Genomic DNA, 54,113 nt, shown 5'->3' on the forward strand with positions numbered 1-54,113 from the left:
GGTTCGGCGGAGCCGATGAAAGGTCCGGGGGACCTTTCAAGTCCCGAACGCGCGGAGCGCTGGGGACACACCGCTTGGAGTTTATCCGATTTTGAGTGTCGCCGTTTGAAGAGGGCCGCGACCGATCCGAGGGTGGTAAGCGCGTATGCGCGTCCGCCGGTGTGGGGGTGAGGGTTGGTCCGGCTTGCCGGTGAAACGTCCAGTGGACGTTTCAAAGCCCGAACGCGCGGAGCGCCGGGGACACACAGCTTGGAGTTTATCCGTTCTTGCGTGTCGCCGTTTGGAGAGAGCCGCGACCGATGCGAGGGCGGTTAGCGCGCTGCGCGTCCGCCCGTGTGGGGGTGAGGGACGGTTCGGCGGAGCCGATGAAAGGTCCGGGGGACCTTTCAAGTCCCGAACGCGCGGAGCGCTGGGGACACACCGCTTGGAGTTTATCCGATTTTGAGTGTCGCCGTTTGAAGAGGGCCGCGACCGATCCGAGGGTGGTAAGCGCGTATGCGCGTCCGCCGGTGTGGGGGTGAGGGTTGGTCCGGCTTGCCGGTGAAACGTCCAGTGGACGTTTCAAAGCCCGAACGCGCGGAGCGCCGGGGACACACAGCTTGGAGTTTATCCGTTCTTGCGTGTCGCCGTTTGAACAGGGCCGCGGCCGGTCCGAGGGTGGTAAGCGCGTATGCGCGTCCGCCCGTGGGGGCGGGTCGGACGCGGCCCGGTCTGGCGACCGTGCATTTGCCTCTACGTACGCTTTACCTTCTTTTCCAACTTACTGATTTTTTTCGGAAGAATCACAAAGTACCCGATAATATAGTGGAGTAATTCTATCATTAGAGCGGCACTCTCCGCGTCCGGTTCAATGCTTTCATCAAAGTGAGCACCCGCGTTTCTACCTTCGCGGATAGCATGAGCAAGCGATCTTAATGGTAGCGTCGCTGTTTCTGATCCGCAGACTTCATCAATTAGCTTCGCAAGGGTGGCGTCATTGTTGTTTGAGAAAGTCTTGAATAAACCCTCAAGTGCTCTCCCTCCGTTCATTAGTGCTGAAGAAAAGTGCCCGCTCTTGAAAGTACTTTCGGCTTCCATGATGGCTTTCCGTAGTCGAACCGGAAAATCGTCCGGGAGGTCGAGAGGCGTTTTGTCGATTGGCGATGAGGGCAAAACTGCCAAGCCTGTTGGTATTTTGGTGCTCTTTCCATCTTGTTTGTCGAAGATCACTGCAAAAGTTGGTCGCTCAGAACATGCAGGGCAACTCGCCAAAAAAACCCATGTACGGTCTGTCGTCTGCTGGTTCGGTCTAGGAAACACAAATACAGTGAGTGCTCGGCAAAACGGACAATGCAGTGAAGCACTTGTTGGGTGTTTTCTCTGGTTGCTCTCGATAAATGAGCCACGCCAAACGGGTGCGATATGCGAGAATGCATTGGTCAAATTTGCGGAACCTCAAACATCCAACTCCTCCACGAACCGTGCATTCTCCTGAATGTACTCGAACCGTTTCTCGGGCTTCTTCCCCATCAGGCGCTCCACGAGGTCTCCGGTCTCTCCGGGTTCGTCCTCGTCGATGGACACTCTGATCAGTTTCCGGGTTTCGGGGTTCATGGTGGTGTCCTTGAGGTCCTTGGCGTCCATCTCGCCGAGGCCCTTGAAGCGGCTCACGTCGATCTTGCCTTTGCCACCCAGCCCCTTGTCGAGCCAGGTGTCGCGCTCGCGCTCGTCGAGGCAGTAGACCCGTTTCGCGCCTTGGGTCAGGCGGAAGAGGGGCGGGCAGGCGAGGTAGAGGTGGCCCTGGTCGATCATCGGGCGCATCTGGGTGAAGAAGAAGGTCATCAGCAGGGATGCGATATGGGCGCCGTCCACGTCCGCGTCGGTCATGATGATGATCTTGTCGTAGCGCAGGTCCTCGACGTTGAACTTGGTGCCGAGGCCGACGCCGAGGGCCTGGGTCAGGTCGCTGATCTCCTGGTTGCTCCCGAGTTTTGACGAGGCAGCACCCAGCACGTTGAGGATCTTGCCGCGCAGGGGCAGGAGGGCCTGGGTCTTGCGGTCGCGGGCCATCTTGGCGGAGCCGCCGGCGCTGTCGCCCTCGACGATGAAGAGTTCCGTGCCGGCGCGGTTCGTGGCGGAGCAGTCCACGAGCTTGCCGGGCAGGCGCAGGCGTTTGGTGGCGGATTTGCGGGCGGTTTCCTTTTCCTGCCGGCGGCGGAGGCGTTCCTCGGCGCGCAGGACGAGGAAGTCGAGGATGGCGCCTGCGGATTTCGTGTCGGCGGCGAGCCAGTTGTCGAAATGGTCGCGGACGGCGTTCTCGACCATGCGCTGGGCCTCGACCGTGGCGAGGCGGTCCTTGGTCTGGCCGACGAATTCGGGCTCGCGGATGAAGCAGGAGACCAGCGCGCCGGCGCCGGTGGTCAGGTCCTCGCGGGTGATGGTGCCGGCCTTCTTGTTGTTAACGAGCTCGCCGTAGGCCTTGATGCCCTTGAGGATGGCGGCCCAGAAGCCCGCCTCGTGGGTGCCGCCCTCAGGCGTGGGGACGGTGTTGCAATAGGACTGGATGAAGCCGTCGCGGGCCGGAGTCCAGTTGATCGCCCATTCGACCTTGCCGGGGCGGCCGAACTTGTCGAAGGAGACGGTGCCCGAGAAGGGCGCGTCGGCATAGGTGGCGGCCTGCCCGAGGGTTTCGGACAGGTAGTCCGAGAGGCCGCCGGGGAAGTGGAAGGTGGCCTCGGCCGGGGTGTCGCCGTCATCGATGGCGGTTTTCCAGCGGATCTCGACGCCGGAGAACAGATACGCCTTTGAGCGGGCCATCTTGAACAGGCGTGCGGGCTTGAGGCGCAGGGAGCCGAAGATCTCCGGGTCCGGGTGGAAGGTCACGGCGGTGCCGCGCCGGTTCGGGGCTGCGCCGATCTTTTCCAGCGGGCCGGAGGGCACGCCGCGGGAGAACTCCATGGCATAGAGCTCGCGGTTGCGGGCGACCTCGACGCGCAGGTGATCGGAAAGTGCGTTGACCACCGAGGAGCCGACCCCGTGCAGACCGCCCGAAGTCTCGTAGCTGTCGCCGGAGAACTTGCCGCCCGCGTTCAGGGTGCAGAAGATGATCTCCAGCGCGGATTTCTTCGGGTCCTTGGGGTGCGGACCGGTGGGGATGCCGCGCCCGTTGTCGCGCACGGAGACATGGCCGTTCTCGTGCAGCTCGACTTCGATCCATGTGGCGTGCCCGGCCACGGCTTCGTCCATGGAGTTGTCGATGATCTCGGCCACCATATGGTGCAGCGCGCGGTCATCCTTGCCGCCGATATACATGCCGGGGCGCAGGCGGACATGCTCCATATCCTCGAGCACCTGGATCGAGGAAGCGTCATAGGAAGAGGCGTCGGGTTGTGCACCCGAAAGGAGATCGTCGGCCATGGCTGTCACTGCTCTTTTTGGTGTTTGGTCCAGTATGGCAGGGCCGGAGCAGGGTGGGAAGTCTCCGCGCGCGGAGGTCAGGCAAATGGGTCAGAGCGCGGGCTTGATCGCCCCTTGCGCGGCCATGTCCGCAGCGCGGATGGTTCATTTGCGAGCATGGGGGGGCGTCGCGGTTCCAGCGCACCGCAGCTACGGGCATGCCGGGGCGCGCTGTTCTGTCCTTGCAGGCCATTCCGGCCATGCAGGATGGGTGACAAAGCAGACGGGGCTGGAGGTCGCGAGGCGTACCCTCGGGGCCAGAGGGTTGAGATCCCCGGTGACAGGGCGCGCATTGCACTGTGGGGGGACGGGGAGATCAAGGCGGTGGAGGGCAGCGTAGCTGTTGACCGGGACAGGTCGGCCGCAGGCGCGTTTGGCCTGTCCCGGGACGGGTCAGGGCCGGTGAGGGCCCTGACCGCAGTTTGAGATCGTCAGGCGCGTGTCCGGCGCAGGGCGCCGATCATGCCCATACCGGCCAGCAGCAGGGGCAGCGATGCCGGGAGCGGGATCGGCGGGATCACCGGGTCCGCGTCGATCGACAGCTCCCACCCGCGCACATTGTTGGACGGCGCGCCGGTCGAGCCCCAGACCAGCTCGAAGCTTTCCAGATCGCCGCCGGTCGAGAAGCTGGCCACGAAATCTTCCTCGTTCAGACCCAGCCCCGGCTTGTAGTTCGGCTCGTTCTTCCACTCCTGACCGGGCACGAAGTCCTGATCGAGCCGCGCATAGTTGATGTCCGCGCCATCCGCATCGGTCAGGGGCGCGTCGGAGGCGAGAAAGCCGCCTTCCTCCAGCGCGGCGCCGAGGCCAACGATCTCGGCATTGACGCCGACCACATCGGTGAAGTTCGCGCGCCCGCCATTGCCCGGATTGCTGTCGATATCAAAGACATTGATGAACTGGGCACCGACCACCACGGTGCTGACCCCGGTGGTGTTCATGGTGGTCAGGGTGTCATCCTCGACAAAGGTGAATTGCAGGTGCTTCCACTCGTTCACGCCCTGCACATTGATGGTCGAGGCCGAAGCGCCGTCGCTGAGGCCGAGGACCTCGACCCGCGCGTCATAGGTGTCGCCATTGCCGTCCACGAAACCCGCATTTTCAAGCTTGTAGACGGTGCCCACCTGAAGGTTGTTCAGGAAGTCGATGCCCGCCGGGGTGGTGCCGCTGGTCGCGCCTGCACAGCCGGCGACGCAGGTGGCGTTGCTTGTATTGATGGTGGCTGCGCCCGCGCTGGTGGCCGCGGCGCAGATCAGGCCCAGAAGGGCCGCATTTGGTTTGGTCAACATGTTACTCTCGTCAATAGATGCTCTACGCGGAGGCCTGAAACGCGGCCTCGCGGGGATCAGGACTACGGATCACGGGTGCTTATGTCTATAAGGGAGTCCGTGTTGTATGCAACATGGCGACGCTGATCCGAATGGTCTGCTGCTGGCCCGCAAAGGTCTATGCGACGCGCTGCACCCGTAACGCTCTGGATTTTAAGAAAATTGCCCGGAACCCGCCCGGGCGAAGCTCGGGGGCTGCGCGAAGGCCCTCGGCGCTGCGATCTGGCCGCGCCGCACCGCTTTCTGTGTCGAAGCGGCGCGAAATCCGGGAATTTCCCAGGAATTGTGCCGAAATCGGACTGTTAACGTAAACACCCAAAAAAACTATCTCAAATTTTCGGAGACTGATAGCTAGCGGGCTCTAGTGTAGTGTTCCTGTTTTTTACGAGTGGATGAGTTCCCATGTCCTGCAAATCTTCCCTGCTGGCGGCGGCTGTCGCTATTGTTCTGCCGATGGCTCCGGCTTTCGCGGCCTCCATCGCTGTTTCCGAGTACAACCCCGGGGTGTTCGACCTTGTCGACAACTCCATCACCGCCACCGGTGAAAACTTCGAGACCCTGGGCAGCACCCTGGGCGAGGGCGAGGTCGGCAGCAATTTCAGCACCGCCGTGGGCACGTTCAACACCCTGGGCGGCACCGGTACGGGCGGCACGGTTTCGGGTTTGCCGGGCAATACGGGCACCGAGCTGGCCCTGCGCGATGGCAATACCTATGGCCGTTACAACACCCAGCCGCTGGATGGTGACTGGTATCTCGACAGCAACGACACCTATGGCATCGACTGGGATGTCTCGACCGGCTCGACCTTCAACACGGTGGTCTTCACGCTGGTGGACGGGTCCGACACTGGGGCCTTCCTGCGCATCACGTCCGAGGGCGACACCTTCGAGCAGCGCGTGGGCGGGAAGCTGTCCAACGGCAATGCCTCGATCGTGGTGGTGAGCTTCGACACGCTGGTCACCGACGCGGTGATCGAGATCGGCAATTACAACAGCAGCGGCACCAGCCTGCGCACCAATGACGGCTTTGCCATCGACGGTCTGCGCGTCGGCACGGACAACCGCCTGGTCCAGGATCCGCCGGCGCCCGTTCCGCTGCCGGCCTCCGGTCTGCTCCTGATCGGGGCGCTCGCCGCCACCGGCTGGCGCGCCCGCAAACGTCAGGGCTGACACTGAGCTCACGGAACGGCCCCTGACGTGCTCCGCCCCACCTGGTTCTCGCCAGGTGGGGTTTTTCGTGCGGTCGGGCGTGGACCCGTGCCGCATGTGACGGATTTTTGACAGAGGTTGATCCGGGTCAAGGCACGGTGCGGCGGGGCGCGGTAGGGGTGGCGCGACCGATGAGAGGAGCCCCCATGGCACAGACCACGCCCACCCCGAAGACCGACGCGCCCAAGATGAACGGCACATCCACCGCAAGTCCCGACACGTCCACGCCCTCGCCCGAGGCGATCCGTCAGGCCTTTGAGACCGGGCGCTACCCCTATCGGCGCAAGATGGCGCGCCGGGCCTACGAGTCCGAGAAGGCGCAGCTGCAGGCGGAGCTGCTCAAGGTGCAGCTCTGGGCGCAGGAGACCGGCCAGAAATTCGTGATGCTCTTCGAGGGGCGCGATGCGGCGGGCAAGGGCGGGACCATCAAGCGGTTCACCGAGCATCTGAACCCGCGCGCGGCCCGCGTGGTGGCCCTGAACAAGCCCACCGATGAAGAGCGCGGTCAGTGGTATTACCAGCGCTATATCAATCATTTGCCCACGGCGGGCGAGATCGTGCTGTATGACCGGTCCTGGTATAACCGCGCCGGGGTGGAGCGGGTGATGGGCTTCTGCAGCCCGAACGAGTACCTCGAATTCATGCGCCAGACCCCGGATTTCGAACGGATGCTGACGCGCTCGGGGGTCCGGCTCTACAAATACTGGTTCTCGGTGACCCAGGCCGAGCAGAAGCGGCGCTTTGACAGCCGCGCGACCGACCCGCTCAAGCGGTGGAAGCTGTCGCCGATCGACAAGGCGAGCCTCGACAAGTGGGATGACTATACCGAGGCAAAGGAGGCGATGTTCTTTTACACCAACACCGCCGATGCGCCCTGGACCATCGTCAAGTCCAACGACAAGAAGCGCGCGCGGCTCAATTGCATGCGCCATTTCCTGTCGACGCTGGATTATCCGGACAAGGATCTCAGCATCGCGACACCGCCCGATCCGCTGATCGTGGGCGGCGCGGGGCATGTGGTCCATTCTTCCCAGCATATTCTCGGCGCGTCCCTGCATCCGGATGCGCGGCGCAAGAACTGACGATCCCGGGTTTTCCCGATCCTCCCTGGCGCGCCCCGAACGGCGCGCCCTTTGCCCCTGCGTCCCCGCGACGTGGGGGTTTTCTTTGAGCAAGGGCCCGCGCAGCGGCGATTGCATGCGGACCGAGGGGGGCTTATCTCTGGCCCATGGAGAGCCTTCGCACCATATCCCGGGCCGCCGTGCTCGGCTCGGCCCTGCTGGCGGCTGCGGCCCCGGCTGCGGCGCATCCCCATGTGTTCATCGATGCCGGGGCCACCCTGATCTTCGACGACACGGGCAAGCTCGGGGCCGTGCGGATCGTCTGGGCCTATGATTCCCTTTATTCGCTGATCGTGATCGACGAGGCCGGGCTGGATCCCGATTTCGACGGGGTTCTGACCGAGGAGGAGGTGGCCAGCCTCTCGGGGTTCGACATGAACTGGATCGAGGAGTTCGAGGGCGACAGCTACCTTCTATCCGGCGAAGCGGAGCTGCCCCTGTCCCGTCCCCTGGAATGGGACGCCACCTATGGCGAGGGCCGCGTGATCAGCACCCATTTGCGCGCGCTGGAAACCCGCGCCCCGGTGGGGGCCGAGCCGCTTGTGCTGCAGATTTACGATCCGACCTTTTACACGGCTTACGAGATCAACCTGCCCGTGCGGCTCGAAAACGCGCCCGAGGGCTGCGCGGCTCAGGTCTTCGTGCCCGATCCGGGCGCGGCCTCCGAGCAGATGCGCGCCGCGCTAGAGGAATTCAGCGGCAGCTTCGATCCGTTTCTGGAGGTCGGGTTTCCCGCCGTTGGCGAGCTGTTCGCCCATGAGATCCGCGTGACATGCGCGCCGTAAGTGCGGCGCTGGCGCTTGCCTTGCTGGCCGGTCTTGTCCTGCTTTTGTGGGGCGGGGGGGGCGAGGCGATCAGCCGATGGGCCGCCGGGCAGCAGCGCGAGGTGCAGGAGGCTCTGGCGGCGCAGCTTCGCGCGCTGCGCGCGGGATCGCCCGGCGCGCTGATCGGGTTTCTCGGGGTGTGTTTTGCCTATGGGTTCTTCCACGCGGCGGGGCCGGGCCATGGCAAGGTGGTGATCGGCGGCTACGGGGTGGCCCGGCGGATCACCATGCTGCGGCTGAGCGCGGTGGCGCTGGCCGCGAGCCTGGGTCAGGCCGTCACCGCGATCCTGCTGGTGGGGGCCGGGGCGCTGTTGTTGCGCGCGAGCACCGCGCAGCTGACGGGGATGGCCGAGACCTGGTTTGCCCTGGCCAGTGCCCTGGCGATTCTGCTCGTGGGGCTTTGGCTGGTCTGGCGCGGGCTGCGGCGTCTGCGTTTGGCGCAGGGGCAGGCGCCAGTGTCGGAGCTTGTCCCGGTTGGGGCCGGGCCGGAGCCGCAGGTCCCGCAAAGCTTGGCGCGTGACTTTCTCGTGGCCCAGACCGAGGGGGGCGCGCCGGATCCGCAGGGCAGCGGGGGGCCGGGCAGGGCCCATGCCCACACCCATGGGGCGGGCGAGGTCTGCGAGACCTGTGGCCACGTCCATGCCCCGGATCCGAACGCTGTGCTGGCCGCGCGGAATTGGCGCGAGCTTCTTGCGGTGATCGGGGCGGTGGCGATCCGGCCCTGTACCGGCGCGCTCTTTGTCCTGATCCTCGGCCTGCGGTTGCAGATCACCGCGGCGGCCATTGCCGGGACCTTTGCCATGGCGCTGGGCACGGCGAGCATCACCATTGCTGTGGCTATCCTGTCCACGGGCCTGCGCGAAAGCAGCCTCGCCGCGGCGGGTGGCTGGGCCCGGGCGCGCCATCTGGGCAGCCTGCTGGAGGTGGCCGCCGGGCTTCTCGTGGCGCTGCTGGCCTGGGGGCTGCTGCGCGGCGCGCTCTGATCGCGGACCGGTCCCGGTCCGCCGAAGCCGTGCGGGACGGGCCATGCGCCGTGCCCCGGCATGGATCCCGGGGACGACCCGGGCCACAGGCGCGTCCGCAGCCCCAACGGGGCTGCCACCGGCACAATCGGGCACGCCGGGACGATGAGCCCTTGAGAAGCCGCGCCCTTGGTCCTACGAGGCCCTATGACCACCCCGCTCACCTCCTTCGGCCATGCGCGCTCGATCCTCACCCTGGGATTGCCCCTGATCGGCAGTCACATGGCGCAGATCGCCATCTCGGCGACGGATACGGTGATGCTCGGCTGGTACTCCGCCGAGGCGCTGGCGGCTGTGGTGCTCGGCTCGATGACCGTGTTTTTCGCACTGCTCATCGTGGGCTCGGGCTTTGCCTGGGCGGTGATGCCCATGGTGGCAGAGGCGGCCGCTCGGGGGGATGACACGCAGGTGCGCCGGGTGACCCGGATGGGGTTCTGGCTGGTCCTGATCTTTGCCGCCGTGGTCACGCCGCCAATGGTGTGGTCCGCGCCCTGGCTGGTCCTGCTGGGGCAGGATCCAGACACCGCCTATCTCGCGCAGGATTACCTGCGCATCGCCGGGCTCGCCATGGCGCCGGGCCTGCTGGTCATGGTGCTGAAAGGCTATCTGTCCGCGCTGGAGCGGACGCAGATCGTGCTCTGGATCACCATCGGCGCGGCGGTGATCAACGCCTTTCTGAACTATGTGCTGATCTTCGGGCGGTTCGGCGCGCCGGAGCTCGGCGTGACAGGGGCGGCCCTGGCCTCGCTGTCGCTGCATCTGGCCTCGCTCGTGGCGCTGGTGATCTATACCCGCCGCAACCTGCCGCAACATGACCTCTTTCGCCGTCTCTGGGTCCCCGATTGGGCCGCCTTTCGGGCGGTTTACCGGCTGGGCTGGCCGATCAGCATCACGAGTTTCGCCGAGAGTGGGCTCTTTGCCGCCTCGGCCATGATGATGGGGGCGATCGGCACGCTGGAGCTGGCCGCCCATGGGATCGCCCTGCAGATGGCGGCGCTGACCTTCATGGTCCATGTGGGGCTCAGCCAGGCGGCGACGGTCCGGGCCGGGCGCGCCCTGGGGCGGGGGGATATCGCGGGGCTCAAGCGGGGCGGACGGGTGGCGATTGCCCTCTCGGTGGGGTTCTCGGTGGCCACGATCTGCCTCTTTGTGGCGATCCCGGAGCTGCTGATCGGGGCGTTCCTGTCGCCCGATGATCCGAGCCGGGGCGAGATCCTCGCCATCGGGGTGACGCTGCTCTACATGGCGGCGCTGTTCCAGTTCGCCGATGGCGCGCAGGTCATGGCGCTGGGGCTGCTGCGCGGGGTGCAGGACACCAAGGTGCCGATGATCATGGCGGCGCTGGCCTATTGGGGGATCGGATTGCCCGTGGGGTTCGGGCTTGGCTTTTACACGCCCCTGCGCGAGATCGGGATCTGGCTCGGGCTTGTGGTCGGGCTGGCGCTGGCGGGGATCCTGCTGATGCACCGGTTCTGGGGGCGCGGCGGCTGGCAGGCGCGGCCCGAGCAACCGACCGGCTGAGCCAGAGGCGATCCCGTGCGCCTCAGATGCGAAACCGCCGGCGCGGGGCACCGGCGGTCTCAGGGCTCAAAGGCCAGGGCGGAGGTCTCGGTTCAGGCGGTCTGACCGGAGGGGCCCGCCCATGGCGATGTCAGATCCGGGATCAGGCAGACTTGCGGCGACGCACAGCGCCGAGACCAGCCATGGCCGTCCCCAGCAGCAGCAGACCCGCAGGCAACGGCACCGGAGAGACGCTGACCGCGTCAATGTCGAACCCGCCGGTGAGTTCCGTGCTCACCGAGGTGTCCACCAGACGCAGCGTGTCGTAGGGCCCACCCGCGAAGGTGAAGCTCACCCCGACGGGGCCTTGCGCGTTGGTGTTGCTGACGGTGACCTGATCGACGGCCACGAAGGAAGTCGCATCCCCGGCGATACCCGCGAAGATATCGACGGATTCCGGATGATCGGCAGGGTTGCCGAACGTCACCTCGACCACGGTTCCGGAGCCCAGAAAGAGCGTCCCGAACTGCAGCTCGACCGTGCCGCCGAGACCAATTTCGAAGAAATTGCCATCCACTGCGCCCAGGGCGTTCAGCGGATTGTCCCGGCCATTGGCCGTGCCGCGCGCGTCGGTGTCGTCATAGGTGATTGTGGTTGCGAACCCGTTATCGAAGCCACCAGGGCCAGCGGTTACGGTTGCTGCGGTTGCGCTGGAACACACCAGCACGGTACCGATCAGCGCAGCTGCGCCGAGAAGTTTAGTCATGTTTTGCCTCGTTACTCAGAGTACACTATGGGGTGAACGCATCATCACACATCGCGTCCACGCTGCACATTTAATTCAAAAAACTTCTATTGTGAAGGTTAACCGGATCACGTCCCTGCGGGAATGAAGCGGCTTGCGCAGGGACTGTTTCCGGAAATTGCGCGCGTTAACTGTGATGGCGCAGAGCCTGTCCAGGAACGCAGAACAGAGTGTTTCCCAAACCTGTTTCAAAGCAGCGCCTTGCGCTGTGAGGGCGCGCGACTCGCGGGGTTGGACGGCCCGGAAGGCAGGTCAGGCCGTCTGTCGACGGGGGTCTCGTTGCGCGCTCCGATCTCAGGGATTTCGCCTGACCCACCTTTGAATTCGGCTTCACCGGGTAAATTTTAGTTGCCATGTAATCTAATTTGTGATTTTAGATTACATGTAAACAAAAAGGCGCGACACCCCTTCGGATACCGGGCCGGGTTGCCCCGGTCCCGCATCCGTCCCGCAAGGGAGTCGCACGGGGGGCACCGCGCCAGACAAGGAGACTGACATGACCAAAACCGTCCTGATGGTGGGCTGGCACCCGAGCGTGGTGGATTACGCGAAGTATCCGGGCCTGACGCCGGAGAAGCTGGAGGGCGCGCTGCGCGCCGATGAGGCCGCGTTGAATGCGGCGGGCTACGCGGCGGAGATCGGCTTTATCTTCGATGGCGACACGGCCACGGATCAGGTCGCCCAGACCCTCGCCGCCAAGGATTATGACGTGGTGATGGTCGGCGCGGGCGTGCGCAAGGATGACGACCACTTCCTGATTTTCGAGCAGCTGGTGAATGTGATCCACGCGGCCGCCCCGAAAGCGAAGATCGCCTTCAACACGGGCCCCATGGATTCAGAGGCAGCGATCCGGCGCTGGGCCTGAGCGCGCCCTATCCTTCGGGTGGCCCCATCCGGGGCACCCATTCCATCGCCCAATCGCCCAAGGGCTCCAGCACGGCAAACAGCGCGCGCCCGTCAGGGGTAAGCGCGTAGCCATCCGTGGCTTTCTCGACCAGCCCGGCGGCGCGCAATTCCTTCAGGCGCGCGTTCAGCACCGTGGGCGAGGCCGAGCCACAGCGCGCCTGCAGATCGCGAAAAGTGCGGTTGGTCTCGGCAAGGTTCCACAGGATCCCCATGGCCCATCGCCGCCCGAGCATATCAAACAGCACCATGATGGGCTGCCCACTGGTCGAGCCGCGCACGGGTTGACCGGCACGGGGCAGGGCGGGGGACGGGGTCACGGGCTTGCTACTCATTTAGTAGCGATCTATGCTACACATACTGTAGCATCCCATGAGGCGCGCGACATGACAAGCACTCCGACATCCGAGGGGCCGCGCCCGGGTCTGCGCGACCTGCTTCTCTGGGGGGCGCTCGCGGCGGCGTGGAGCTCTTCCTATGTGGTGATCAAGCTGGGGGTGGCCGATCTGGACCCTATGCTGCTGGTGGCGGGGCGGATGCTTGTGGGGACGCTTGTCCTGACCGGGGTGTTCTTTGCCCTGGGTCAGCGCCTGTCACTGCGGCCCGGGGATTGGCTGTCCTATGGGGTGACCGGACTGCTCGGCAGCGTGGTGCCGTTTTTGCTGATCACCCATGGGGAAACGGTGGTGGAGAGCGCGCTGGCGGCGATCCTGATGGGGTTGTCGCCCGTGGCGACGGCGGGGATCGCGGCTTGTGTCCTGCCCGATGAGAGGTTGACCCGGCCCGTGCTGCTGGGCCTTGGCGGTGCGCTGGTTGGTGTGACCTTGCTGGCGGGGCCGAGCGCGCTGCTGGGGCTCGGCACGGAGCTCGCCGGGCAGGTGGCGATCCTTGGCGCGGCGCTGTGCTATGCGCTGTCGACCGTCTATATCCGCCGCTGCGTGCGGCGCCCGCCTCTGGAGATGGCGGCGGGCTCAGCCCTGGTCGGGACGGCGGTTCTGCTGGGCGCGGTGGGTCTGAGCGGGGCGCGGGTCGAGGCGGCTGCGCTGACGCACACGGCTCTTGGCGCGGTGCTCTATCTCGGTCTGGTCTCGACCGCCGCGGCGAACCTTGTCTATTTCCATCTGGTGCCGCGCCTTGGGGCCACGCGCATGTCCCAGGTGAATTTCGCCGTGCCCGTGGGGGGCGCGTTGCTGGGCGTTCTGCTGCTGGGAGAGGATCTGTCACCGCTGCAATGGGGGGCTCTCGGGGTGATCATCGCCTCGGTCTGGCTCAGCACCACGGCGCGGCGGGGCTAGGCCTCAGGACGGATCCTTCTCGGCCCGGGCCGCTTCCATCACCCGGTCGGCCTTCTTGCGCACGAGGATCGCGCGCAAGTCATGCAAGGTCAGCAGGAGGGTATCGGTCACCTCGTCAAGCTGCTCGGGCGTGGCCTTGGATTGCACCCATTGCGCCGTCAGGTTCAGGAAATCCACCGTCCGGTGCACATCGTCGAGATGCCGCGCCTCCAGCGTGTCGCGGCGCGCGGCGATCCAGTCTTCCATGGCCGCGCGCTCGTCTTCGGTAATCTCACGCTGGCCCTGCGGCTTGATATCCCCGTTGCGCAGGTTCAACGACGCAATCGGGGTCATGTCCAGCCGGTTGTGCCGGGTTTCGGTGGTGACCCGAAACACCAGCGCGCCGTTTTCCTTCACACGGAAGAACAGCTCCGGCAGCGTGATGCTCATCGCGCGGCCTCAGCTCAGGCCTGCGCAGAAGTCCTGGATCCGCGTGCACGCCTCTTTCAGCGCCTCATCCGAGGTCGCATAGCTGACCCGGAAATTGGGGCTCAGCCCGAAGGCCGCGCCAAAGACCACGGCGACGCCCTTTTCCTCCAGCAGCGCTTTGGCGAACTCTTCGTCATTCTCGATCTTGGTGCCGCCTGCGGAGGTTTTGCCGATGCAGCCCGCGACCGAGGGATAGACGTAGAACGCGCCTTCCGGTGTCGGGCAGGAGATGCCCTCGGCCGCGTTCAGCATGTCCACCACCAGGTCCCGGCGCCGCTGGAAGGTCTTGTTGTTCTCGGGGATGTAATCCTGCGTGCCGTCCAGGGCTTCGACCGCGGCCCACTGGCTCACCGAGCAGGGGTTCGAGGTGGATTGCGACTGGATCTTGCGCATGGCGCCGATCAGCTCTTTCGGACCTGCCGCGTAGCCGATCCGCCAACCGGTCATGGCATAGGCCTTGGACACCCCGTTGCAGGTCAGCGTGCGATCATAGAGCCCGGGCTCGACCTGTGCGGGGGTCGCGAACTCGAAATCGTCATAGACGAGATGCTCATACATATCGTCGGTCATCACCCAGACATGGGGATGGCGCATCAGCACATCCGTCAGCTCCTTGAGCTCTTCTGCGGTGTAGCCCGCGCCGGTCGGGTTCGACGGCGAGTTGAAGATGAACCACTTGGTCTTGGGCGTGATCGCTGCCTCAAGTTGATCCGCCGTCAGCTTGAACCCGGTCTGGATCGAGGCCTCGGCAATCACCGGCTCACCGCCAGCGAGCAGGACCATGTCCGGATAGCTCACCCAATAGGGCGCGGGGATGATCACCTCATCGCCCGGGTTCATGGTCGCCATCAGCGCGTTGATCAGGATCTGCTTGCCGCCATTGGCCACGGTCACCTGGCTGGTGTCGTAGTCCAGACCGTTATCGCGCTTGAACTTCGCGACGATGGCCTTTTTCAGCTCGGGGATCCCGTCCACGGCGGTGTATTTCGTTTTCCCGCCATCAATCGCCGCTTTCCCGGCGTCCTTGATGTTCTGCGGCGTGTCAAAATCAGGCTCACCGGCCCCAAGGCCGATCACGTCCCGCCCTGCGGCTTTGAGCTCATTCGCCATGTTCGTGACGGCAATCGTCGGCGACGGTTTGACACGGGCGAGAGTGGTCGAAAGGAAGGACATTTCAGGGGACTCCGGTTTGCATAACCCGGGTCCATGTCTTAGGCTTCGTGGCAATCACGATCAAGCCGAAACGCAAAGGACGGTGCTCCATGCCCGACGACCAGGACTGGTATTCCGAGGCAACTGCAACCTTCGGTGATCGCCTCGCCGGCGCACGCGAGGCCGTGGGGCTGACACAGCCGCAACTGGCCAAGAAGCTGGGGGTCAAGGTCAAGACCCTGCGCGACTGGGAAGAGGACCTGTCCGAGCCGCGCGCCAACCGGATCCAGATGCTGGCCGGGCTGCTCAATGTTTCGCTCAGCTGGCTGCTGACCGGCGAGGGCGAGGGAATCGATGCGCCCGAACTGGGGGGTGAAATTCCGCAGGACATGAGTGCCGCGCTCTCCGAGCTGCGCCAGCTTCATACGGAGATGACCCAGCTCAGCGGGCGCATGGCCCGGCTTGAGAAACGCCTGCGCAAAAGCTCGGAGGGTTTGTTGTGAGCGAGTTTCGCATCACCGAGGCCGCCATGGGGGTGGTGACCCCCGACGAGACACCCGAGGCGCGTCTCAAGCGGCTCAAGATCCGGGCCTGGCGGCGGGGGATCAAGGAAATGGACCTGATTTTGGGCCCTTACGCCGATGCCAACCTCGCCAGCATGAGCGCCGAGGAGGTCGAGGAATTCGACGCGCTCCTGAAGGAGAACGACCAGGATCTCTATCAATGGGTCTCGGGTCAAGCCGCGCCGCCAGCGGAATTCGCCGCGCTGGTCACGCGATTGGGGCAGACCGGCTCGCGCTAGGGCTGTCTCGGATACGTCTTATATAGGTCGCAAATTTTCTGACGTTTTGCCTCGAAGCGTTAAACGTTTCTTCGGGAATTTCTCGGAGTGTCAGACCACCAAATGACACTTGGAGACAGAAATGAGCTTGCATGCGCGACTGGAAGACACCCCGGACCTCGGCGTTCTGACGGGTTACCTGGAGAGTCTGGCGCTTGTTGAACGGCTGCACAGGCTTCTTCTGGATGTGATCAAGGACGAGTTCGAGCGGGTGGGCATGTTGGAGATCAACGCGGTCCAGGCCCTGCTGTTGTACAATATCGGGGATAACGAGGTGACCGCGGGCGAGTTGAAATCGCGCGGCTACTATCAAGGCTCGAATGTGTCCTACAACCTCAAGAAGCTGGTCGAGATGGGCTTCATGCACCATCAACGCAGCGAGATCGACCGCCGCTCCGTGCGGGTCCGGCTGACCGAGCAGGGTCAGGACGTGCGCCGGGTCGTGGCCGAACTGTTCGCGCGCCATGCCACCGGGCTGGAGGCAAAGGGCGTTCTGGGACGTGAGAGCCTCGAGGATATCAACAGCTCCCTGCGCCGGATGGAACGCTATTGGGCTGACCAGATCCGCTATATCTACTGATCCTGCAGGATCAGACGGCCAAGTCGCCGGTGGCCTCGCAAGAGGGTGCCGGCGCAGTCGCGTTCAGGGGCTAGCGGGCCCCGTGATAGAGGGCTGAGAACATCGGCACCCGGATCTCTCGTAAGAGCTTGCGGCGCATGGACTCTTCGAAGCCCTCGAAACCAAGTGCGACCTCGGTAAAGGCCCCCGCGCCCCGGATCACGTTCTGCTGGAAATAGGCGACAAGCTCGCCGATATGGGCGTTCTTCTGCGCGCCCCGCGCACCGGGATCGGCCCCAATGACCAACCCGTTGATTGTTATGCCATCGAGCCGCGGGTCATCGGCGAGCATCTGCGGCGTGGGCCCGTCATTGTTCTTGCCATCCCCGGACAGATCGAGCGTGCGCCGCCAGCAATCCGGTCCGCGCTCGAAGGCCCGCGCGGCAAACAAAGCGGCCCCGCCGAGTGCTGTGGAATTGCCCGAACGCCCAACGGGTGCGGCGCGCAACCGGGTTGCCACGGCCACAAGATCCGCGCGGGATCGGACCGTGATCCAGGGCTGCAGGACCGACTGGGTGCGATACCCGCTCCACTCGTAAATCATCAGGGCGACGGGGATATCCGGCATGGTCTCGAAGGCATCGACCACCTGTGGCGACAGGAGCGCCTTGGCCAACCCTTGCCGCTGCAGCGCGTCCTCGCGTGCGTCCACCGAGGCAGAGACATCGAGCCCGAGCGCCAGCGCCTGACGGCATCCGGCCTCGGCCAGGCTGGCCAGCCCCAGACCCGCGGCGAGGACCCCGGCCCACAGGCCGCGCAGACCGGCGCCCATGCTACCAATGCCCCGTATTCGGCATGCTCGCCCAGGGCTCTGCCGGGGGCAGGTCATCGCCCGCCTGCAAGAGCTCGATCGACACATTGTCCGGCGAGCGCACGAAGGCCATATGCCCACAGCGCGGCGGCCGGTTGATGGTCACTCCGTTGTCCATCAGGTGCTGACAGAGCCCGTAGATATCGTCGGTCTGATAGGCGAGATGCCCGAAATGGCGGCTGTCCGAGGGCAATCCCTCATCCCCGTCCCAGTTATAGGTCAGCTCAAGCTTGCAATCCTCCTGTCCGGGGGCGGCGAGAAAGACCAGCGTGAAGCGCCCGCCTTCGCTGTCGCGGCGGCGCACCTCCTCGAGGCCGAGCAGCTTGTAGAAGGCGATCGAGGCGTCGAGATCTTTCACGCGCACCATGGTGTGGAGGTATTTCAGCATATCAGGTATCCGTCTAAGTCCTGTCCTAGGACCTAGCCGGGGCGGGCCGCGGAGCAAGAGTTGCCCAGGTTATCCACAAGATTCTGTGGTCTGAGCAGCGATCAGACACATTTTATGGTAGAAATGAGATGGCGAATCCACCGAATGTAGAGGCCAGCACAGGAAAGGCGCATCCGATGAATGACCAGTCCGATACCCCGATGACCCCCGAGGCCGAGATCGCCGCCCTGCGCGCGGATCCGCAGCCCACCTTGCGTGCGGTTTCGCCGGGGATGGAAACGCATCTCTATACGCCGCGCCCGGTGCTCGATCACGGATTTGTCCGGGTTGTGGATTACATGGGCGACGATGCCGCCATCGTGCAGGCCGCCCGGGTCAGCTACGGCGCCGGCACCAAGAAGGCACGCGATGACAGCGGGCTGATCCGTTATCTGATGCGCCACTGGCATTCGACGCCGTTCGAGATGTGCGAAATCAAGCTCCATGTGAAACTGCCGGTCTTCGTGGCGCGTCAGTGGATCCGTCACCGGACCGCGAATGTGAACGAGTACTCCGCCCGGTACTCGGTGCTCGACCGCGAGTTCTACATTCCCGCGCCGGAACAGCTGGCCGCGCAATCGACGATCAACAATCAGGGCCGCGGCGCGACGCTGCAGGGGGAAGAGGCCGAACAGGTGCTGCGCCTTCTCAAGCAGGACAGCATGCGCGCCTATGACCACTACGAAGAGATGCTCAACCAGGATGGTCAGCAGGGGCTCGCCCGCGAGCTGGCACGGATGAACCTGCCCGCGAATATCTACACCCAGTGGTACTGGAAGGTGGATCTGCACAACCTGTTCCACTTCCTGCGCCTGCGCGCGGACGCCCATGCGCAATACGAGATCCGGGTCTATGCGGATGCGATCTGCGAGATGGTGCAGGATTGGGTGCCCGCCGCCTATGGTGCCTTCGAGGATTACCGCATGGGCGCAGTGCAGCTCAGCGCGACCGGGGTCGATTGTCTCAAGCGGCGGTTGGCGGGAGAGACCGTTACGCAGGAAAACTCGGGCATGAGCAAGGGCGAGTGGCGCGAGTTCGAGGCGGTCTGGGGCTGAGCGGGGGCGGTTTGCCCGGGCCGAGGTCCTGACACGGCGGGCGAGCAACGCTCAGAAGATCAGTCCCGAAGCGCGAACGCTTCGGCTGCGATGTCTGGAAGTGATGGGGTGGTGTCGGTGACCTAGCCCATGACCTTCAATTCGGTGGCAGATGCCCGTCCGTCGCGGCCTTCGCGCAATTCGTATTCCAGCTTGGTGTTGTCGGCGAGACCTGTGAGGCCCGCGCGCTCCACCGCTGAGATATGTACAAACACGTCCTTGCCGCCCTCATCCGGAGCGATAAAGCCGTAGCCTTTCGTCGTATTGAACCATTTCACGGTGCCGCTTGGCATGTCCGCGTCTCCCTCTTCGGTAGTGCCCCGGCATGCAGGATGCCCGGTCGCTGGTGGCTGAAACGCTGATATGGCGTTCCGACTTAAGTCGTACAAGATTTCCCTTCGAAAGAAAGTTGCACCATGCAAATGGTGGCGCGGTCCCCCCGGTTGTCAAAAAAAATCTCGGCTTGAACCTGACAATCTCGTGGGGTTCTGTGCGGAGGCTGCCATAGGAGGGTCAGATGCGGGTTTACGGGATCAAAAGCTGCGATACTTGCCGAAAAGCTGTGCGGGCGCTGGAGGCGGAGCTGCACGATATTCGGGCAGATCCGCTTGGCCCTGAGGTGATCGCGCGGTTTCTCGACACGTTTGGCGATGCGCTGGTGAACACGCGTTCGACCACTTGGCGGGGTCTGGATGCGGAAACGCGGCAGAGAGATCCCGGTGATCTGCTCGCCGCGCATCCGACCTTGATGAAGCGTCCGGTGATCGAGACCCCGGACGGCACGCTTTACCTCGGCTGGGGCGAGGCGGTGAAGGCGCGACTGCTCTGACGCAGGATGGCATCGACCGAGATCGGTCCGGCGCCGCGCAGCACCAGATAGCCCAGCACGAAGATCCAGAAGGCCCGCTGGTCAAGGATCAGCGACGAGGGATTGCCATCGAAGAACGCGCCGATATCGGTCGCGCCCAGGTTATGGCCATGCACATCGACCCAGCTTTGCACCACAACAAAGCCGATCATGGCGAGCGAGGCGAACCGAGTGAAGAGCCCGATCACGATGGCCACCGGCAGCAGGAATTCCGCCCAGGTGCCGGCGACGACCACGGCCCAGTGGAAAAAGCCAAGCTGTGAAGTGTCGTAGCCCAAGGCCTCGACGGTCTTCGGGAAGATCTGGATATAGGCCCCGCTGGAGGGGAAGAGGAAGCCGAAGATCCCGTCACCGAGCTTCGTCGTTGCGGAGTTCCAGTAATAGACGAAGAGCACCGCGGCAAAGACGAGGCGCGCGAGGGTCGGCGTCAGCCAGTGGCTGATGCGCTCGAGGATGTCGGTCAGTCGGGTATAGGCGGTCAGCATGGGGTCTCCTCCGCAAAGAGTTGCTCGGCGAAGGCGAGCGATAGGGTTGGGGTCAGGTCGAATTCCGGGGCCTCGGCCTGGGCTGCGGCGAGGGCGGAGCCGAGGTTGTTGCCCGCCTGCAGGCCCGAAAGGAACGCATAGGCCCCGGCCGGGAGCAGATGGGGCGCCGGGTCAAAGCCGGGTCGGGTGACCGCGATGTCCTGCGCGCCGGTGCCGGGTTTGGGGGCATCGGCGACCATGTTGGCGCGCCAGATGTCAAAGGCGGCGTGGGTTGCGCGGATCAGGATCAGCGAGGGGGCCAGGGAAAACCGCGTCTCCATCAGGGCTTCGGGCGGGATGGCGGCAAATGTCTCGGGCGCGAGAGCCCTGTGGTCGGCGGCGTGGTAGCTCTCGCGCAGGGCGAGCTCGATCCGCGCCACATCCGCCAGATAGGGAAGGTGGGCCACGGGCGGGAAGCTGTCCAGAAAGGCGGGAAGGGCGGCGCCATAGCCGCTGAGCACCGGGGAGTGCGGCGGGTGGGCCCGCAGGAAGACGCCTGCCATGGCACGGAAGAATGCGTCGCCGACGAGCCTGTGGATCACCGGAAACCCGGTCACCAGCGCCTCGGTCAGGGAGCTTGCCACATTGTTGCGATAGACGTTGAAACGCTTTTGCGACACGCGGCCTTCGGGGTCGACGATCCCCGGGGGGACCGGCGCGTCGGCGGCCAGAAGGGCCGAGGTGAAGGCGGTCTGGCTCATGCCGTCACCGGGGAGAGCGCATCGGCGGCGCGCTGGGCTTCGGCGGCCAGCACGGGCCAGTCGGGCACATCCGTGTCCCACTCGATCAGGGTCGGGCGGGCACCGGATCGCGACAGGGTATGGGCATAGAGCGCCCAGACCGGGTCCACGACCTCGGCGCCGTGGCTGTCGATGAGGAGCGGCGCGCCGTGCTCATCCTCGTCCTCGTCATGGCCGCCGAGATGGATCTCGCCCACGGCCCCGAGGGGAAAGGCATCGATATAGGCGATCGGATCCCAGTTCTGATTGATGCAGGAGACGAAGACGTTGTTCACGTCCAGAAGCAGGCCACAGCCCGTTCGCCGGGAGATCTCGGTCAGGAAGTCGATCTCGGACATCTCGCTTTCGGCGAAGGCCACATAGGTCGAGGGGTTCTCGAGCAGCATCTGGCGGCCCAGCATGTCCTGCACCTGGGTGATATGGGCGCAGACGCGCGCCAGTGTGGCTGCCGTGTAGGGGACCGGCAGGAGATCGTTCAGGAAATGCGTGTCATGGGTGGACCAGGCCAGATGCTCGGAAAAGCTGGCGGGGTTGAGCCAGTCGACCAGATGCTTGAGCCGGGCAAGGTGATCCGCGTCCAGCGCGCCCTCGCCGCCGATCGACAGGCCCACGCCATGGACCGAGATCGGGAACCGCTCGGACAGGGCCTTGAGCTGGGCAATGGGGCGGCCACCGGCGCCCATGTAGTTTTCGGCATGGATCTCGAGCCATTCGACCGGCGCGGGGTTGGAGATGATCTCCTGAAAGTGTTGCGCTTTGTAGCCGACGCCGGGTGCGGCGGGCAGGGGGCGGTGGGCGAACTGGTCGAGCATGGCGAGATCCGGGCGTGGGAGACAGGAATGGGTGGCCCAGGGGGGATCGACCCCCCTGTACCACCCCGGATGCACGCATCCGGGCCCCGCGGGACCCGAAGGCGCGGTGCGGCGCGCTTATGCCGGCAGGTCGCGATCCAGAGCTTCGAGCGAGCCCATGCGGTCGCCGGGGACTTCCATGGTTTCGCAGGTGCCGGCGGGAACCAGCGTCCAGGCGTTGCCCTGATAGTCGACGGTGGAGCTGCCCGCGCAGGTGGTGCCGGGGCCGGCGGCGCAGTCATTCTCGCCCGCCAGGGACACACCGAAGCACTTCTCCTGAGCTTGCGCCTCGGCCGGGGTCACGTGACCGGTCAGAGCAGCAGCGACGGCACCAGCGAGAGCAACGGCAGTAATGGATTTCGACATGGGTTTCTCTTTCGTTTTGGGTTGTCCAACACCCGCTCCGGCAGTGTCCGGGGGTACGGGTATCGCGTCTTGCGATGACCAAAACTTAAGTCGCGGAACCTCTCACTCGCCACTCACGGGCACGTGTGTCACGCACCCGTGCGCGGCTGGAAACAATGTTGCAGTTCCCCGGAGCAATCCGGCGCTATTCTCACGCCGCCGTGAGACAATGCGAGGAATTTCCCGGTTTGCGTGAACAGCTTTTGCAATGCTGCGTTGCGGCTGAAACATGGCTGACAGGGCATATCGCAGCTTTCTCGAGAGATGGTTTCAGGACCGTGAGCGATCTTTCAGGCCGGAGCCCCGACGGGGTTGCATAAACTTGAGCTGGAGTGTCAGATTTTCTTGACACCATCCGGGCGCGCGCCAGTTACCGGAGGGCAATGAGAAAAGGCGGGAAGATGCCCGATACGGAGAGTTCCCGCCCCAGTGGCGCGGCACAGGGTGGCGCGTCGGCGGATGACGCGCTGATGAGCGTTGTGAAACTTGCGCTGGAAAGCGTCGCATCCCGCGCTGAGCTGGATGAAACGGTTGCGTCGGAGGCATTCATTCAAGGGCTGTGCACGCTCTTGGTTGCGCGCGAGCAAGCTGCCGCCGAAACGCTTGTGCGGAGCCGCATCGCGCGGCGACAGAGCTATGCGGAACTGGCCGACGGTATTCTGGCAGCCTGTGCGCGGGAGCTCGGCGCACGCTGGGATACGGACCAGATTTCCTTTGCCGATATGGCGCTCGGGGTTACGGAACTGCACAAGCTGCACCAGAAGGTCGGTCGCCGTTACGTCCCACTGAGCCGCGCGCTCGATGTGCCATACGCGCTCTTTGCGACCTTGCCACGACAACGCCACACCTTCGGGATTATTCTCGCGGCGGAGGCGTTCCGCCGCGCTGGCTGGCAGGTGGACTTGCGCCTTGACGAAATGGCGAAAGACATCATCGAGCGGGTCCGGCGTCTTCGGCCCGACGCGTTCGGGGTGACCGTCAGCCGGGTCGACCCGCCCCAGCCCCTGCGGCTGTTGATCGGGCAGGTTCAGAAACTGCCCTTCCCGGTCCCCGTCCTGATCGGAGGCGGTGCGGCCGACGCCCTGCGCGATAGTCTCAGCGTAAAGGCGTCGGTCAGCGTCGTGCAGGACATCGACAGCGCGCTCAGGGCCGTTCAGCCGGACCGCTGAGTCGCCCTGTTCAGGCGCGCTGCTGATCCGGCGGGGTCGCTTCGGCGGCCAGATCCGGAAGCAGCGCGTCCAGCGCGACCACCGAGGTCTGCTTTTCGCCCAGGCGTCGCAGGGTCACGGTGCGCTCCTCCATCTCGCGGCGACCCACGGCGAGGATCACCGGCACCTTGCCGACGCTGTGTTCGCGCACCTTGTAGTTGATCTTCTCGTTGCGGATATCCGCCTCGGCCCGGATGCCGGCCTTGGTCAGGGCAGAGACGACCTCTTGCACATAGTCATCCGCATCCGAGATGATCGAGGCCACCACCACTTGCCGCGGGGCGAGCCAGAAGGGCAGCTTGCCGGCGAAGTTCTCGATCAGGATCCCGAGGAAGCGCTCGAAACTGCCGAGGATGGCCCGGTGCAGCATGACCGGGCGGTGCTTGGCCCCGTCCTCGCCGATATAGGTCGCGTCGAGCCGCTCGGGCAGGACGAAATCCGCTTGAAACGTGCCCAGCTGCCATTCACGGCCGATCGCATCGGTCAGCTTGAAGTCGAGCTTGGGGCCGTAGAACGCGCCCTCGCCCGGGTCGAGTTCGAAATCGTCCGTCACGGTGCGGATCGCGGCTTCGAGCGCGGCCTCGGCCTTGTCCCAGACCTCGTCCGAGCCTGCGCGGACCTCGGGGCGGGTGGAGAACTTGATGTCGAAACTCTCGAAGCCGAGATCCTTGTAGATCGTGCTCAGCATGCGGATGAACCGCGCGGTTTCGTCCTGGATCTGGTCCTCGGTGCAGAAGATATGCGCGTCATCCTGCGTGAAGCCGCGCACCCGCATCAGCCCATGCAGCGCGCCCGAGGGCTCGTATCGGTTGCAGGCCCCGAACTCGGCCATGCGCAGGGGCAGATCGCGATAGGATTTCAGGCCCTGATTATAGACCTGCACATGACAGGGACAGTTCATCGGCTTCAGCGCGTTGATCGCCTTTTCGCGGGCATGCTCTTCGTCCACTTCGACGATGAACATGTTCTCCTGATACTTGTCCCAATGGCCCGAGGCTTCCCAGAGCTTGCGGTCCACGACCTGGGGGGTGTTCACCTCCACATAGCCGTACTCGCGCTGGCGGCGGCGCATGTAGTCCTGAAGGTTGGTGTAGATGGTCCAGCCATTGGGGTGCCAGAAGACCTGCCCGGGGGCTTCTTCCTGCATGTGGAAGAGGTTCATCTCGCGGCCCAGCTTGCGGTGGTCGCGCTTGGCGGCTTCCTCCAGCATGTGCAGGTGCTTCTTCAGCGCGTCGCGGTTCTGGAAGGCCACGCCATAGATCCGCTGCAGCATGGGGCGGGAGCTGTCCCCGCGCCAATAGGCCCCGGCCACGTTCATCAGCTTGAAGCCATCCGCAGGCACCTGGCCCGTGTGTTGCAGGTGCGGTCCACGGCAGAGGTCCTGCCAGTCGCCATGCCAGTACATCCGCAGGGGCTCGTCGCCCGGGATCGCCTCGATCAGTTCGACCTTGTAGGGCTCGCCGCTCGCCTCGTAATGGGCGATCGCGCGCGGACGGTCCCAGACCTCGGTCCGGACCGGGTCGCGGGCATTGATGATCTCTTTCATCTTGGCTTCGATGGCGCCCAGATCCTCGGGGGTGAAGGGCTCGGCGCGGTCGAAGTCATAATAGAAACCATGCTCGATGACCGGGCCGATGGTGACCTTCACATCGGGCCAGATCGCCTGCACGGCGCGGGCCATGATATGGGCGCAGTCATGCCGGATCAGTTCCAGCGCCTGCGCGGGGTCCTTGAGGGTGTGGATCGCGATCTGCGCGTCGCCCTCGATGGGCCATTGCAGGTCGTGATGGGCGCCGTTCACGGTCGCCGAGATGGCCTTCTTGCCCAGCGAGGTCGAGATGCTTGCCGCGACCTCGGCAGGGGTCACGCCAGCGTCGTAATCGCGCGCATTGCCATCAGGAAAGGTGAGAGAGATCTGGGCCATATCGGCTGCCTCGTCAGTTTGGCGCCCACGGAACGCCCGGTTGCGGGTATATTGGTGTAGCGGTCTCTTGGCCCGCGCGCGCGCCGGTGTCAATCACCCTCGCGCTCTGGGGCAGGGGCCGCGACGATCAGTAGACAGGCGTCCAGTCCGAGCCCGGATCGTAGCGCGTGATGGCTTCGGCCGACGTCAACGTATCGGGGCCGAGATCCGCCTCCAGAACGATCCCGTTCTCGGCGACAAGAAAGCTGTGCACCCCGGTCTCGCCATAGATCGCGGGGACCGCGAGCATCGCATGCCCGGCCACCATATTCTCGCCGATGCGGTAGCTCATCTCACCGCCCGGGGCGCTTGGGCCTTGTCCGTCCAGCAGGCGAAAGTAATAGCCCGTCAATGGCTCCGCCGGATGATCCTCGATCCCGTCATTGTAGCCAAAGAGCGTGGCGCGGGCGAAACGTTGGCCAAGCGGGCTGCCCGCCCCCGGCCAGTAGAGCCCGTCGCGCGCCGCGTCCGAAGAGATGATGCTGCCGGCAAACTCCATCACGCCATCGCCATCATGATCCGTCAGCCGGAAGGCGGATTGTACGTCCACATAAGCCTCCAGCAGGGTGATCACGTCGAGCTCGTTATGCCCGATCTCTCGCGCGGCGATCTCGGCGCGCCCGGCCTCCAGATCGAAGGCCCAGCCCTCGGTGCCGCGGGACAGGGGGATCGGGAACGGCCAGCCCTCCGCCCCCAGGAGCAGGGTCACCTGCCCCTCCGCATCCGTGGTCATGCGGTAGCCCTCGGCCATCAGCGCAATCAGTTCGATCCGGTGGAGCCGGTCCTCCACCGGATCGCCGGTGGACAGGGTTTCGGCGGCGTCATCGCCAAAGACGCCCAGCAGCGCTGCGCGCCCCGGCGTTGTCAGCGCACCCGCGAAGGCGTCGAGCGCGTCTTGCGGGGTCGGGAAGGACATCGGGTCCGCGCTGAGCGGAGAGGCGAGGCAGGTGGTGAGTGCGATGGCGGCTGCAACGGATACGGGTTTCATTGCTCTACCTCCGGGCCTTGAGCTTGCCAGCCTTGCCCCGATCCGCCGCAGCGCGGGTTTTGCCCGCAGGCGCGCGCTTTTTCAGGGCAGAGGGTTTGGCCGTGGGTTTCTTGGTGGCGACCTTCTGAGCGGCGGGCTTTTTCACCGCGGGCTTCTTTGCCGTCGCCGGGCGGGCGGAGGTGTCGCGGATTGCCTGCGCCTTGTCCGCAGCCGGGCGGGTGGAGGGGCGCTCCACCTGGGGCAGGCGCTGGGCGGCCTCCGGTCGGCTGATATCCTTGGCCCCCGTGCGATCCGAAAGTTGCCCGCGCAAGGCATCGCCCCGATCGGCCCCGGCCGGACGCGTCGCGGCCTTGTCCAGGGGCAGTTTCGAATCCCCCCCGGCATCGCGCCGCGCGGTGATCTTGTCCTGTGCGTCCCGCTTGCGGCCCTCATCGGGCTTCCAGCCCAGATCAGGCCGGTTGTTGCTGCCGATATTCACATCGCCATCAATGTCGATATCGATATCCGGGTTGTGGATGATCGGCCCACCGCCCCAGCCACCGCAATTGCGGCAGCCCCAATAGTCGTACCAATCGTCGTTATCGTCGAAGATCGCGTCGATCACCGCAAAGGTCCCGAAGATCAGCGCCCCGGTCAGGAGCGCATCGCCCAGCGTGTTGTCATAGACTTCATCCGGGTTGTATTCGGGCACATAGACCACTTCGGGATCCGTGGGGGTGATGACGACATTGTCGTCCTCATCCTGGGTCACGGCCTGGGCCTCGCCACTGATCAGGGCGCCGGTCTCGATGGCCTGATCGCGCAGGGTCTGCACCGCGCTGAGGACATCCTCGCTCTGGGCGAGCATGGCGGTGCCCACGGCTTCAGTCCATTCCACATGCTCAGCCATATCCGCCAGAACCGTGGGAAAGGCCGTGGCCAGTACCGTGACGCTCGGGTCCCACCCCTCGGCTTCGATGCTGGTTTTGAGGCTGTCGGGGTCCATTTCCGCATTGGTCAGAACGAAGCGATCCGCCTTGACCACGTCGAGCGGATAGGTCGCCGCCACGAGGATCTGGATCAGCAGAGTATCGGGATATAGCGCGACCGGCGCCATCAAAGTCTCAAGCTCGGCCTGGGTCAGGAGCGCGGCTTCGGCGGTCGCCGTCTCGGGCTCTGCGGTGGCTTGGGTGCTGTCCTGGGCGGGGACGGTGCCTGTCCAAAGGACCAAAGCCCCGCTCAGAAGAACGCTTTTCACGTGATGCATAGGACCCTCCCAAGACCGCTTGACCAAGCCTATGCGCAGTCTCGCGATCAGGGGAAGGAGAAACTGCCCGCGCACCCGGATGGGGGGCGCGGGCGAGTGCGTCAGCTGGCGGCGAATACCGCATAGGCCAGGAGCAGGCAGCACACCCATCCCACAAGAAACAGGAGCGGGCGCAGAGGCATCGCGGCCCAACCCATGATCATCCCTGCCGCATGGGCGACCCGGATCCAGAAGAAAGTGATGCAGGTCCAGAAGGTCAGCGCGGTGAACCCGTCCAGCCGGTCCAGCAGCAGCACAAGCACCGAAAAGGGCAGGGCCTGTTCCAGCAGGTTGAGATGGGCCCGGTGCGCCCGGTGGACCCATGGCGGAAACTGATCCAGCGGGGTGGGGCGCACGAAAGGCTCGGAGCCCGGCACGTCATACTTGTTGACGCCGACGATATACGGGATCCAGAGCGAGGCGGCGAGGATCATCAGGCAGGTGAGAATGCCAAGCTCGGTGGGAAAGCTCTCCATCAGTTTTCTCCTGCATGCGCAAAGCGCACGGTTTCACCGGATTCGAGCCATGTCTTGAGGCCCGAAGCAAAGCGCGCCCAGCCATCGGCGATGCCCTCCTGTCCCTCGGGAATGCCGTAATGCTCGATCGTCAGCTTGCAGAACGCGCCCTCGTCATCCACCAGGTATATGCAGCGCGAGGGGGCCATGTCGGGCCCGGCCCAGGAGGGTTCAAACGTCGCTTCGATCCGGCTCTTGGGGTCGATGGCGATGACCTCGGTGCGCACCATGGGCACGCCGGGCTGCATCTCGAACACCATACCGTCGCCCTTGGCGATCATGTCGCCATGGGCGGTCTCGGCGAGGAAGTGGTACTGACCCACCTGATCTGCCTCGGTCAGAGCGGACCAGAGCGCGTCGCGGGTGCAGCGGATAAAGGTTTGGCTCACGAAATCAGGTTTTGCATCCGGGGTCGTCATGGGGGCGGTTCCTTCAAGTTGTGCTTTCAAATTCAACACGCCGCGGGCGGCGGGTTTGGCGAGAAACGGATCGATCCACCGGTCGATGACCTCCTGCAGGGGTACCGCGTTCAGGTAGTGATACTTGAACCGGCCTTTTTTCACCGACACCACGAGGCCGGCCTCTTCGAGCAGTTTGAGATGTTTCATCACGCCAAAGCGCGTCATCTCGGCTGTCTCTTCGAGCTCTTGCAGGGACTGCCCGTCCTTCTGGCGCAGGCTGTCCAGAAGGGCGCGACGCGTCGGGTCATTGAGCGCTTTGAAGATCGCATCCATGGGGAACCTTATAGGTGATTAAATAGTCACGTGTCTAGATGGTCACGTTTTAAGTGCGTGATATTCTCTCATGCGGCACATGAGGTTTTGAGTGTAATAATTTGTTCTTGCGGGGTTTACTTCGCGGCGCGGCGGGCGCGTTCTGCGGCGGCCTTGAGCTCTTCCGCGATCTCAATCGCTTCGTCCGGGTCGAAATCGAGCGGCAACTCGACGCCCTCGGCCTCAACATAGATTCGCACCATCCCCATCGAGGTGGGGCCAATCTGAATATTCGCAGCGATGTCGCTTTGTTTGTCGATGCCCATGGCGCGTCTCCGTGATCTGAGCATCGCAGGTACTGCGCCGTGCAGCGGGGTTCAAGGGGGCATAGCTTGCTTGTGGCAAGCAAAAAGCGTGCCTTTGGCAAATGAAATACTTGCCGATGGCAAGCGAATCGCCTATCGCTCGGATCGAGACAGATCAGGAGACCTCCATGCCACGCGATGTTCCCACCCAGAGCCTGCCCCATGACACCATCGAAAACATGCGCGCCCTGAACCGGATCGTGACGCGGGCTTCCGGCGTGCTTAACCGGACCGTGCTCAACAGCGATCTGAGCCTGAGCGAGATGCGCGTGATCTATGAACTCGGCCTGCAGGACTGGGCGGCCCGGGCCCTGGCGCAGCAACTGGGGCTGGACGAGGGGTATCTGAGCCGCATCCTGAAACGCTTTGCGGATCGTGGCTGGCTGGAGCGGCGGCCGAGCCCCGAGGATGGACGCGTGGCGCTGCTGAGCCTGACCGCGAAGGGGGCGGAATGCCTCGAGGAGTTCGAGAATATCGCCCGCTCCAACGTTGCCGAAAGCCTCGCGGCGCTGCCCATGGCCGAGCAACCGGCGCTGGACCGCGCCATCGCGCGTCTCCGCCTGGCGCTCGGGGACAAGACCCTGCGGCTCGACGACGTTACCTTCCGCGACATGGAAATCGGGGATCTCGGCTGGATGACCCAGCGCCACGGAGAGCTCTACCGGATCGAGAACGCCTATGATCAGAGCTTCGAGATCCTTGTGGCCGAGATCCTCATCGCGTTTCTCAAAACCCGCGATCCGGCGCGGGAACGGGCGATCATCCCGGTCTGCAACGGGTTGAGCCTCGGCTCGGTCTTCTGTGTGCAGGGCCCGGCGCCGGACACCGCGCAATTGCGGCTCTTCGGGCTGGAGCCGAGCTTGCGCGGGCGCGGCCTCGGGCGTCGGATGATGGAGGAATGGCTCCGTTTCGCGCGCGGAGCGGGATACAAGCGCGCGACGCTCTGGACCCATGAAAGCCACGCGGCGGCGGGGCGGCTTTATGCGGCGGCGGGCTTTGAGATCACCGGAACCGAGGCAACTCGAAATTTCGGTCAGGATGTGGTCGTCCAGCAATGGGAGATGACGTTGTGACAGCCGCGAAGGGGGGCGAAAAACCGGCCCCGGAGGCGCATCAGCCTCTTGCAATCGCGCAGAGCCAAAGTTAAACCCCCGCAGCGTGCCGCCTTAGCTCAGTTGGTTAGAGCGCCTGATTGTGGATCAGGAGGTCCCCCGTTCGAGCCGGGGAGGTGGTACCACCCCCACCCGAACATGGTTGAACGATGCGCCCGGCGACACTCAGGCGGCTTTGCCATCCTGAAGTTGCGCGGCGAAAAACGCCTCGATCTCGGCCAGCAGCGGGTCGAGCTTGTCGGGCGCTTCCATCAGCACCTCATGCTCGCCGCCATCGACCATCACCAGCCGCCCATCGGGCCAATCGGCCATGCGTGTGTGGATCGGTGCCGTCAGCACGATCCGTTCATTCGTGCCCAGAGCCGTGAGGCAGGGCAGGGGCGGTGCGGGCCGGTTTTCGAGCCAGCGGCATTCGCAATGGGCCTCGTGGACCCATTGCATGGTCGGGCCGGCCACGGCGAAATCGGGCTCTGCCGTCAGATGGTCGATCATGAACTGGAACTCGCCCCGATCGGTCGTCAGCAGGTTGTCCTCGAACGGTGCGGTCAGGACATAGGGCTCGGATCCGGTGGTCGGCGCATAGGCTTCCCCCTGACCGGTCCAGCCCGCCAGTGTCCCGAGCAGCCCGGCCACGGGCCGCGCCCAAAGCGGAAACTGCACCCCCCAGAGGGGCGCGGAAAACACCACGCCCTTGACCGGCAGGTCCTGCATCACCGCGCGCAGACCGATGGCGCCGCCCATGGAATGGGCAATCAGAAAGTAAGGCTCCGGAAGGCCCGCATCCCGCGCGCAATCCAGCGCAGCCTGCACGTCCATCTGATAATCGGGGTATTTCCCCACATGGCCCTTGCGGCGATACGGCAGCAAACGGTCCGACAGACCCTGTCCACGCCAGTCGATCACAAGGCTGGAATAGCCCATCCCGGCCAGATGGGTGACGACACGCCCGTATTTCTCGGCCCATTCCGTGCGCCCGGGGAAGATCAGGACCGTGCCCTGATCTCCGGTCTCGTGCAGCGCGATGCGCAGGCGGATGTCGTCATCGGTCCGGACCCAGACCGCGCGCGCGCCTGCCGGAGCTTCGGCCAGATCGGCGCGATAGGGGGCCGGGTCCATGGGGTCAGCTCAGGGCGGCGCCGAGCTTCATGGCGGTGCCCATGTCACCGTCGAGCTTGAGCTTGCCGCCCATGAAGGCCGCCGTGGGGTTCACTTCGCCTTCCATGATGCCCTGGAATGTCTCGCGATCCGCCGAGAGGGTGCATTCTGCGTCGTCATCGCCTGCGCGGACCCCGTCCTCGTCGATCATGATGGCGCCTTCGTCCTCGATCACGAATTTCACGGTTCCGTCGAACCCGCCGCCAATGCGCTCTTGCAGGGCCGTAACGGCCTTTTCGATTACTTCGCTCATGGGCTTTCCCGTCGCTCCAAGTTGTGACTGCCGGGCTCTCGCTTTTTCCGGCGGTTGCATTACCATGGTGCGCATGATGACCGCGATAGTTCAACGCCTCAACGCTGCCTTGGCGGCAGGTTTTCTCACTCTGACGTTAGGTCTCGGCGGGCCGGCTGGCCCGGCTGCCGCGCAGGGCGCGGATGTGGCCGAGCTGCTGGAGCGATTGCAATCGCCCGAGCTGCAGAATTGGGAAGCGGTCGAGCGCCGGATCTACGAGGCCTGGTCGCAATCGGGATCGGCCTCGGCGGATCTGCTGCTGGACCGGGGGCGTCAGGCGCTGGAGGACGAGGATTTCGTCGCCGCGATCGAGCATCTGACCGCGCTCACCGATCACGCGCCGGGTTTTGCCGAGGGCTGGCACGCCCGGGCGACGGCGTTCTACCTGTCGGATCACTATGGCCCCTCTCTCTCGGATCTGCGCGTGGCGCTGGCCCTCAACCCGCAGCATTTCGGTGCGCTCGCCGGGGCGGGCCGCATCCTGATGGAGCTGGGCGAGACCGAGGCGGCGCTGACCGCTTATCGCGCGGCGGCTGCTATACATCCCCAACGCCCCGATATATCAGAGGCCATAGACCGGCTGGAGCGGGAGCAGGGCGGCCAACGCCTCTGATTCTGCGCGATCTGCGGGTTTGAACGGGTTTTCTGGGGACCTCCACATGATGCGACATGACGCGCGGATCACCGCGGTCCTCGGTCCCACCAATACCGGCAAGACCCATTACGCCATCGAGCGGATGCTGGGCTACCGCACCGGGGTGATCGGGCTGCCGCTGCGCCTTCTGGCGCGCGAGGTCTATGACAAGATCGTCGCTCTGCGCGGGCCCTCGGTCGTGGGGCTCGTGACCGGCGAAGAGCGGATCGTGCCGGACCGCGTGCAATACTGGGTCTGCACGGTCGAGGCGATGCCCCAGGAGATCGGCGCGGATTTCGTGGCCATCGACGAGATCCAGCTTTGTGCGGATCCCGAACGCGGCCATGTCTTCACCGACCGGCTGTTGCGGGCGCGCGGGCTGCACGAGACGATGTTTCTCGGTGCCGAGACCATGCGCAGCGCCATCGCCGAGCTGGTGCCCAAGGCGCAGTTCATGCGCCGTGAGCGTTTCTCCGAGCTGACCTATGCGGGCGCCAAGAAGATCAGCCGCATGAAGCCGCGCTCGGCCATTGTCGGGTTCTCGGTGGATAACGTCTATGCCATGGCCGAGCTGATCCGCCGCCAGAAGGGCGGCTGCGCCGTGGTGATGGGCGCGCTCAGCCCGCGCACCCGGAACGCGCAGGTCGATCTCTATCAGAACGGCGATGTGGATTACCTGGTGGCGACCGATGCCATCGGGATGGGGCTGAACCTCGATGTGACCCATGTGGCCTTCTCGGCCCTGTCGAAATTCGACGGGCGACGGATGCGCCCCCTGGCCCCGAATGAGCTGGCGCAGATCGCGGGCCGGGCCGGGCGTTACATGACGCCGGGGACGTTCGGCGTGACCGGCGAGGCGCCCGAGCTCGAAGAGGGCGTGGTCAACGCCATCGAGAACGCCCGCTTCACGCCCCTGCGCAAGCTACAATGGCGCAGTGCCGAGCTGCAATTCAGCCGGGTCGACCGGCTGATCGCCTCGCTCGAGGCCGTGCCGGATGATGATTGGCTCGTCCGGGCACGGGAGGCCGATGACCTCAGCGCGCTCAAGACCCTCGCGGCCGAGGCTGATATCGCCGCGCGTCTGTCGGATGCCCGCGATGTGCGTCTTTTGTGGGATGTCTGCCGGATTCCGGACTTTCGGGGCATATCCGGTGGCGAACATGCAGGTTTGCTCACGAATATCTTCGGCTTTCTGCATGATGATGGCAAAGTCCCCGAACCGTGGTTTGCGCGACAAGTCGCCCGAATTGATCGGACAGATGGCGACATTGACACATTGTCGAAACGCTTGGCCTATATTCGCACATGGACCTATGTGGCCCAACGCAAAGGCTGGGTGGAGCAGGATAGCCATTGGCGCGGCGAGACGCGCGCTGTAGAAGACCGCTTGTCAGACGCATTGCACACGGCGCTGACCCAACGATTTGTCGATCGCCGCACATCCGTGCTTCTGCGGCGGTTGAAACAGAAGGAGAGCCTGGTGGCCGACGTAAACGAAAAAGGTGAAGTGACCGTTGAGGGCGAGCTAATCGGCCGTCTCGAAGGGTTCCGCTTCCGCCAGGACAAGACCGCGACCCCGGAGGAGGCCAAGGCCGTCCGTGCGGCCTCTCTCTCTGCGCTGGCACCAGAGTTCCATCTGCGCGCGGACCGGTTCTACAACGCGCCCGATACCGAGATCGACTATACCGAGCAGGGGGGCCTCATGTGGGGCGACCAGGCGGTCGGCAAGCTCGTGAAGGGCGCGGACCCGCTCAAGCCCGCGGTTCAGGCCTTCGTCGATGACGAGGCGGGCGCCGATGTGGCCCAGAAGGTCGAGCGCCGTCTGCAGCATTTCATCGACCGCAAGATCGCGGCCCTGTTCGAGCCGCTTCTGGCCATGAGCCGGGACGAGGCGCTGACCGGTCTGGTGCGCGGCTTTGCCTTCCAGATGGTCGAGGCGCTGGGCGTTCTGCCCCGGGCCGCCGTGGCCCAAGACGTCAAGGCGCTGGATCAGGATGCGCGCGGGCTTTTGCGCAAGCATGGCGTGCGGTTCGGGCAGTTCACCATCTTTCTGCCGCTTCTGCTGAAGCCGGCACCGACGCGGCTGCGTCTGGTGCTGTCCTCGCTCTTCAAGGGGCGCGATGTCTTCCCCGAAAGCCCGCCCCCGGGGCTGGTGACGATCCCGGTGATCGAGGGCGTGAGCGCCGAGATCTACAGCGAATCCGGCTATCGATCGGCGGGTGCGCGGGCGATCCGTATCGATATGCTGGAGCGTCTGGCGGATATGCTGCGCGGCGTGGACACACGCGGCGGGTTCGAGGCGACACCGGATATGCTGTCGATCACCGGCATGACGCTGGAGCAGTTTGCCGACCTGATGCAGGGGCTGGGCTATGCGGCTGAGCGCTCGGAGCGGGCCAAGGTGAAACCCGCCCCGGCGGCGGATGCAGCCCCGGCCGGAGAGCCAGGCGAGGCGGCAGCGGAAGCCGAGACGCCGGTCGCCGAGGGGGAGCCTGCTGTTGCGGAGGGCGCTGCCGAAACCGATCTCCCTGCGGCTGAGACGCCCGCAGAGGCTGAGATGCCTGCAGAGGCAGAGGCCCCGGCGGCTGAAACGCCTGTCGAGGCCGACGCCACCGCCGACGACGCTGCGCAGGCAGATGCCGAAACACCCGAAGACGCCACCGCCGAGGCCGAGACCGCGGCAGAGCCCGCCGAGCCGGAAATGGAGGTTGTCTATACCTTCCGCTGGGCCCCGCGCCCGCGTCGGACCGACAACCGGGGTCGCAAGGGCGGCGGCGAGGCTCAGGCCCGCAGCGGCAAGCCCGGTGGCAAGCAAGGCGGCAAGCCTCGGGGCAAGGGGGCCGGTGGCAAGGGCAAACCCGGTGGACGCGGTCCGCGCGACACCAGTCCCAAGACCTATCAGTCCCGCCCGGACAAGAAGAAGGATCGCATCGATCCGGATAACCCCTTCGCCGCGGCTCTGATGGGCCTGAAGGACAAGTCCTGAGCAAGGCCGCACCGGGGTCCGGCGCGGCGGACGCGCCCGGACGACAGCGGCTGGACAAATGGTTGTGGTTTGCGCGGTTCTTCAAGACCCGCAGCCTTGCGGCCAAGCAGGTCAGCGCCGGGGCGGTGCGGATCAACGCGGTGCGCGTGACCAAGCCTGCGACCAGCGTGGCCACCGGAGATGTGCTGACTTTTGCTCAGGGGCGCGAGATCCGCGTCATCCGGGTGGAGGCCCCCGGCACCCGCCGGGGACCGGCCCCGGAGGCCCAGCTTCTCTATACCGATCTGACGCCAGCGCCTGAGCCCGACGCGCCCTTAGCGCCGCGCAAGGGGCCCCGACCGACCAAGAAAGATCGTCGCGCTTTGGATGAATCCCGTCGTCCGCCGCTTGAATGACCCGTCGCAAAACCTTAATGCAAGTGCAGCACACGAAGGAACGCGCCCATGACCTATGTCGTCACCGACAATTGCATCGCTTGCAAATACACCGACTGCGTCGAGGTCTGCCCCGTTGACTGTTTCTACGAGGGTGAGAACATGCTCGTGATCCACCCCGATGAATGCATCGATTGCGGCGTGTGCGAGCCCGAATGCCCCGCCGACGCCATCCGGCCCGACACTGAGCCGGACATGGAAAAATGGGTCGAGTTCAATCGCAAGTATTCCGAGGCCTGGCCGGTGATCATCACCAAGAAGGATCAATTGCCCGAGGCCGAAGAGCGCGACGGCGAAACCGGCAAGCTGGACAAGTACTTCTCCGAGGCACCGGGCGAGGGCGGCTGAATGATTCGCGGCGGGTGATCGCGCTAACGGCTGTACGGGCCCCGCTACGCGAGAAGTGAACGAAAATCGACCGAAACGGGTGGTTTCGGGGCACTCATCCCTGTGCAGGCGCAGCAAGTGCCTTCTCAAACCGCCTTTTTTTTGTTATATTGCGTTCATAATTGACGTGGAGAGACCACCCGAAACGCTTCAGCCTCGTGCCGTTGCGTTTTTTTTACCGCCGCAATTCGGGCAACTGGACGCCACCGCGCGACCACGTCCCCCTGCGGTCTGGGCGGCGCCACAAGCAGGAGTGAAAGTGCATGAGCAAAGCGAACAAATCCAACGACTTCCGCCCGAATGAATATGTCGTCTACCCCGCCCATGGCGTGGGTCAGATCGTCTCCATCGAAGAGCAGGAAATCGCCGGACTGACGCTTGAGCTGTTTGTGATCTCGTTCGAGAAGGACAAGATGACATTGCGGGTGCCGACCAACAAGGCGACCGAAGTGGGCATGCGCAGCCTGTCCAGCCCCGACATCGTCTCCAAGGCGATGGACACGCTCAAGGGCAAGGCCCGCGTCAAGCGCGCCATGTGGTCCCGCCGTGCTCAGGAATACGAGCAAAAGATCAATTCCGGCGACCTGATCGCGATTGCCGAGGTGGTGCGGGACCTGCACCGCTCGGACGACCAGCGCGAGCAGAGCTATTCCGAACGTCAGCTGTACGAGGCGGCGCTGGAGCGTCTGACCCGCGAAATCGCTGCAGTGAGCGGGGATGACGAGGGCAACGCGCAGAAGCGGATCGACGACGTTCTGGTTTCGCGCGCCGCTGCCTGATCCGGCCCGATAACGCATGAACAAGCCGTCCCTCGGGGCGGCTTTTTTCGTGGGGCGGGGCGCGTCAGACCAGCGTGGTCAGGACGGCGAGGGCGGCAATCTCGGCGACCTGCTGGGTCGCGCCGAGGATGTCACCGGTTTGCCCGCCGATCCGGGCCTTGGCCAAGGCCCCGACGATCAACGCCGCTGCGCCTCCGCTCAGGGCCAGCAGGGCCAGCGCTATGCCGCCCCACAATCCGGCGCAGATCCCGAGGGCCAAGGCGCAGGCCAGAAGCGCGGACCCGCGCGGCACCGCCCCCACCCGCCGCGAGAGGCCATCGCTGCGCGCAAAGGGCAGGACATGCATGACGCCGACCATCGCGCCGCGTGACAGGGCGCCAACGGCTACAAGGGCGGCGATCAACCCCCCGGGTCCCGCCGCATCGAGGACTGCCACAAGGCAGGCCCATCGCAAAATCAGGCTCAGCCCCAATGCGAGCACGCCGTAGGCGCCGATCCGGCTGTCGCGCATGATCTCCAGCCGTCGCGCGGGCTCCCACCCGCCCCAGAGGCCATCGGCACTGTCGGCCAGCCCGTCTTCATGGAGCGCGCCGGTGATCATCACCTGCAGCACCAGAACCGCCCCGGCCACTGGGCCCGGGGGCAGCCCCAGCGCGGCGAGTGTCCAGGCCAGCCCGCCCGCCAGCGCCGCGAGCCCGGCCCCGACCAGCGGATAGGCCCAGGCGGCTGTGGCGGCGCGGTCGCCCGCGCGGCTGTGATCCACGGGGACGGGCAGACGGCTGAGCAGGCTCAGGGCGAGGGGCAGATCGCGGAGATGCGGGCGGGACATCAGGGCCTCCGTCGGCTGTGGCGGACTGTCGCGTGGCGGGGGCGGTCCGTTGGGGTCAACAGTGCCGCCAAGACCCTCTATCGACAGGAAACCGCCCGGATGTCCAGCACAGCCCCGCAGACCGATGCCCCGTTCGACAGTCTGACCGCGTTTCGCGCAGTGCTGGCGCGGGCGCCGGGGCGCAACGGTCCCGCCGAGGCTCAGGCGCGGGCGCGCAACGACGTGCTGACCAAACCGCCGGGCGCGCTCGGCCGCCTCGAGGATCTGGCGATCTGGGTGGCGGCCTGGCAGGGCACGGACATGCCACGGATCGATACGCCGCAGGTGGTGATCTTTGCCGCCAATCACGGGGTCGCGGCCAAGGGTGTGTCGGCCTTTCCGGCGGATGTCACCGCGCAGATGGTGGCGAATTTCGAGGGCGGCGGCGCGGCGATCAACCAGCTCAGCGAGACCTTTGGCGCGCGGATGACCGTGCATCCGATCGACCTCGATCGGCCAACTGCGGATTTCACCGAAGGCCCGGCCATGACCGAGGCAGAGCTTGTCGCGGCCCTGCGCATCGGCTGGAACGCGGTGGATCCCGCCGCGCATCTTCTGGTGGCGGGCGAGATGGGGATCGGCAACACCACCGCCGCCGCGGCGATCTGCGCCGCACTCTATGGTGGCGCTGCAGAGGATTGGGTCGGGCGCGGCACCGGTGTCGATGCCGATGGGCTGACCCGCAAGGCGCACGCCGTGACCACGGCGCTGGCGGCGAACGCTGCGGCGCTGGGTGATCCGCTCGAGGTGTTGCGCTGTCTCGGTGGGCGCGAGCTTGCGGCCATGGTCGGCGCGATTGCTCGGGCGCGGGCCGATGGCATTCCGGTACTGCTCGACGGGTTCATCTGCTGTGCGGCGGCGGCTTGTCTCGCCGAGGCGCAGGACGGCGCGCTCGATCACGCGCTGGCCGGGCATCTCTCGGCGGAAGGCGCCCATGGCGCGCTGCTCGAGAAGCTGGGCAAGACGCCGATCCTGTCGCTCGGGCTGCGGCTGGGCGAAGGCTCGGGCGCGGCGCTGGCGCTGGGCGTGCTCAAAGGGGCCGTGGCCTGCCATTCCGGCATGGCCACCTTCGCCGAGGCGGGGGTCTCGGACGGCTGATCCCTAGCGCTTGGCGCGGGTGACGGCGGTTTCGGATTCCAGCGTGGCAAAGCGCTCGCTATGTCCGGTCATGCCTTCGGTCTCATCCAGCGTGCTGACCAATGCGGTTTCGAGATCGCGGTTCAGTTCCTTGGCGCGGGCGACATAGGCCTCGTTCTCGGTCACGGGCACGCCGGGTTTCCACAACACGGCCAGATCCCGCATCGCCTTGCGATCCATCCGAAAGAACGTGTGCTCGGCATCGGCCGCGTCGAACTCGCTCATCCCCATGTTCTCGAGCACGTAGCGCCCCGCCCGGAGCGAGCTGTCAAAGGTCTCGCGCACGATGTCATTGGCCCCCGCGGCATAGAGCTCATAGACATGCACCCGGTCGCGGGCGCGGGCCACGATATGCAGATCCGGGCGCATCCGACGGGCATAGGTGACCAGTTTCAGCACCGCCTCCCGGTCGTCCAGCGTCACCACCAGCACCCGCGCCTTGTCGAGCCCCGCCGCATGCAGAAGCTCGGGCCGGGTCGGGTCCCCGAAGAAGCCCTTGAACCCGAAGCGCCGCATCAGCTCGATCATCTCCAGATCATGGTCGAGCACCGTGGTTTTCATGCCGGTCATCTGCACCATGCGGTTGACCACCTGCCCGAACCGCCCGATCCCGGCGATGATGATCGGCTGCTGCTCGTCGATCTCGTCATCGGGGCGCTCGGGGCCGCCGCTGTCCTGCATGCGGGCGCTGACCTGATCGTAGACGATGAAGAGGAGCGGGGTGAGCAGCATCGAGAGCGCCACCACCAGCAGGAGTGTCTGGCTGATCTCGCCTGGCAGGACATTGGTGTTTACCGCAAAGCTGATGAGCACGAAGCCAAACTCCCCCGCCTGCGCGAGGCTGAGGGTAAAGAGCCAGCGGTCGCGCCCGCGGATCTTGAAGAGCAGGGCGAGGAACAGCAGGATGATGCCCTTCACGGCCATCAGGCCAAGGGTCAGGCCGAGCAGCAGCAAAGGCTGGCCAAACAGGACCTGAAAGTTGATCCCGGCCCCGACGGTCAGGAAGAAGAGGCCCAGCAGCAGCCCCTTGAAGGGTTCGATATCCGCCTCGAGTTCGTGCCGGTACTCGGAATTGGCCAGCACCACACCGGCGAGGAAGGTTCCCAGCGCGGGGGACAGGCCGAGGATCAGCATGATCGAGGCCACCCCCACCACAAAGAGAAGCGCCACCGCCGTGTTCATCTCGCGCAGCCGCGCGCCGTGGATGAACTTGAAGACCGGCCGTGTCAGGTAGTGCCCGCCCAGCACGATGGCCAGAATGGCCGAGATCGTCACAAGGGTGACGCCCCAACCCGGCAACTGTTCGAGGAAATGCACCACGGCGCTGGCGGAATGATCGCCATGCCCGGCCCCGTGACCACCCTGGGCGGCGGCCTCTTCGGCCACATGCATGCTGCCATCGGGGGCGGCGGTCATCCCGATCAGACCGGCTGCGGCCCCCCCCTCGACCGTGGCATGGGGCAGGGCCGACAGCGCCAGAAGCGGCATGAAGGCCAGCATCGGGATCACCGCGATATCCTGCGTCAGCAGCACCGAGAAGGCGTTGCGCCCGCCCGGGGTCTGCATCAGCCGTTTTTCGTTCAGCGTCTGCAGCACGATCGCGGTCGAGGACAGGGCCATGATCATCCCGATCGCCAGCGCCACGGGCCAGGCAAAGCCCAGCAGAATACAGCCCCCCATGATCGCGGCCATGGTCAGCCCGATCTGCAGCCCGCCAAGCCCGAGCAATCGGTCCCGCATGTCCCAGAGCGCGCGGGGTTCAAGCTCCAGCCCGATCAGGAACAGCATCATCACCACGCCGAACTCGGCGAAATGCTGTAACTCGTTCACATCCGAGCCGATCAGGCCGAGCACCGGCCCGATCACGATCCCCGCCAGCAGGTAGCCCAGAACCGAGCCGAGCCCGAGCCGCACGGCAAGTGGCACGGCAATCACGGCCGCCAACAGAAAAATGCTGGCCTGGATGAGGAATTCGGTCATGGAAACTTCCTAAGGGATCGTTCGGCCCGCAACGGGCCGCGATGGGATATGCGCCGTCTCACTGTAACGGGGATGCGCTGCGGGTAAACCCGCACGGCTGTCCCACGCGCCCTTTGGCAGCAAGTGCCTATCCGCGCGGCATCTCCAGCGTGATGTTGCGTCCGCCCTTGGTGTATTGCAGCGAGGTCTCGCCAATCGCGCCGACCCGGCCCCCGTCCACACGGTCGCCGACCTCGACCTTCACATAGCGGCCCGAGGCCAGACGCACGAGCGCCCGGCGGCTGTTCGGGGTGCCATAAACGCCGATCAGGTTGATCCGGTTGAGGCGCAGCGCATCCTCGATGGTGGCCTGCCGGGCCACCGAGGCCGTGGTCGGGATTGTCGGGGCCGTCTCCTGCTGCGGCGCGGGGGCTGCGGCGGCGAAAGACGCGGTGGAGGCCGCGGCGACGCCCCGGTTCTGACCGGTTGCGGGCTCGGCCGTGGCGACCCGGGCCGCCCGGGCTGCGGCCACAAGCTGTGCGAAATTGCTCGGGCGCTGGTCCGGATAGACCGAGCGCGCCATGGCGTTGGCGGGAACGGCCTCGGGGGTTTCGGCGGCGGCCAGCTCCTGGATCGAAGCGGGGCGCGGGGTCGGGGTAAGCCCGGCCAGCTCAGCCCGGCTGCGTCCGTCAAGTTCCGCGCGCTCCTGCAATTCGGCGACGTTTTTCGGACGCGGCGGCGGGCGCTGCGACGCGAGCTCGGCCAGTCGCAGGTCTTCGGTTGTGGTCACGGGCGTGATCTGTGGGCGCGGACTCGGACGTGTGCCGGGTTCGGAGAAGACCAGCACGCCCTCGGGCGTCAGAGCCCCCTCGGGGGTCGGCGTGACGAACCCGTCCGCGCTCAAATCGAAGAACTGCCCGGGCGCCACAGGGGGTTGCGGCGAGACCGGGCGCAGGTCCTGGCTGTCCATATAGGCGGGCAGGGCGAGCGCGTCCTCGATCGCCACATCCCGGTCCAGCGCGGCCACGTAGAGATCCCCGATCACCGTCGGTGCGATGGGTTGCAGGGGATCCGGGCTGCGTTGCCAGATGCCGCTGGCAGCATAGCGTGTCTCGGTTTCGATCAGGGGCGAGCGCAGGTCGCGCGCCGCGACGGGCGGTTCCGCATCGTTGGTCTGCGCGGGCGGGGCCGTGGCGGGCAAAGCGGGTGACGCGGGCGCTTCGCTGACCGCCACCGGCGTGGTTGTTGGGGCGGCTGCCGGGGCCGGGGCTGGTGCTGGAGTGCCGGGCACCGTGGCTTCCTCCCCCTCGGCAACCTCCTCGGGGGTGGGCAGCGCATCGAACCGGCTGACCACGGGCGCAGGGGCGGCGGGCTGCGGCGGGCCGTCGGTCATCGCCGTGATCGCGGGGGTGCCCGGTTGCTCTGTCGGCTCAGGGGCGGCCTCGGCGATTACGGGCGGGGCAGTGTCCTCTGCCGTGTCAGGCGCGGGCGTTGGCGTGGCGTCGGCCCGCTGTGTTGGCGCGGGCTCCGGGGCGGGCGATGCCTCGTCGATCGCCTGCGGTGCCGCGCCTGTGCTGACCACATCATCCTGTTCCAGGACGGCGGCTACGACCCCGACAAGCACCATCGCCGCCAGCAGCGCGAGGGTCAGGATCAATCCCAGCGAGCGCGAGCTGCGTTTCGCCGGGGCGGCCAGTTCCGCCAGTTTCTCGGCCGCGACCACGGCTTCGGGCGGGGCTAGCTTGGCTGCCGCGTCCGCCCGGGCCCGGGGCGGGGCCGGGGCGACCGGAGCAGGTATCTCATCCACAGATGAGGGCGCAGGCAGATCCGACTGGACCTCCACCGGGGCGGGCGTTGCCACCGCTGGTTCCGGCGGCGTCAGATCCGGGTCTTGGGACGGCTCCGGCGCGGGTTCGGGCGGTGCCGCGGTTGCGACCGGTGCGTCGGCCTCGGGCGGTGGGGCCACGCTTTCTGTCGGGGGCTGGGACGCGGCCCGTGCACCGACCCAATCCGTCTCGCCCAGAATGACGACCGGGGCCATGTCCCGCTCCAGCGTTTCGGTGGGCGCCAGCAGATCCGGCGCGAGCCGGGTCGTGCCGAACATCGCCTCGCCCGAGAACGCACCCTTGGGCGGGACGGCGGCAAAACAAACCGGTTCGAGCCCATGCTCGGTGGCAAAGGCCTCGGCCTCGGCCAGGGTCTCGCGGGCGACCACGGCGACCTGCGCCTCGCCTTGCGTGACCACGTAATCATAGCAGAGCTCGTCCATGGCATAGGGCGTGCGGCCATCGAGCCGTTCCCGGATCACCGCGTCGTAATCGGGACCCGTGACGCCCTCGACCGAGATCCTGTCATAGAGGATTTCGCTGTTCGGCAGGACCAGCTTGGTGATCAGCGGCCCCAGCTTCTGGGCTTTGGCGATCTCCAGCGCGCGGGTGCGCAGCGCGGCCAGCTCGCCCGCCACATCCGTGGCCGTCAGCAAGACCTCGCCGACCCGCAGCCAGCCATCGCTGGTGCGGTGACACAGTACCAGACCATCCTGGGACAACAGAAGCGCAAAGCTCGGCTTCATCGACCTTGTCGCAGCTCTTGCATCATCCACCTCCTGTGGCCACCTTGTACCGTGTTTACGCCAGTGATGGAAGGACACTTGCCCTTTTCGCGTGCTGGTTTGTTCTGCCCCAAGGAGGCCATGATGCGCCGTTTTTCTCCTGTTTCCCGCCCGTTGGTGCTTTGCGCTGCGCTGCTCGTGGTGCTCGGCCTGAGCCTGCCTGCGCAGGTGGCGCGTGCGGCCGACGAGCCGGGGCTGCTGAATGTGACCGGCACCGCGCAGATCCCTGCGATTCCCGATATGGCGACGATCCGTATCGGCGTGGTCACCGAGGACCGGCGTGCGGATCGGGCGCTGGCCGGGAATGCGAGCCAGATGTCGGCGGTGCTCACCAAGTTGCAGGGGTTCGATGTCGCGCCCCGGGACCTGCAGACCTCGGATCTGTCCCTGAGCCCGGTCTATGAGCCCGGGCAGGATTACCGCGGTCAGTCCCGCCGGATCGTGGCCTTTCGGGCGAGTAATATCCTGACCGTGCGGGTCCGTGACCTAGAGCGTCTGGGCGAGATCCTCGATGCCAGTGTCGGGGATGGCGCCAACAGCTTTGGCGGGTTGAGCTTCGGGGTGCAGGCCCCCGGCCCGCTGGAGACCGCCGCCCGCGAGGCGGCGATGAAAGACGCGCTGGCCCGGGCCGAAACCCTCGCCACGGCGGCTGGGGTGGGGCTTGGCCCGATCCGCTCCATCACCGAGCAGGGCGGATTTCGCGGCCCGCAGATGATGCGCGCCGAAATGGCGGTGGCCGATGCGGCGGTGCCCGTGGCGGCGGGCGAGGTGTCGATGTCCGCGACGGTCTCGCTCGTCATCGAGCTCGCGCAGTAACCCTGCGACAGGCGCGCGCCGCGCGGATGCGCCGTGTCCGGGACCCGTCACAAGGGGTCCGGAACACGGCAGCCCCGTGGACGGCGGCACATCTGGCGACCAAGGTCTTGCTCGGATAGCCGCGCGCGCGGGTTACGCCCGGGCCGGGCCGAAAAGATCACGCGGGCTCAGGTCAGGCACCTGTCCAGGCAGGCCAGCCAGTTTTCGCGCGCGAGCTTGGCGATCAGGGCCGCGTCATAGCCATGGGCGCTCATCGCCGCAAAGAGGCCGCGCACCCCGGTCACATCCCCGATCAGATCCGGCAGGATACACCCATCGAAATCCGAGCCGAGCCCCACATGGTCCTCGCCCAACTCGGTGATCAGATGATCGAGATGCCGCAGCATCACGTCCCAGCCCATGTCACTGTCTGAGCGGCCATCCGCGTTGAGGTAGAAGGTCGCGAAGTTCAGGCCGACCATCCCCTTGCGTTCGCGGATCATGTGCAATTGCCGGTCGGTCAGGTTCCGGGGACTGTTGCAGATCGCATGGGCGTTGGAATGGGTGGCCACCAGCGGCGCTTGCGAGACCGCGGCCACGTCGTCGAACCCCTTCTCGTTGAGATGGGACAGATCGATCATGATCCCCAGTTCGTCGCAGAGCCGGATCAGGTCCTTGCCGGTCTCCGTCAGACCGGGGCCGATATCCGGGCTGCCCGGAAAGGCCATGGGCACTCCGTAGCCAAAAATCGTGTCCCGGCTCCAGACCGGGCCGAGCGACCGCAGGCCCATCTCGTGAAAAAGGTAGAGCGCGTCGAGATCGGGGCCGATCGCCTCGGCCCCCTCCAGATGCATGACCCCGGCAATCCGCCCGGCGGCCATGGCCGTGCGGATCTCCGGGGCGCTGCGGCACAGCTTGAACTCGTCGGGCGCGGACCGCTCCATCCAATGCAGCAGCCCGGCCATGGTCAGGGCATCTGGCCGGGCTTCGGCATGGGTCATTTGGGGCGGCATAGGCATGGCATAGGGCGGGTGCGCCATGAGCGCCTTGAAATCGGGCGGCTTCCCGGCCCCGAGCGGGGGCACGAAGATCGCGAACATCCCGCCCGCGAACCCGGCCTCCTTCATGCGGGACAGATCCATATGCCCCATCTCGCCCGTGCCGAGCCAGGTCTCGTCGCGCGGGGCGGGGGTCTTCATCAGCCGCAGAACGAAATCGTTATGGCCATCGAAAAAGGGAATGGGCGGGCTCATGGCGTGGCATCCTCGGCTGTAGTCGCGGCGATCCGGGCATCCACCTCGCGCAGCAGCGCGCTGCAATGGGCGTCCTCGATCCCGAACTGACAAAAGTGATCCACGATGCTCGCGAGGTAGTCGCGGCTCGTGCCGAGCAGCCCGGCCCCCGTGGCGAGATAGCGGAGTTGCCTATCCCGGCAGATATCGCTGAGAATGACCGCCTCGCCATGGTCGGCGACAAAAACCAGCGCAGAGACCGTCTGGTCGGCGAGCACGACCGGATGCAGGATCGGCAGGTAGCCGGGCCCGATCATCTCGCGCCGAAACAGAATCTCGGTTTCGATCTCGACATCCGCCGCGGCGATGCGAAAGGCCAGCCCGTCGCAGCCCGGGCCGTCATCCAGCGCCGCCATCAGCCCCGGGGCCTCTTTCGTGCCGCGTCCGCCCTTGTCGTCGAGCAGGATGAGCCGGCGGGCATAGCCCTCGAGCCGTGCGCGGCGCAGCTCGGCAAAGCGCAGCGCCGGGTCCCACATCAATGAGCCATAGCCGAAGATCCACAGATCCCCGTCATGCCCGGCGAGGGCGTCGCGCCGGATCGCCTCGCGCTCGGCATCCGAATAGACCCAGTCCCGCAGGTCGGTGAGATGCGGATGCGCCTGCAGCAGCGCCTCGACATCGAAGGTGCGAAAGAACGAGGTTTCAGGATCCGCAATCTGCCCGCGCAACTCGGGGTGGTGGGCGAAAGGATCGGAAGGATGGGTCAATCGGGGTCTTTCTCGAAATGCCCCTCACCTTCGCGCATCTCCATGCAAAGGTCGACACCTTCCATGGCGCCCGGAAAGGCGGCGGAGACCGGCCGGTCCACGAACCCCATCCGCCGATAGAGCGCATGGGCATGGTTCAGCGACTGGTGCGTCGACAGGAAGAACCGCGCATAGCCCGCCGCGCGGGCCTCGGCCAGCAGCGCCTCCAGAAGCTGCGTGCCCAACCCGTGGCCCCAGCCCTCCGGACGGACAAACATCCGCTTGATTTCCATATCCGTCTCGGAATGGGCGAAATAGGCCACCGTGCCCATGGGCTGCCCGTCCAGGCGGGCCAGCAGCAGGCAGCCCGTTGGCGGCCCGTATTTGCCGGGCAGACCCGCAAGCTCGGCGTCGAGATTGGCAAAGACCGACGGGTTCTCCGTCTGCGGGTCGCGGCCTGTCGCCTCGGCCACATGCGCCATGGCAAAGTGGTAAAAGCCGCGCACCAGATCCCGTACCGCGTCGAGATCCTCCGCAGATGTGGCGCGGGAGATCGAGACCGTGGCGGTGGAGGGGGGTGTCGACATGGGCAATGTTTCTTCTGTCTGCGCTGCTGGCACAGAGAAGCAGAGTTCGCGGCAGCGGGCCACAGGGATCTGTCCCGGGGCGCGACAAGGCCATCCTGTCAGGAGATGTGCCAATCCGCATCCGCGGCGACCAGTTCGACCGTGTTGCCATCGGGATCCCGAGTGAAAAGCCCGCGCCAGCCGGTCCACTGGAAGGTTTCGAACCGCACCTCGCAGCCCTCTTGGCGCAGCCAGTCTGCCGCGGCCTCTTGCTCGGCCCAGGGCAGGCTCAGCGCCAGATGATGCAGGGAGGAGCGTTGCCCGGCCTCTAGTTCTGTCGAACGGCGCTCCGGCGACATGGAGATCCCGCCCGCCTCATCGGCAAAAAGCGCGAGCACCGCCACATGGCCGCCGAAGCTCTCTCCGAACCGGAAGAAAACGATGCCCGCGCGATGCCCGCCCCGTGAGCCGGGCGTCAGGCGTTCGAGCCCCAGAATGCGGCCATAGAAATCCTGCATGGCCGCGAAATCGCGGCAGCGGATGGCGATTTCCCCGAGGGCGCGGGGGCGGAAGGGCGGGTGGGGCATGTGGGGTCTCTCCGGGTTGGCGCCCTCGGGTCTTGCCGCAATTCGGCCTGGAGCGCGCGCTTTGTCGTCTCGATCTGTTTGCGAATGCGGTTTTGCGAAGGCCTGCATGGGGTCCTTCCCCGTATACCATGCCTCGCAGCGGAGGGCTCGGGCAGCCGCGTCACGAATGGCGCAGGCCATGCGATAGGTGCCTGTGCGACCGGCCTGCTGCCTGTCGCCCTCGCGTCCCGACGGCGCGGCATTCGCCGGTCCAGACAGGATCAACCGCAGAGCTGTTGCACGGACCATAGGGCTGGCCATGGCCATGATCCTGTCGGTGGATCTTGGGGGAATGCCCTGATCATGGCGCGGATCGGCGGGCGATCGGACCGCCGAACATGCTCCGATCTCTGCCACCTCTGAGGCCCCCGCGCATGCGCCCAAGAAAAAGCCCCGCCGAAGCGGGGCCTTTTTGGTCAATCTGTTGGCCGATCTCAGGCGGTCGCTTTGGCCAGGGCCTGATCCAGATCCGCGATCAGGTCATCGGCATCCTCGGTGCCGATGGAGACGCGCACCACATTGGGGGCCGCACCCGCCGCTTCCTGCTGCTCGGGCGTGAGCTGGCGGTGCGTGGTCGAGGCCGAGTGGATGATCAGCGAGCGCGTGTCGCCGAGATTGGCCACGTGGCTGAAGATCTCGAGACTGTCGACCAGCTTGATGCAGGCCTCGTAGCCGCCCTTGACCGCGAAGGTGAAGAGCGCGCCCGCGCCCTTGGGGCAGACATCCTTGATCCGGCTGTAATAGGGCGAGCTTTCTAGACCGGCATAGGTCACGAAATCCACGCGGTCATCGGCCTCGAGCCATTTGGCGATCTTCTCGGCATTCTCAACGTGACGCTCCATCCGCAGGCTGAGCGTCTCGATCCCCATCAGCGTGTAATGGGCGCCCTGCGGGTTCATGGTCATGCCCAGATCGCGCAGGCCCACGGCGATCCCGTGGAAGGTGAAGGCCAGCGGTCCGAAGGTCTCGGCGAATTTCAACCCGTGATAGGCGGGCTCGGGCTGGCTCAGGGACGGAAACTTGTCCGAGGCCATCCAGTCGAACTTGCCGCTGTCGACGACGCAGCCGCCGGTCACGGTGCCGTTGCCGGTCATGTACTTCGTGGTCGAATGCACCACGAGCGTCGCGCCATGCTCGATCGGGCGGCAGAGATACGGCGTCGCCGTCGTGTTGTCGATGATGAGCGGGATGCCCGCCGCATCGGCGATGTCGGCAATGGCGCGCACATCCATGATGTAGCCACCTGGATTGGCGATCGCTTCGCCAAAGACCGCGCGGGTGTCGTCATCGATGGCCGCCTTGACCGCGTCCAGATCGTCGAAATCCACGAATTTCGCGGACCAGCCGAAGCGTTTGATGGTCTGGCTGAACTGGGTGACCGTGCCACCATAGAGCCGGGTCGAGACCACCACATTGCAGCCCGGCTGCATCAGCGGGAAGAGCGCCATGATCTGCGCCGCGTGACCGGAAGAGCAGCAGACCGCGCCGACACCGCCCTCAAGCGTTGCGATGCGTTCCTGCAGAACGGCGACCGTGGGGTTGGTCAGGCGCGAATAGATGTAGCCCACTTCTTGCAGGTTGAAGAGCGCGGCCGCATGATCGGCGTCGCGGAACACATAGGCAGTGGACTGATAGATCGGCGTCTGCCGTGCCCCGGTGGCCGGGTCCGGGCGGGCGCCCGCATGGATTTGCAGCGTGTCAAAGCCGTAGCTCGGCGTGTCATCGGACATGTGTCTCTCCCTCGAATTCGATTTTGCGCGGACCATGCAGGGTTTCGCGGGGCAGGGCAATGGCCCCTGCTGACGAAGCGCTGACGTTGGGGAAGACAGGTTTGGCCCAGTTATTTCGACAAACCGAATTTGAGCTCGACAATGTTCCAAGACCTGCGCCCTGCGCTGATCCTTGTTCTCGCCCCGCTGCTCTGGGCCGGGAATTTCGTCGCCGCCCGGGCTGTGCACGCCCTGAGCGATCCGGTCTGGCTCAATGCCGCGCGCTGGAGCCTCGCGGCGCTGTGTCTGGCACCCGTCCTGTGGCGCGACCGGGTGGCGGTCCGCGCGGCCCTGCGCCGCGATCTCGCGCGGCTTTGCGGGCTCGCGCTGCTGGGGGTGATCGGGACAAACACTGTCCTCTATGCCGGGCTGGAGCACGCCTCGGCCAAGCAGGCTGGTGTGATCTATGCGGTGAGCCCGCTGATGATCCTCGGGCTGAGCTGGGCGCTCGGGCGTGCGGGCCTCTGTAGGGGCACGGTGCTGGGCAGTGGGCTGGCCTTTGGTGGCGCGGTGCTGGTGGTCACGGGGGGCGATCTCGCGGGCCTGACCCTCGGGGCGGGGCGCGGGGCGCTTCTGGTGCTCGCCTCGGCGGGCATTTGGGCCGGGTACACCGTGGCGCTGCAGGCGTGGCGGATCCCGCTCTCGCCCCTGTCGCTTCTTGGGGTGCAGGCCGTGCTGGGCGCGCTGGCGGTGCTTCCCTTTCTGCTTTCCCCGGCGTCGATGCCCGCCGGCGCTGCGGGGCCGGTGATGGGGGCGGTGCTCTATCTCGGGCTGGGGGCGTCGATCCTCGCCTTCTGGATCTGGGCCCGGGCGATCGAGCGTCTGGGCGCGGCCCGGGCGGGGATCTTTTTGCAGCTGATCCCGGTCTTCGGCGCGGTGCTGGCGGTGGTCTTGCTGGACGAAAGGCCGACCCAATGGCAGGTCGCGGGCATGGTCTGCGCCGTGGCAGGGGTGGCCCTGGCCGCGCAGCCCGGGCTTGGCAGCGCGCGCGACCCATGCCAAAAGGCCGGGGCAAAGGAAGGATCACCCCATGCGCCGCGCGACCATCACCCGCAAGACCGCTGAAACCGACATCTCGGTCGAGATCAATCTCGACGGGACAGGGGTTTACGACAACCAGACCGGGGTCGGGTTTTTCGACCACATGCTGGATCAGCTCAGCCGCCACGCGCTGGTGGATATGACGATCCGCTGTGACGGGGATCTGCATATCGACGATCACCACACGGTGGAGGATGTGGGGATTGCATTGGGTCAGGCGCTCAGCGAGGCCGTGGGCGACAAGCGCGGGATCGTGCGCTACGGCTCCTGCCTTCTGCCGATGGATGACGCGCTGGTGCGCGCCGCGCTCGATATCTCCGGGCGGCCCTATCTCGTCTGGGACGTGGCACTGCCCACGGCCAAGATCGGCGCGTTCGACACCGAGCTGGTGCGCGAGTTCTTTCAGGCGCTCTCGACCCATGGCGGGCTGACGCTGCATGTCTCGGCGCTTGCCGGGATCAACAGCCACCACATTGCCGAGGCGGCGTTCAAGGCGGTGGCCCGCGCCCTCCGGGATGCGCTGGAAACCGATCCGCGCAAGGCCGATGCCATCCCCTCGACCAAAGGGTCGCTCTGACGTGCTGACGGTTCTGGTAGATTACGACAGCGGCAATCTGCATTCGGCCGAGAAGGCCTTTGAACGCATGGCGCGGGAGGTGGATGGCGGCGAGGTGCGGGTGACCTCGGATCCCGAACTGGTGGCCAAGTCCGACCGGATCGTGCTGCCCGGCGACGGGGCGTTCCCGGCCTGCCGCGCGGGGCTCGAAGGGTTCGGTGGCCTCTTCGAAGCCATCGAGGAGGCGGTGACCGTCAAGGCGCGGCCTTTCATGGGGATCTGCGTCGGCATGCAGCTGATGGCAACCACGGGACGCGAATACACCGAGACGGCGGGCTTTGACTGGATCGGTGGCGAGGTGGTGCCGATCACCCCCTCGGACCCGGGGTTCAAGGTGCCCCATATGGGATGGAACGATCTGATTGTGGACCGCCCGCATCCGGTGCTGGAGGGGGTCGCGACGGGGGATCATGCCTATTTCGTCCATTCCTACCACATGCAGGTCACCGACCCCGCGACCCTGCTGGCCCATTGCGACTATGGCGGTCCGGTCACGGCGATCGTCGGGCGAGACAACCTGGTCGGCGCGCAATTCCACCCGGAGAAAAGTCAGGCCGCAGGTCTGCGGATGATCGGCAACTTCCTGACCTGGCGCCCCTGAGCGACGAGGGCCCGCGCTATGAGCGGGGCCCTAAACCAATGTCAGTGATCCCGATGCCGGGCCAAAGCCTCCGCCGCGCCTTGACGTAGGACGCCTTTTTTGCCTGCCGATGCCTGCCTCACGGAGCAAGCTGCCATTTGTGGCCAACCCCAAATTTCGGCTCGCAACCGCAGATCAGCTCAAGCCAGGATTATGAGCGTCCCAAGAAAGTCCGCATGTTGTTCTTGATCAGCACATTCCAGATCAACCTTGGCAAGCCATGGAAGAAGTCCGTTGCAGACCCCTTACCCGCACGCTTTGCCGTACTGAGAACAACCCCAGGCTTGGCGGGTTTGAAGTAGCTCTTGAAATCCGCAGGTTTGTTTTGAAGCACGGCGTCCAGCGCGCGACGTGTTCTGGCGCTGTTATTCCATGGTGCCTTGAAGCGCACGATACCTTTGCTGTCGATGATATAGACCGCGTTGGGCATGCTTCCGTAAGCCAAATGCGCCTCGCCCCCGACGCCATCCACAAGAATTGTCCGCAGGTCATAAAGCTCGGTCTTCAGGATTGAAGCCACAGCCTTTTTATCATCCATTGATTTATGCGCCGGGATTGCTTCGCCCGGATGGGCTTCACGGACATATAGAACTGCATGTGTGGCATTGGGGTAGTCGCTCGCGATTTTCTGCATGCTGTCATGGCGTGTCAGAAAAAGGGGGCAGGTCATGCTCCCCAGTTCCAGGACGAGGCACTCACCCTTAAAGTCGAGAAGGTTGCGCATTTGGCCATCAGGGGTTTCCAGTTGGAAATCCGGTGCTTTTTGCCCCACCTCTGGCCCATCAGCGCTCGCCAGGTCGTAGTTGTCTGGTGAGAAAGACTCGTAGTTGTAGGATGTCATGCCATCCTCCTGTCTTGGAAGTGGTTCATGTCGCTCATGCCAAGTTTTTGGCGAATGCCCGAAGGGTCTGTATCGTTGTCTCTAGGTCTTCGCGTGACACGCCAGCAGTCGCGTCGGTTATGATTTCCATTGCGAATGGAACAAGCTCGGAGCGCAGCCCAACGCCGTAATCCGTCAGGGAAATATCAGAACGGCGACGATCCTTGGGGCTCTCTTGTCGCATAGCCGTTGGAGTGTTTTTTTGAATGGCGGAGGGCCTTCGGTGGACATGTGGGCAAAACGCAGCATGGGTGCCCCTGGGCTCCAAGCGGACTTGCAGCAGTGCAGCAAGCTGATCCTCAGACCGAGCGACGGTTTTGCGAACGGAGCTGTCACTGCCATTCTGCAGGTCAACCGGAGCTTTGCGGGGCGCTTGTGCTGGCGTCGTCTTCTGGAACCTAGGCGCCGGAGCTACGCGCTGTTCCTTTCAGTTGAGGGAACCGACGCAAGAAGGTGGTCGGCAAAGGCTGACACGCGGCGCGGCTGCGCTCTTGCTGGGGGGAACATCATCTGTAGCGGATTCGGTGGCGGCAAATGCTCGGCGAGTAATGAAACCAAGGTGCCAGCTCGAATATCGTCGGCGACATCCAATTCGGACTTCAAGACGATCCCATGTCCGGCCAGCGCCCAGGAGCGAATGAGCCAACCGTCATTCACAATCCTGCTTCCGCGCACTGTCACACGATGCCGTTTGGACCCTTTGCCGAATTCCCAGACGTTGTCCAAACTCTCTCCGAAGCGCATCACAAGGCAATTATGGCCAACGAGGTCCTCGGGAAACTCCGGGGTCCCATGTCTGTCCAAATAGGCCGGAGAGGCACAGACGAGCCTTTGGAACCGACCGAGGCTGCGTACTCTCAGGGTTGAGTCCATCATGTTGCCAAAGCGTACGGCCAGATCAAATCCCTGACCGACAAGATCGACATATCCGTCTGACAAGGACAGCTCGACGGAGACCGCGGGGTTCTCGTCGGTAAAGCTCTCTATGGCTTGAGAAATGAAGGAGCGCCCGAGATCGACGGGTGCTGAGATGCGGATCAGCCCGGAGAGCGTCTCGGCCCCATGGCGAATGCGTGCATCAAGGTCAGCGACTTCGCTCAGAACCGATCTGGCTCCGTCTACAAGTGTCCGGCCTTCTTCGGTGAGGCTGATGGACCGTGTTGTACGGTTGAACAAGACCACGCCGTAATGCGCTTCGAGTGCCGCCAAACGTTCCGAGACCGTGGTCGTGGACATGCCGGTTTCCCGGGCCGCCGCCACAAGGCTGCCCTTCTCAGAGATGGTCATGAACAGCCTGAGATTGTCGAGAAGCATTGGCCGATTTTTCCGGATTATGTTTTCGAGAGAGGACTGTTTATCCCGAATGATCGGCCAAGTAAATTCCTGACTCAGGGATCACACAAAGGATGAAACCAGTGGCCAAGCTGACCATCGTTGCCAACATCAAAGCCAACCCCGACAAGATCGACCTTGTGAAGGCTGAGCTTCTCAAGCTCATCGACATCACGCGGGCCGAAGAAGGTTGCATCAACTACGACCTGCATCAGGACAACGACAACCCGGCGCATT

The 54,113-nt window shown here is 65.2% G+C and carries 57 protein-coding genes and 1 tRNA gene (1 of these 58 running past the window's edge); 26 read left to right on the plus strand and 32 right to left on the minus strand.

Translation table 11 applies throughout. From position 1 onward, the window contains the following. Positions 1-732 precede the first annotated feature (732 nt). The 3 genes from ACP15I_RS00005 to ACP15I_RS00015 all read right to left on the minus strand — a co-directional run bounded on the left by ACP15I_RS00005 (position 733) and on the right by ACP15I_RS00015 (position 4,724). Positions 733-1,209, minus strand: a complete 477-nt coding sequence (locus tag ACP15I_RS00005) for a DUF4145 domain-containing protein (protein WP_424973360.1) — start codon at positions 1,207-1,209, stop codon at positions 733-735. A gap of 225 nt (positions 1,210-1,434) precedes the next feature. Next, positions 1,435-3,396 (minus strand): DNA topoisomerase IV subunit B, encoded by a 1,962-nt coding sequence (gene parE / locus ACP15I_RS00010; protein WP_424973361.1) that lies wholly within the window; start codon positions 3,394-3,396, stop codon positions 1,435-1,437. Positions 3,397-3,866: 470 nt separating this feature from the next. Continuing rightward, positions 3,867-4,724: a hypothetical protein gene (locus ACP15I_RS00015; protein ID WP_424973362.1), complete on the minus strand. Its 858-nt coding sequence runs from the start codon at positions 4,722-4,724 to the stop codon at positions 3,867-3,869. 441 nt (positions 4,725-5,165) lie between these two features. Here ACP15I_RS00015 and ACP15I_RS00020 point away from each other — a divergent pair, with 441 nt between their 5' ends. The 5 genes from ACP15I_RS00020 (at position 5,166) to ACP15I_RS00040 (ending at position 10,460) form a co-directional block, all read left to right on the plus strand. Then, on the plus strand, positions 5,166-5,933 hold the full coding sequence (locus tag ACP15I_RS00020; RefSeq protein WP_424964954.1) for a VPLPA-CTERM sorting domain-containing protein: 768 nt from the start codon (positions 5,166-5,168) through the stop codon (positions 5,931-5,933). Positions 5,934-6,160: 227 nt separating this feature from the next. Then, entirely contained in the window at positions 6,161-7,054 is an 894-nt protein-coding gene (gene ppk2, locus ACP15I_RS00025) for a polyphosphate kinase 2 (RefSeq protein WP_424974093.1), read from the plus strand. A 146-nt stretch (positions 7,055-7,200) separates the two neighbouring features. Then, positions 7,201-7,878 (plus strand): DUF1007 family protein, encoded by a 678-nt coding sequence (locus ACP15I_RS00030; RefSeq protein WP_424964953.1) that lies wholly within the window; start codon positions 7,201-7,203, stop codon positions 7,876-7,878. Continuing rightward, positions 7,866-8,900: a nickel/cobalt transporter gene (locus tag ACP15I_RS00035; protein ID WP_424973363.1), complete on the plus strand. Its 1,035-nt coding sequence runs from the start codon at positions 7,866-7,868 to the stop codon at positions 8,898-8,900. The genes ACP15I_RS00030 and ACP15I_RS00035 overlap by 13 nt, the downstream gene beginning before the upstream one ends. A 186-nt stretch (positions 8,901-9,086) precedes the next feature. Beyond that, the gene (locus ACP15I_RS00040; RefSeq protein WP_424973364.1) at positions 9,087-10,460 is read left to right on the plus strand and encodes an MATE family efflux transporter; all 1,374 of its coding nucleotides are present in this window, start codon (positions 9,087-9,089) and stop codon (positions 10,458-10,460) included. Between the two features lie 142 nt (positions 10,461-10,602). On the opposite strand, the gene ACP15I_RS00045 is transcribed toward ACP15I_RS00040, so the two are convergent. Beyond that, a complete protein-coding gene (locus tag ACP15I_RS00045) occupies positions 10,603-11,205 on the minus strand; it encodes a VPLPA-CTERM sorting domain-containing protein (RefSeq protein WP_424964950.1) in 603 nt (200 codons plus the stop codon). Positions 11,206-11,740: 535 nt separating this feature from the next. Here ACP15I_RS00045 and ACP15I_RS00050 point away from each other — a divergent pair. Beyond that, positions 11,741-12,109, plus strand: a complete 369-nt coding sequence (locus ACP15I_RS00050) for a hypothetical protein (protein WP_424964949.1) — start codon at positions 11,741-11,743, stop codon at positions 12,107-12,109. A 7-nt stretch (positions 12,110-12,116) separates the two neighbouring features. Here ACP15I_RS00050 and ACP15I_RS00055 read toward each other — a convergent pair whose 3' ends face one another. After that, on the minus strand, positions 12,117-12,482 hold the full coding sequence (locus tag ACP15I_RS00055; protein ID WP_424964948.1) for a winged helix-turn-helix transcriptional regulator: 366 nt from the start codon (positions 12,480-12,482) through the stop codon (positions 12,117-12,119). 51 nt (positions 12,483-12,533) lie between these two features. Between ACP15I_RS00055 and ACP15I_RS00060 the strand changes: the two genes are divergently transcribed. Continuing rightward, complete coding sequence (locus tag ACP15I_RS00060; RefSeq protein WP_424973365.1) at positions 12,534-13,442, plus strand: DMT family transporter; 909 nt, start codon at positions 12,534-12,536, stop codon at positions 13,440-13,442. A 3-nt stretch (positions 13,443-13,445) separates the two neighbouring features. On the opposite strand, the gene ACP15I_RS00065 is transcribed toward ACP15I_RS00060, so the two are convergent. After that, positions 13,446-13,871, minus strand: coding sequence for a hypothetical protein (locus tag ACP15I_RS00065; protein WP_424973366.1), 426 nt, complete (start codon positions 13,869-13,871; stop codon positions 13,446-13,448). 9 nt (positions 13,872-13,880) lie between these two features. Further along, positions 13,881-15,083, minus strand: coding sequence for a pyridoxal phosphate-dependent aminotransferase (locus tag ACP15I_RS00070; protein ID WP_424973367.1), 1,203 nt, complete (start codon positions 15,081-15,083; stop codon positions 13,881-13,883). Between the two features lie 89 nt (positions 15,084-15,172). Between ACP15I_RS00070 and ACP15I_RS00075 the strand changes: the two genes are divergently transcribed. The 3 genes from ACP15I_RS00075 (at position 15,173) to ACP15I_RS00085 (ending at position 16,483) form a co-directional block, all read left to right on the plus strand. Continuing rightward, positions 15,173-15,565 carry a helix-turn-helix domain-containing protein gene (locus ACP15I_RS00075; protein ID WP_424973368.1) on the plus strand — a complete coding sequence of 131 codons (393 nt, stop codon included), beginning with the start codon at positions 15,173-15,175 and terminating at the stop codon, positions 15,563-15,565. 26 nt (positions 15,566-15,591) lie between these two features. Beyond that, a complete protein-coding gene (locus tag ACP15I_RS00080) occupies positions 15,592-15,864 on the plus strand; it encodes a succinate dehydrogenase assembly factor 2 (RefSeq protein WP_424974094.1) in 273 nt (90 codons plus the stop codon). 121 nt (positions 15,865-15,985) lie between these two features. After that, positions 15,986-16,483, plus strand: a complete 498-nt coding sequence (locus ACP15I_RS00085) for a MarR family winged helix-turn-helix transcriptional regulator (protein WP_424964943.1) — start codon at positions 15,986-15,988, stop codon at positions 16,481-16,483. 70 nt (positions 16,484-16,553) lie between these two features. Here the strand turns inward: ACP15I_RS00085 and ACP15I_RS00090 are convergent, their stop codons facing one another. Continuing rightward, the gene (locus ACP15I_RS00090) at positions 16,554-17,294 is read right to left on the minus strand and encodes a DUF1194 domain-containing protein (protein WP_424973369.1); all 741 of its coding nucleotides are present in this window, start codon (positions 17,292-17,294) and stop codon (positions 16,554-16,556) included. A 1-nt stretch (position 17,295) separates the two neighbouring features. Further along, entirely contained in the window at positions 17,296-17,721 is a 426-nt protein-coding gene (locus tag ACP15I_RS00095; protein ID WP_424973370.1) for a VOC family protein, read from the minus strand. A gap of 176 nt (positions 17,722-17,897) precedes the next feature. On the opposite strand from ACP15I_RS00095, the gene thyX reads away from it, so the two are divergent. Then, positions 17,898-18,815 carry an FAD-dependent thymidylate synthase gene (gene thyX / locus ACP15I_RS00100; protein WP_424974095.1) on the plus strand — a complete coding sequence of 306 codons (918 nt, stop codon included), beginning with the start codon at positions 17,898-17,900 and terminating at the stop codon, positions 18,813-18,815. Positions 18,816-18,937: 122 nt separating this feature from the next. Here the strand turns inward: thyX and ACP15I_RS00105 are convergent, their stop codons facing one another. Further along, on the minus strand, positions 18,938-19,147 hold the full coding sequence (locus ACP15I_RS00105; RefSeq protein ID WP_424964940.1) for a cold-shock protein: 210 nt from the start codon (positions 19,145-19,147) through the stop codon (positions 18,938-18,940). Positions 19,148-19,371: 224 nt separating this feature from the next. Here ACP15I_RS00105 and ACP15I_RS00110 point away from each other — a divergent pair, with 224 nt between their 5' ends. Then, the gene (locus ACP15I_RS00110; protein ID WP_424973371.1) at positions 19,372-19,683 is read left to right on the plus strand and encodes an ArsC/Spx/MgsR family protein; all 312 of its coding nucleotides are present in this window, start codon (positions 19,372-19,374) and stop codon (positions 19,681-19,683) included. Here the strand turns inward: ACP15I_RS00110 and ACP15I_RS00115 are convergent. From ACP15I_RS00115 to ACP15I_RS00130, 4 genes are all read right to left on the minus strand, one after another. Beyond that, positions 19,641-20,207, minus strand: a complete 567-nt coding sequence (locus ACP15I_RS00115) for a DoxX family protein (protein WP_424964938.1) — start codon at positions 20,205-20,207, stop codon at positions 19,641-19,643. The genes ACP15I_RS00110 and ACP15I_RS00115 overlap by 43 nt on opposite strands. Next, positions 20,201-20,947, minus strand: coding sequence for a putative DNA-binding domain-containing protein (locus tag ACP15I_RS00120; RefSeq protein WP_424973372.1), 747 nt, complete (start codon positions 20,945-20,947; stop codon positions 20,201-20,203). The genes ACP15I_RS00115 and ACP15I_RS00120 overlap by 7 nt, the downstream gene beginning before the upstream one ends. Continuing rightward, entirely contained in the window at positions 20,944-21,798 is an 855-nt protein-coding gene (locus ACP15I_RS00125; RefSeq protein ID WP_424973373.1) for a DUF692 domain-containing protein, read from the minus strand. The genes ACP15I_RS00120 and ACP15I_RS00125 overlap by 4 nt, the downstream gene beginning before the upstream one ends. A gap of 117 nt (positions 21,799-21,915) precedes the next feature. After that, positions 21,916-22,203 (minus strand): DUF2282 domain-containing protein, encoded by a 288-nt coding sequence (locus tag ACP15I_RS00130; protein WP_424964935.1) that lies wholly within the window; start codon positions 22,201-22,203, stop codon positions 21,916-21,918. A gap of 440 nt (positions 22,204-22,643) precedes the next feature. Between ACP15I_RS00130 and ACP15I_RS00135 the strand changes: the two genes are divergently transcribed. Then, the gene (locus tag ACP15I_RS00135; protein WP_424973374.1) at positions 22,644-23,411 is read left to right on the plus strand and encodes a cobalamin B12-binding domain-containing protein; all 768 of its coding nucleotides are present in this window, start codon (positions 22,644-22,646) and stop codon (positions 23,409-23,411) included. 10 nt (positions 23,412-23,421) lie between these two features. Here ACP15I_RS00135 and thrS read toward each other — a convergent pair whose 3' ends face one another. The 6 genes from thrS to ACP15I_RS00165 form a co-directional block, all read right to left on the minus strand. After that, entirely contained in the window at positions 23,422-25,374 is a 1,953-nt protein-coding gene (gene thrS / locus ACP15I_RS00140; RefSeq protein ID WP_424964933.1) for a threonine--tRNA ligase, read from the minus strand. A gap of 127 nt (positions 25,375-25,501) precedes the next feature. After that, the gene (locus tag ACP15I_RS00145) at positions 25,502-26,401 is read right to left on the minus strand and encodes a DUF2950 family protein (RefSeq protein WP_424973375.1); all 900 of its coding nucleotides are present in this window, start codon (positions 26,399-26,401) and stop codon (positions 25,502-25,504) included. A gap of 4 nt (positions 26,402-26,405) precedes the next feature. Then, positions 26,406-27,647: a DUF3300 domain-containing protein gene (locus tag ACP15I_RS00150; protein WP_424973376.1), complete on the minus strand. Its 1,242-nt coding sequence runs from the start codon at positions 27,645-27,647 to the stop codon at positions 26,406-26,408. Positions 27,648-27,748: 101 nt separating this feature from the next. Continuing rightward, positions 27,749-28,162, minus strand: a complete 414-nt coding sequence (locus ACP15I_RS00155; RefSeq protein WP_424973377.1) for an MAPEG family protein — start codon at positions 28,160-28,162, stop codon at positions 27,749-27,751. Beyond that, entirely contained in the window at positions 28,162-28,935 is a 774-nt protein-coding gene (locus tag ACP15I_RS00160) for an ArsR/SmtB family transcription factor (RefSeq protein WP_424973378.1), read from the minus strand. The genes ACP15I_RS00155 and ACP15I_RS00160 overlap by 1 nt, the downstream gene beginning before the upstream one ends. A 116-nt stretch (positions 28,936-29,051) precedes the next feature. Continuing rightward, positions 29,052-29,240: a DUF6324 family protein gene (locus ACP15I_RS00165; RefSeq protein ID WP_424964928.1), complete on the minus strand. Its 189-nt coding sequence runs from the start codon at positions 29,238-29,240 to the stop codon at positions 29,052-29,054. Positions 29,241-29,407: 167 nt separating this feature from the next. On the opposite strand from ACP15I_RS00165, the gene ACP15I_RS00170 reads away from it, so the two are divergent. Both ACP15I_RS00170 and ACP15I_RS00175 read left to right on the plus strand, forming a co-directional pair. Further along, the gene (locus tag ACP15I_RS00170) at positions 29,408-30,352 is read left to right on the plus strand and encodes a GNAT family N-acetyltransferase (protein ID WP_424973379.1); all 945 of its coding nucleotides are present in this window, start codon (positions 29,408-29,410) and stop codon (positions 30,350-30,352) included. A gap of 87 nt (positions 30,353-30,439) precedes the next feature. Then, positions 30,440-30,516: transfer RNA gene (locus ACP15I_RS00175), tRNA-His, on the plus strand. 40 nt (positions 30,517-30,556) lie between these two features. On the opposite strand, the gene ACP15I_RS00180 is transcribed toward ACP15I_RS00175, so the two are convergent. After that, the gene (locus ACP15I_RS00180) at positions 30,557-31,507 is read right to left on the minus strand and encodes an alpha/beta hydrolase (protein WP_424973380.1); all 951 of its coding nucleotides are present in this window, start codon (positions 31,505-31,507) and stop codon (positions 30,557-30,559) included. Positions 31,508-31,511: 4 nt separating this feature from the next. Further along, entirely contained in the window at positions 31,512-31,799 is a 288-nt protein-coding gene (locus ACP15I_RS00185) for an SCP2 sterol-binding domain-containing protein (protein WP_424964925.1), read from the minus strand. 76 nt (positions 31,800-31,875) lie between these two features. On the opposite strand from ACP15I_RS00185, the gene ACP15I_RS00190 reads away from it, so the two are divergent. The 5 genes from ACP15I_RS00190 to ACP15I_RS00210 all read left to right on the plus strand — a co-directional run bounded on the left by ACP15I_RS00190 (position 31,876) and on the right by ACP15I_RS00210 (position 37,058). Further along, a complete protein-coding gene (locus tag ACP15I_RS00190) occupies positions 31,876-32,451 on the plus strand; it encodes a tetratricopeptide repeat protein (RefSeq protein WP_424973381.1) in 576 nt (191 codons plus the stop codon). A 49-nt stretch (positions 32,452-32,500) separates the two neighbouring features. After that, the gene (locus ACP15I_RS00195; protein ID WP_424974096.1) at positions 32,501-35,458 is read left to right on the plus strand and encodes a helicase-related protein; all 2,958 of its coding nucleotides are present in this window, start codon (positions 32,501-32,503) and stop codon (positions 35,456-35,458) included. Positions 35,459-35,508: 50 nt separating this feature from the next. Continuing rightward, positions 35,509-35,853, plus strand: a complete 345-nt coding sequence (locus ACP15I_RS00200) for an RNA-binding S4 domain-containing protein (RefSeq protein ID WP_424974097.1) — start codon at positions 35,509-35,511, stop codon at positions 35,851-35,853. 48 nt (positions 35,854-35,901) lie between these two features. Further along, positions 35,902-36,240: a ferredoxin FdxA gene (fdxA, locus tag ACP15I_RS00205; RefSeq protein WP_424964923.1), complete on the plus strand. Its 339-nt coding sequence runs from the start codon at positions 35,902-35,904 to the stop codon at positions 36,238-36,240. A 302-nt stretch (positions 36,241-36,542) separates the two neighbouring features. After that, positions 36,543-37,058 carry a CarD family transcriptional regulator gene (locus ACP15I_RS00210; RefSeq protein WP_424964922.1) on the plus strand — a complete coding sequence of 172 codons (516 nt, stop codon included), beginning with the start codon at positions 36,543-36,545 and terminating at the stop codon, positions 37,056-37,058. A 64-nt stretch (positions 37,059-37,122) separates the two neighbouring features. Here the strand turns inward: ACP15I_RS00210 and ACP15I_RS00215 are convergent, their stop codons facing one another. Beyond that, positions 37,123-37,887 (minus strand): adenosylcobinamide-GDP ribazoletransferase, encoded by a 765-nt coding sequence (locus ACP15I_RS00215; RefSeq protein ID WP_424973382.1) that lies wholly within the window; start codon positions 37,885-37,887, stop codon positions 37,123-37,125. A gap of 99 nt (positions 37,888-37,986) precedes the next feature. On the opposite strand from ACP15I_RS00215, the gene cobT reads away from it, so the two are divergent. Further along, the gene (cobT, locus tag ACP15I_RS00220; protein WP_424973383.1) at positions 37,987-39,024 is read left to right on the plus strand and encodes a nicotinate-nucleotide--dimethylbenzimidazole phosphoribosyltransferase; all 1,038 of its coding nucleotides are present in this window, start codon (positions 37,987-37,989) and stop codon (positions 39,022-39,024) included. A 3-nt stretch (positions 39,025-39,027) separates the two neighbouring features. Here cobT and ACP15I_RS00225 read toward each other — a convergent pair whose 3' ends face one another. Both ACP15I_RS00225 and ACP15I_RS00230 read right to left on the minus strand, forming a co-directional pair. Next, positions 39,028-41,043, minus strand: a complete 2,016-nt coding sequence (locus tag ACP15I_RS00225) for a cation:proton antiporter (RefSeq protein WP_424973384.1) — start codon at positions 41,041-41,043, stop codon at positions 39,028-39,030. A gap of 127 nt (positions 41,044-41,170) precedes the next feature. Beyond that, a complete protein-coding gene (locus tag ACP15I_RS00230; RefSeq protein WP_424973385.1) occupies positions 41,171-43,594 on the minus strand; it encodes a hypothetical protein in 2,424 nt (807 codons plus the stop codon). A gap of 123 nt (positions 43,595-43,717) precedes the next feature. Here ACP15I_RS00230 and ACP15I_RS00235 point away from each other — a divergent pair, with 123 nt between their 5' ends. Next, on the plus strand, positions 43,718-44,449 hold the full coding sequence (locus tag ACP15I_RS00235) for an SIMPL domain-containing protein (RefSeq protein WP_424973386.1): 732 nt from the start codon (positions 43,718-43,720) through the stop codon (positions 44,447-44,449). 167 nt (positions 44,450-44,616) lie between these two features. Here the strand turns inward: ACP15I_RS00235 and ACP15I_RS00240 are convergent, their stop codons facing one another. The 5 genes from ACP15I_RS00240 to ACP15I_RS00260 form a co-directional block, all read right to left on the minus strand. Then, a complete protein-coding gene (locus tag ACP15I_RS00240) occupies positions 44,617-45,681 on the minus strand; it encodes a dipeptidase (protein WP_424973387.1) in 1,065 nt (354 codons plus the stop codon). Beyond that, entirely contained in the window at positions 45,678-46,427 is a 750-nt protein-coding gene (locus ACP15I_RS00245; RefSeq protein WP_424973388.1) for a gamma-glutamylcyclotransferase, read from the minus strand. Before ACP15I_RS00245 ends, ACP15I_RS00240 begins: the two co-directional genes overlap by 4 nt. Continuing rightward, entirely contained in the window at positions 46,424-46,993 is a 570-nt protein-coding gene (locus tag ACP15I_RS00250) for a GNAT family N-acetyltransferase (protein WP_424973389.1), read from the minus strand. The genes ACP15I_RS00245 and ACP15I_RS00250 overlap by 4 nt, the downstream gene beginning before the upstream one ends. A 98-nt stretch (positions 46,994-47,091) precedes the next feature. Continuing rightward, entirely contained in the window at positions 47,092-47,559 is a 468-nt protein-coding gene (locus ACP15I_RS00255) for a VOC family protein (protein WP_424973390.1), read from the minus strand. 473 nt (positions 47,560-48,032) lie between these two features. Beyond that, entirely contained in the window at positions 48,033-49,328 is a 1,296-nt protein-coding gene (locus ACP15I_RS00260; protein WP_424973391.1) for an O-acetylhomoserine aminocarboxypropyltransferase/cysteine synthase family protein, read from the minus strand. Positions 49,329-49,469: 141 nt separating this feature from the next. On the opposite strand from ACP15I_RS00260, the gene ACP15I_RS00265 reads away from it, so the two are divergent. Genes ACP15I_RS00265 through hisH form a run of 3 tightly spaced genes read left to right on the plus strand, consistent with a single transcriptional unit; the run spans position 49,470 to position 51,625 of the window. After that, entirely contained in the window at positions 49,470-50,432 is a 963-nt protein-coding gene (locus tag ACP15I_RS00265) for a DMT family transporter (protein ID WP_424973392.1), read from the plus strand. Then, positions 50,398-50,985: an imidazoleglycerol-phosphate dehydratase HisB gene (gene hisB / locus ACP15I_RS00270; protein ID WP_424973393.1), complete on the plus strand. Its 588-nt coding sequence runs from the start codon at positions 50,398-50,400 to the stop codon at positions 50,983-50,985. The genes ACP15I_RS00265 and hisB overlap by 35 nt, the downstream gene beginning before the upstream one ends. A gap of 1 nt (position 50,986) precedes the next feature. Then, positions 50,987-51,625, plus strand: a complete 639-nt coding sequence (gene hisH, locus ACP15I_RS00275) for an imidazole glycerol phosphate synthase subunit HisH (RefSeq protein ID WP_424973394.1) — start codon at positions 50,987-50,989, stop codon at positions 51,623-51,625. A 190-nt stretch (positions 51,626-51,815) separates the two neighbouring features. Here the strand turns inward: hisH and ACP15I_RS00280 are convergent, their stop codons facing one another. Both ACP15I_RS00280 and ACP15I_RS00285 read right to left on the minus strand, forming a co-directional pair. Further along, entirely contained in the window at positions 51,816-52,505 is a 690-nt protein-coding gene (locus ACP15I_RS00280; RefSeq protein ID WP_424973395.1) for a deiodinase-like protein, read from the minus strand. Between the two features lie 450 nt (positions 52,506-52,955). Further along, positions 52,956-53,858, minus strand: a complete 903-nt coding sequence (locus ACP15I_RS00285) for a LysR family transcriptional regulator (protein ID WP_424973396.1) — start codon at positions 53,856-53,858, stop codon at positions 52,956-52,958. Between the two features lie 92 nt (positions 53,859-53,950). Between ACP15I_RS00285 and ACP15I_RS00290 the strand changes: the two genes are divergently transcribed. Then, positions 53,951-54,113, plus strand: partial view of a putative quinol monooxygenase gene (locus tag ACP15I_RS00290; protein ID WP_424973397.1) — the 5' portion only. It continues 137 nt past the right edge of the window; only the first 163 of its 300 coding nucleotides appear in the window; the start codon lies at positions 53,951-53,953; its stop codon lies off the right edge, out of view.

The organism is Dinoroseobacter sp. S124A, from assembly GCF_049801015.1.
GTDB lineage: Bacteria > Pseudomonadota > Alphaproteobacteria > Rhodobacterales > Rhodobacteraceae > Dinoroseobacter.

Coding starts and splice junctions, on each gene's coding strand:
- parE (WP_424973361.1), bottom strand. CDS start 3,396: ATGGCCGACGATCTCCTTTCGGGTGCACAACCCGACGCCTCTTCCTAT.
- ACP15I_RS00015 (WP_424973362.1), bottom strand. CDS start 4,724: ATGTTGACCAAACCAAATGCGGCCCTTCTGGGCCTGATCTGCGCCGCG.
- ACP15I_RS00020 (WP_424964954.1), top strand. CDS start 5,166: ATGTCCTGCAAATCTTCCCTGCTGGCGGCGGCTGTCGCTATTGTTCTG.
- ppk2 (WP_424974093.1), top strand. CDS start 6,161: ATGAACGGCACATCCACCGCAAGTCCCGACACGTCCACGCCCTCGCCC.
- ACP15I_RS00030 (WP_424964953.1), top strand. CDS start 7,201: ATGGAGAGCCTTCGCACCATATCCCGGGCCGCCGTGCTCGGCTCGGCC.
- ACP15I_RS00035 (WP_424973363.1), top strand. CDS start 7,866: ATGCGCGCCGTAAGTGCGGCGCTGGCGCTTGCCTTGCTGGCCGGTCTT.
- ACP15I_RS00040 (WP_424973364.1), top strand. CDS start 9,087: ATGACCACCCCGCTCACCTCCTTCGGCCATGCGCGCTCGATCCTCACC.
- ACP15I_RS00045 (WP_424964950.1), bottom strand. CDS start 11,205: ATGACTAAACTTCTCGGCGCAGCTGCGCTGATCGGTACCGTGCTGGTG.
- ACP15I_RS00050 (WP_424964949.1), top strand. CDS start 11,741: ATGACCAAAACCGTCCTGATGGTGGGCTGGCACCCGAGCGTGGTGGAT.
- ACP15I_RS00055 (WP_424964948.1), bottom strand. CDS start 12,482: ATGAGTAGCAAGCCCGTGACCCCGTCCCCCGCCCTGCCCCGTGCCGGT.
- ACP15I_RS00060 (WP_424973365.1), top strand. CDS start 12,534: ATGACAAGCACTCCGACATCCGAGGGGCCGCGCCCGGGTCTGCGCGAC.
- ACP15I_RS00065 (WP_424973366.1), bottom strand. CDS start 13,871: ATGAGCATCACGCTGCCGGAGCTGTTCTTCCGTGTGAAGGAAAACGGC.
- ACP15I_RS00070 (WP_424973367.1), bottom strand. CDS start 15,083: ATGTCCTTCCTTTCGACCACTCTCGCCCGTGTCAAACCGTCGCCGACG.
- ACP15I_RS00075 (WP_424973368.1), top strand. CDS start 15,173: ATGCCCGACGACCAGGACTGGTATTCCGAGGCAACTGCAACCTTCGGT.
- ACP15I_RS00080 (WP_424974094.1), top strand. CDS start 15,592: ATGGGGGTGGTGACCCCCGACGAGACACCCGAGGCGCGTCTCAAGCGG.
- ACP15I_RS00085 (WP_424964943.1), top strand. CDS start 15,986: ATGAGCTTGCATGCGCGACTGGAAGACACCCCGGACCTCGGCGTTCTG.
- ACP15I_RS00090 (WP_424973369.1), bottom strand. CDS start 17,294: ATGGGCGCCGGTCTGCGCGGCCTGTGGGCCGGGGTCCTCGCCGCGGGT.
- ACP15I_RS00095 (WP_424973370.1), bottom strand. CDS start 17,721: ATGCTGAAATACCTCCACACCATGGTGCGCGTGAAAGATCTCGACGCC.
- thyX (WP_424974095.1), top strand. CDS start 17,898: ATGAATGACCAGTCCGATACCCCGATGACCCCCGAGGCCGAGATCGCC.
- ACP15I_RS00105 (WP_424964940.1), bottom strand. CDS start 19,147: ATGCCAAGCGGCACCGTGAAATGGTTCAATACGACGAAAGGCTACGGC.
- ACP15I_RS00110 (WP_424973371.1), top strand. CDS start 19,372: ATGCGGGTTTACGGGATCAAAAGCTGCGATACTTGCCGAAAAGCTGTG.
- ACP15I_RS00115 (WP_424964938.1), bottom strand. CDS start 20,207: ATGCTGACCGCCTATACCCGACTGACCGACATCCTCGAGCGCATCAGC.
- ACP15I_RS00120 (WP_424973372.1), bottom strand. CDS start 20,947: ATGAGCCAGACCGCCTTCACCTCGGCCCTTCTGGCCGCCGACGCGCCG.
- ACP15I_RS00125 (WP_424973373.1), bottom strand. CDS start 21,798: ATGCTCGACCAGTTCGCCCACCGCCCCCTGCCCGCCGCACCCGGCGTC.
- ACP15I_RS00130 (WP_424964935.1), bottom strand. CDS start 22,203: ATGTCGAAATCCATTACTGCCGTTGCTCTCGCTGGTGCCGTCGCTGCT.
- ACP15I_RS00135 (WP_424973374.1), top strand. CDS start 22,644: ATGCCCGATACGGAGAGTTCCCGCCCCAGTGGCGCGGCACAGGGTGGC.
- thrS (WP_424964933.1), bottom strand. CDS start 25,374: ATGGCCCAGATCTCTCTCACCTTTCCTGATGGCAATGCGCGCGATTAC.
- ACP15I_RS00145 (WP_424973375.1), bottom strand. CDS start 26,401: ATGAAACCCGTATCCGTTGCAGCCGCCATCGCACTCACCACCTGCCTC.
- ACP15I_RS00150 (WP_424973376.1), bottom strand. CDS start 27,647: ATGCATCACGTGAAAAGCGTTCTTCTGAGCGGGGCTTTGGTCCTTTGG.
- ACP15I_RS00155 (WP_424973377.1), bottom strand. CDS start 28,162: ATGGAGAGCTTTCCCACCGAGCTTGGCATTCTCACCTGCCTGATGATC.
- ACP15I_RS00160 (WP_424973378.1), bottom strand. CDS start 28,935: ATGGATGCGATCTTCAAAGCGCTCAATGACCCGACGCGTCGCGCCCTT.
- ACP15I_RS00165 (WP_424964928.1), bottom strand. CDS start 29,240: ATGGGCATCGACAAACAAAGCGACATCGCTGCGAATATTCAGATTGGC.
- ACP15I_RS00170 (WP_424973379.1), top strand. CDS start 29,408: ATGCCACGCGATGTTCCCACCCAGAGCCTGCCCCATGACACCATCGAA.
- ACP15I_RS00180 (WP_424973380.1), bottom strand. CDS start 31,507: ATGGACCCGGCCCCCTATCGCGCCGATCTGGCCGAAGCTCCGGCAGGC.
- ACP15I_RS00185 (WP_424964925.1), bottom strand. CDS start 31,799: ATGAGCGAAGTAATCGAAAAGGCCGTTACGGCCCTGCAAGAGCGCATT.
- ACP15I_RS00190 (WP_424973381.1), top strand. CDS start 31,876: ATGACCGCGATAGTTCAACGCCTCAACGCTGCCTTGGCGGCAGGTTTT.
- ACP15I_RS00195 (WP_424974096.1), top strand. CDS start 32,501: ATGCGACATGACGCGCGGATCACCGCGGTCCTCGGTCCCACCAATACC.
- fdxA (WP_424964923.1), top strand. CDS start 35,902: ATGACCTATGTCGTCACCGACAATTGCATCGCTTGCAAATACACCGAC.
- ACP15I_RS00210 (WP_424964922.1), top strand. CDS start 36,543: ATGAGCAAAGCGAACAAATCCAACGACTTCCGCCCGAATGAATATGTC.
- ACP15I_RS00215 (WP_424973382.1), bottom strand. CDS start 37,887: ATGTCCCGCCCGCATCTCCGCGATCTGCCCCTCGCCCTGAGCCTGCTC.
- cobT (WP_424973383.1), top strand. CDS start 37,987: ATGTCCAGCACAGCCCCGCAGACCGATGCCCCGTTCGACAGTCTGACC.
- ACP15I_RS00225 (WP_424973384.1), bottom strand. CDS start 41,043: ATGACCGAATTCCTCATCCAGGCCAGCATTTTTCTGTTGGCGGCCGTG.
- ACP15I_RS00230 (WP_424973385.1), bottom strand. CDS start 43,594: ATGAAGCCGAGCTTTGCGCTTCTGTTGTCCCAGGATGGTCTGGTACTG.
- ACP15I_RS00235 (WP_424973386.1), top strand. CDS start 43,718: ATGCGCCGTTTTTCTCCTGTTTCCCGCCCGTTGGTGCTTTGCGCTGCG.
- ACP15I_RS00240 (WP_424973387.1), bottom strand. CDS start 45,681: ATGAGCCCGCCCATTCCCTTTTTCGATGGCCATAACGATTTCGTTCTG.
- ACP15I_RS00250 (WP_424973389.1), bottom strand. CDS start 46,993: ATGTCGACACCCCCCTCCACCGCCACGGTCTCGATCTCCCGCGCCACA.
- ACP15I_RS00255 (WP_424973390.1), bottom strand. CDS start 47,559: ATGCCCCACCCGCCCTTCCGCCCCCGCGCCCTCGGGGAAATCGCCATC.
- ACP15I_RS00260 (WP_424973391.1), bottom strand. CDS start 49,328: ATGTCCGATGACACGCCGAGCTACGGCTTTGACACGCTGCAAATCCAT.
- ACP15I_RS00265 (WP_424973392.1), top strand. CDS start 49,470: ATGTTCCAAGACCTGCGCCCTGCGCTGATCCTTGTTCTCGCCCCGCTG.
- hisB (WP_424973393.1), top strand. CDS start 50,398: ATGCGCCGCGCGACCATCACCCGCAAGACCGCTGAAACCGACATCTCG.
- ACP15I_RS00280 (WP_424973395.1), bottom strand. CDS start 52,505: ATGACATCCTACAACTACGAGTCTTTCTCACCAGACAACTACGACCTG.
- ACP15I_RS00285 (WP_424973396.1), bottom strand. CDS start 53,858: ATGCTTCTCGACAATCTCAGGCTGTTCATGACCATCTCTGAGAAGGGC.